At 63.3% G+C, this 53,708-nt stretch carries 66 protein-coding genes and 1 tRNA gene (2 of these 67 running past the window's edge); 54 read left to right on the forward strand and 13 right to left on the reverse strand.

The genetic code is table 11. The features are described from left to right. The 33 genes from rpsG to KIO74_RS02920 all read left to right on the forward strand — a co-directional run. Window positions 1-27, forward strand: partial view of a 30S ribosomal protein S7 gene (rpsG, locus tag KIO74_RS02760; RefSeq protein WP_213323669.1) — the end only. Its footprint begins 444 nt before the window's first position; the window shows 27 of its 471 coding nt (coding positions 445-471); its start codon lies off the left edge, out of view; the stop codon is at window positions 25-27. A gap of 29 nt (window positions 28-56) precedes the next feature. After that, complete coding sequence (gene fusA / locus KIO74_RS02765; RefSeq protein ID WP_213330317.1) at window positions 57-2,132, forward strand: elongation factor G; 2,076 nt, start codon at window positions 57-59, stop codon at window positions 2,130-2,132. A gap of 55 nt (window positions 2,133-2,187) precedes the next feature. Then, window positions 2,188-3,378, forward strand: a complete 1,191-nt coding sequence (gene tuf / locus KIO74_RS02770; protein ID WP_213330302.1) for an elongation factor Tu — start codon at window positions 2,188-2,190, stop codon at window positions 3,376-3,378. Between the two features lie 81 nt (window positions 3,379-3,459). After that, a complete protein-coding gene (gene rpsJ / locus KIO74_RS02775; protein WP_110375515.1) occupies window positions 3,460-3,768 on the forward strand; it encodes a 30S ribosomal protein S10 in 309 nt (102 codons plus the stop codon). Between the two features lie 49 nt (window positions 3,769-3,817). Continuing rightward, window positions 3,818-4,540 (forward strand): 50S ribosomal protein L3, encoded by a 723-nt coding sequence (gene rplC / locus KIO74_RS02780; RefSeq protein ID WP_213330319.1) that lies wholly within the window; start codon window positions 3,818-3,820, stop codon window positions 4,538-4,540. Then, window positions 4,540-5,160: a 50S ribosomal protein L4 gene (gene rplD, locus KIO74_RS02785; protein WP_213330321.1), complete on the forward strand. Its 621-nt coding sequence runs from the start codon at window positions 4,540-4,542 to the stop codon at window positions 5,158-5,160. Before rplC ends, rplD begins: the two co-directional genes overlap by 1 nt. Further along, entirely contained in the window at window positions 5,157-5,468 is a 312-nt protein-coding gene (locus tag KIO74_RS02790) for a 50S ribosomal protein L23 (protein ID WP_213323674.1), read from the forward strand. Before rplD ends, KIO74_RS02790 begins: the two co-directional genes overlap by 4 nt. Window positions 5,469-5,489: 21 nt before the next feature. Continuing rightward, on the forward strand, window positions 5,490-6,329 hold the full coding sequence (gene rplB / locus KIO74_RS02795; protein ID WP_213323675.1) for a 50S ribosomal protein L2: 840 nt from the start codon (window positions 5,490-5,492) through the stop codon (window positions 6,327-6,329). 10 nt (window positions 6,330-6,339) lie between these two features. Next, window positions 6,340-6,618 (forward strand): 30S ribosomal protein S19, encoded by a 279-nt coding sequence (rpsS, locus tag KIO74_RS02800; RefSeq protein WP_110375510.1) that lies wholly within the window; start codon window positions 6,340-6,342, stop codon window positions 6,616-6,618. A 2-nt stretch (window positions 6,619-6,620) separates the two neighbouring features. Beyond that, entirely contained in the window at window positions 6,621-7,013 is a 393-nt protein-coding gene (rplV, locus tag KIO74_RS02805) for a 50S ribosomal protein L22 (RefSeq protein WP_213330323.1), read from the forward strand. A 10-nt stretch (window positions 7,014-7,023) separates the two neighbouring features. Beyond that, window positions 7,024-7,734, forward strand: a complete 711-nt coding sequence (rpsC, locus tag KIO74_RS02810) for a 30S ribosomal protein S3 (RefSeq protein ID WP_213323678.1) — start codon at window positions 7,024-7,026, stop codon at window positions 7,732-7,734. 20 nt (window positions 7,735-7,754) lie between these two features. Continuing rightward, window positions 7,755-8,168, forward strand: coding sequence for a 50S ribosomal protein L16 (gene rplP / locus KIO74_RS02815; protein WP_213323679.1), 414 nt, complete (start codon window positions 7,755-7,757; stop codon window positions 8,166-8,168). A 10-nt stretch (window positions 8,169-8,178) separates the two neighbouring features. After that, complete coding sequence (rpmC, locus tag KIO74_RS02820) at window positions 8,179-8,394, forward strand: 50S ribosomal protein L29 (protein ID WP_213323680.1); 216 nt, start codon at window positions 8,179-8,181, stop codon at window positions 8,392-8,394. Between the two features lie 10 nt (window positions 8,395-8,404). Next, window positions 8,405-8,647, forward strand: a complete 243-nt coding sequence (rpsQ, locus tag KIO74_RS02825) for a 30S ribosomal protein S17 (RefSeq protein ID WP_213323681.1) — start codon at window positions 8,405-8,407, stop codon at window positions 8,645-8,647. A gap of 103 nt (window positions 8,648-8,750) precedes the next feature. Then, window positions 8,751-9,119, forward strand: a complete 369-nt coding sequence (rplN, locus tag KIO74_RS02830; RefSeq protein ID WP_019403813.1) for a 50S ribosomal protein L14 — start codon at window positions 8,751-8,753, stop codon at window positions 9,117-9,119. After that, window positions 9,119-9,436, forward strand: a complete 318-nt coding sequence (gene rplX / locus KIO74_RS02835; protein WP_213330325.1) for a 50S ribosomal protein L24 — start codon at window positions 9,119-9,121, stop codon at window positions 9,434-9,436. Before rplN ends, rplX begins: the two co-directional genes overlap by 1 nt. Beyond that, window positions 9,429-10,004, forward strand: coding sequence for a 50S ribosomal protein L5 (gene rplE / locus KIO74_RS02840; protein WP_249729592.1), 576 nt, complete (start codon window positions 9,429-9,431; stop codon window positions 10,002-10,004). Before rplX ends, rplE begins: the two co-directional genes overlap by 8 nt. A 33-nt stretch (window positions 10,005-10,037) precedes the next feature. Then, on the forward strand, window positions 10,038-10,343 hold the full coding sequence (gene rpsN / locus KIO74_RS02845; protein ID WP_213330327.1) for a 30S ribosomal protein S14: 306 nt from the start codon (window positions 10,038-10,040) through the stop codon (window positions 10,341-10,343). Between the two features lie 13 nt (window positions 10,344-10,356). Beyond that, complete coding sequence (rpsH, locus tag KIO74_RS02850) at window positions 10,357-10,755, forward strand: 30S ribosomal protein S8 (protein ID WP_213330329.1); 399 nt, start codon at window positions 10,357-10,359, stop codon at window positions 10,753-10,755. 35 nt (window positions 10,756-10,790) lie between these two features. Then, entirely contained in the window at window positions 10,791-11,324 is a 534-nt protein-coding gene (gene rplF, locus KIO74_RS02855) for a 50S ribosomal protein L6 (protein ID WP_213330331.1), read from the forward strand. A 10-nt stretch (window positions 11,325-11,334) separates the two neighbouring features. Next, window positions 11,335-11,697, forward strand: coding sequence for a 50S ribosomal protein L18 (gene rplR / locus KIO74_RS02860; protein ID WP_213330332.1), 363 nt, complete (start codon window positions 11,335-11,337; stop codon window positions 11,695-11,697). A gap of 182 nt (window positions 11,698-11,879) precedes the next feature. Continuing rightward, window positions 11,880-12,449, forward strand: coding sequence for a 30S ribosomal protein S5 (gene rpsE / locus KIO74_RS02865; protein WP_213323687.1), 570 nt, complete (start codon window positions 11,880-11,882; stop codon window positions 12,447-12,449). Window positions 12,450-12,462: 13 nt separating this feature from the next. Continuing rightward, on the forward strand, window positions 12,463-12,675 hold the full coding sequence (gene rpmD / locus KIO74_RS02870; RefSeq protein ID WP_213330334.1) for a 50S ribosomal protein L30: 213 nt from the start codon (window positions 12,463-12,465) through the stop codon (window positions 12,673-12,675). A gap of 11 nt (window positions 12,676-12,686) precedes the next feature. Further along, complete coding sequence (rplO, locus tag KIO74_RS02875; protein WP_213330336.1) at window positions 12,687-13,166, forward strand: 50S ribosomal protein L15; 480 nt, start codon at window positions 12,687-12,689, stop codon at window positions 13,164-13,166. A gap of 86 nt (window positions 13,167-13,252) precedes the next feature. Next, a complete protein-coding gene (secY, locus tag KIO74_RS02880; RefSeq protein ID WP_213330339.1) occupies window positions 13,253-14,593 on the forward strand; it encodes a preprotein translocase subunit SecY in 1,341 nt (446 codons plus the stop codon). Further along, window positions 14,590-15,171, forward strand: coding sequence for an adenylate kinase (locus KIO74_RS02885; RefSeq protein WP_213330341.1), 582 nt, complete (start codon window positions 14,590-14,592; stop codon window positions 15,169-15,171). The genes secY and KIO74_RS02885 overlap by 4 nt, the downstream gene beginning before the upstream one ends. Window positions 15,172-15,392: 221 nt before the next feature. Continuing rightward, window positions 15,393-15,761 carry a 30S ribosomal protein S13 gene (rpsM, locus tag KIO74_RS02890; RefSeq protein WP_213330343.1) on the forward strand — a complete coding sequence of 123 codons (369 nt, stop codon included), beginning with the start codon at window positions 15,393-15,395 and terminating at the stop codon, window positions 15,759-15,761. A 154-nt stretch (window positions 15,762-15,915) separates the two neighbouring features. Continuing rightward, window positions 15,916-16,305, forward strand: a complete 390-nt coding sequence (gene rpsK, locus KIO74_RS02895; protein WP_213323692.1) for a 30S ribosomal protein S11 — start codon at window positions 15,916-15,918, stop codon at window positions 16,303-16,305. A gap of 234 nt (window positions 16,306-16,539) precedes the next feature. Beyond that, a complete protein-coding gene (locus KIO74_RS02900; protein ID WP_213330345.1) occupies window positions 16,540-17,556 on the forward strand; it encodes a DNA-directed RNA polymerase subunit alpha in 1,017 nt (338 codons plus the stop codon). A 127-nt stretch (window positions 17,557-17,683) separates the two neighbouring features. Continuing rightward, a complete protein-coding gene (gene rplQ, locus KIO74_RS02905) occupies window positions 17,684-18,109 on the forward strand; it encodes a 50S ribosomal protein L17 (RefSeq protein ID WP_213330347.1) in 426 nt (141 codons plus the stop codon). A gap of 361 nt (window positions 18,110-18,470) precedes the next feature. After that, the gene (locus KIO74_RS02910; RefSeq protein WP_249731135.1) at window positions 18,471-19,061 is read left to right on the forward strand and encodes an ankyrin repeat domain-containing protein; all 591 of its coding nucleotides are present in this window, start codon (window positions 18,471-18,473) and stop codon (window positions 19,059-19,061) included. 99 nt (window positions 19,062-19,160) lie between these two features. Then, complete coding sequence (locus KIO74_RS02915) at window positions 19,161-20,564, forward strand: Do family serine endopeptidase (protein ID WP_213330349.1); 1,404 nt, start codon at window positions 19,161-19,163, stop codon at window positions 20,562-20,564. A gap of 84 nt (window positions 20,565-20,648) precedes the next feature. Continuing rightward, complete coding sequence (locus KIO74_RS02920; protein WP_213330351.1) at window positions 20,649-21,962, forward strand: replication-associated recombination protein A; 1,314 nt, start codon at window positions 20,649-20,651, stop codon at window positions 21,960-21,962. 3 nt (window positions 21,963-21,965) lie between these two features. On the opposite strand, the gene KIO74_RS02925 is transcribed toward KIO74_RS02920, so the two are convergent. Next, complete coding sequence (locus tag KIO74_RS02925) at window positions 21,966-22,298, reverse strand: hypothetical protein (protein ID WP_213330353.1); 333 nt, start codon at window positions 22,296-22,298, stop codon at window positions 21,966-21,968. A 163-nt stretch (window positions 22,299-22,461) separates the two neighbouring features. Here KIO74_RS02925 and crcB point away from each other — a divergent pair, with 163 nt between their 5' ends. The 4 genes from crcB to KIO74_RS02945 all read left to right on the forward strand — a co-directional run bounded on the left by crcB (window position 22,462) and on the right by KIO74_RS02945 (window position 25,806). After that, complete coding sequence (gene crcB / locus KIO74_RS02930) at window positions 22,462-22,845, forward strand: fluoride efflux transporter CrcB (protein WP_213330355.1); 384 nt, start codon at window positions 22,462-22,464, stop codon at window positions 22,843-22,845. Between the two features lie 10 nt (window positions 22,846-22,855). After that, complete coding sequence (locus tag KIO74_RS02935) at window positions 22,856-24,379, forward strand: RluA family pseudouridine synthase (protein ID WP_213330357.1); 1,524 nt, start codon at window positions 22,856-22,858, stop codon at window positions 24,377-24,379. 109 nt (window positions 24,380-24,488) lie between these two features. Then, window positions 24,489-24,872: a CopM family metallochaperone gene (gene copM, locus KIO74_RS02940; RefSeq protein WP_213330359.1), complete on the forward strand. Its 384-nt coding sequence runs from the start codon at window positions 24,489-24,491 to the stop codon at window positions 24,870-24,872. A gap of 205 nt (window positions 24,873-25,077) precedes the next feature. Further along, window positions 25,078-25,806, forward strand: a complete 729-nt coding sequence (locus KIO74_RS02945; RefSeq protein WP_213330361.1) for an ATP12 family chaperone protein — start codon at window positions 25,078-25,080, stop codon at window positions 25,804-25,806. Between the two features lie 11 nt (window positions 25,807-25,817). Here KIO74_RS02945 and KIO74_RS02950 read toward each other — a convergent pair whose 3' ends face one another. After that, window positions 25,818-26,789, reverse strand: a complete 972-nt coding sequence (locus KIO74_RS02950; RefSeq protein WP_213330363.1) for a glycosyltransferase family 8 protein — start codon at window positions 26,787-26,789, stop codon at window positions 25,818-25,820. Then, window positions 26,786-27,961: a dipeptidase gene (locus tag KIO74_RS02955; RefSeq protein WP_213330365.1), complete on the reverse strand. Its 1,176-nt coding sequence runs from the start codon at window positions 27,959-27,961 to the stop codon at window positions 26,786-26,788. The genes KIO74_RS02950 and KIO74_RS02955 overlap by 4 nt, the downstream gene beginning before the upstream one ends. A gap of 293 nt (window positions 27,962-28,254) precedes the next feature. Here KIO74_RS02955 and KIO74_RS02960 point away from each other — a divergent pair, with 293 nt between their 5' ends. The 3 genes from KIO74_RS02960 (at window position 28,255) to KIO74_RS02970 (ending at window position 29,974) form a co-directional block, all read left to right on the forward strand. After that, the gene (locus tag KIO74_RS02960; RefSeq protein ID WP_213330367.1) at window positions 28,255-28,716 is read left to right on the forward strand and encodes a hypothetical protein; all 462 of its coding nucleotides are present in this window, start codon (window positions 28,255-28,257) and stop codon (window positions 28,714-28,716) included. A gap of 245 nt (window positions 28,717-28,961) precedes the next feature. Next, on the forward strand, window positions 28,962-29,675 hold the full coding sequence (locus KIO74_RS02965) for a DUF599 domain-containing protein (protein ID WP_249730835.1): 714 nt from the start codon (window positions 28,962-28,964) through the stop codon (window positions 29,673-29,675). 20 nt (window positions 29,676-29,695) lie between these two features. Next, on the forward strand, window positions 29,696-29,974 hold the full coding sequence (locus KIO74_RS02970) for a DUF3253 domain-containing protein (protein ID WP_213330369.1): 279 nt from the start codon (window positions 29,696-29,698) through the stop codon (window positions 29,972-29,974). Here KIO74_RS02970 and KIO74_RS02975 read toward each other — a convergent pair. From KIO74_RS02975 to KIO74_RS03010, 8 genes are all read right to left on the reverse strand, one after another. Beyond that, complete coding sequence (locus KIO74_RS02975) at window positions 29,934-30,836, reverse strand: YdcF family protein (protein WP_249730836.1); 903 nt, start codon at window positions 30,834-30,836, stop codon at window positions 29,934-29,936. The genes KIO74_RS02970 and KIO74_RS02975 overlap by 41 nt on opposite strands. A 244-nt stretch (window positions 30,837-31,080) precedes the next feature. Further along, window positions 31,081-31,641 carry a lysozyme inhibitor LprI family protein gene (locus KIO74_RS02980; RefSeq protein ID WP_213330371.1) on the reverse strand — a complete coding sequence of 187 codons (561 nt, stop codon included), beginning with the start codon at window positions 31,639-31,641 and terminating at the stop codon, window positions 31,081-31,083. A gap of 92 nt (window positions 31,642-31,733) precedes the next feature. Next, entirely contained in the window at window positions 31,734-32,579 is an 846-nt protein-coding gene (locus KIO74_RS02985; protein WP_213330373.1) for an aldo/keto reductase, read from the reverse strand. Between the two features lie 27 nt (window positions 32,580-32,606). Next, window positions 32,607-33,446, reverse strand: coding sequence for an ornithine lipid ester-linked acyl 2-hydroxylase OlsC (gene olsC / locus KIO74_RS02990; protein ID WP_213330375.1), 840 nt, complete (start codon window positions 33,444-33,446; stop codon window positions 32,607-32,609). Between the two features lie 532 nt (window positions 33,447-33,978). Further along, the gene (locus KIO74_RS02995) at window positions 33,979-35,178 is read right to left on the reverse strand and encodes an isovaleryl-CoA dehydrogenase (RefSeq protein WP_213330377.1); all 1,200 of its coding nucleotides are present in this window, start codon (window positions 35,176-35,178) and stop codon (window positions 33,979-33,981) included. 139 nt (window positions 35,179-35,317) lie between these two features. Then, window positions 35,318-36,049, reverse strand: coding sequence for a glycoside hydrolase family 25 protein (locus tag KIO74_RS03000; RefSeq protein ID WP_213330379.1), 732 nt, complete (start codon window positions 36,047-36,049; stop codon window positions 35,318-35,320). Between the two features lie 36 nt (window positions 36,050-36,085). Continuing rightward, window positions 36,086-37,486: a magnesium transporter gene (gene mgtE / locus KIO74_RS03005; RefSeq protein ID WP_213330381.1), complete on the reverse strand. Its 1,401-nt coding sequence runs from the start codon at window positions 37,484-37,486 to the stop codon at window positions 36,086-36,088. Between the two features lie 139 nt (window positions 37,487-37,625). Next, window positions 37,626-38,123, reverse strand: a complete 498-nt coding sequence (locus tag KIO74_RS03010) for a CAP domain-containing protein (protein ID WP_213330383.1) — start codon at window positions 38,121-38,123, stop codon at window positions 37,626-37,628. 215 nt (window positions 38,124-38,338) lie between these two features. Here KIO74_RS03010 and KIO74_RS03015 point away from each other — a divergent pair, with 215 nt between their 5' ends. The 3 genes from KIO74_RS03015 (at window position 38,339) to KIO74_RS03025 (ending at window position 42,203) form a co-directional block, all read left to right on the forward strand. Further along, entirely contained in the window at window positions 38,339-39,529 is a 1,191-nt protein-coding gene (locus tag KIO74_RS03015; protein WP_213330385.1) for a GNAT family N-acetyltransferase, read from the forward strand. A gap of 83 nt (window positions 39,530-39,612) precedes the next feature. Continuing rightward, on the forward strand, window positions 39,613-40,935 hold the full coding sequence (locus KIO74_RS03020) for a lipopolysaccharide biosynthesis protein (protein WP_213330387.1): 1,323 nt from the start codon (window positions 39,613-39,615) through the stop codon (window positions 40,933-40,935). Continuing rightward, a complete protein-coding gene (locus tag KIO74_RS03025) occupies window positions 40,932-42,203 on the forward strand; it encodes a GNAT family N-acetyltransferase (RefSeq protein WP_213330389.1) in 1,272 nt (423 codons plus the stop codon). Before KIO74_RS03020 ends, KIO74_RS03025 begins: the two co-directional genes overlap by 4 nt. 116 nt (window positions 42,204-42,319) lie before the next feature. On the opposite strand, the gene KIO74_RS03030 is transcribed toward KIO74_RS03025, so the two are convergent. Then, window positions 42,320-42,405 (reverse strand) — tRNA-Leu (locus KIO74_RS03030). 476 nt (window positions 42,406-42,881) lie between these two features. Between KIO74_RS03030 and lipB the strand changes: the two genes are divergently transcribed. The 8 genes from lipB to KIO74_RS03070 all read left to right on the forward strand — a co-directional run bounded on the left by lipB (window position 42,882) and on the right by KIO74_RS03070 (window position 48,675). Beyond that, window positions 42,882-43,568 (forward strand): lipoyl(octanoyl) transferase LipB, encoded by a 687-nt coding sequence (gene lipB / locus KIO74_RS03035; protein ID WP_249730837.1) that lies wholly within the window; start codon window positions 42,882-42,884, stop codon window positions 43,566-43,568. A 114-nt stretch (window positions 43,569-43,682) separates the two neighbouring features. Next, window positions 43,683-44,435: an SDR family oxidoreductase gene (locus KIO74_RS03040; protein ID WP_213330392.1), complete on the forward strand. Its 753-nt coding sequence runs from the start codon at window positions 43,683-43,685 to the stop codon at window positions 44,433-44,435. 137 nt (window positions 44,436-44,572) lie between these two features. After that, window positions 44,573-44,920 carry a RidA family protein gene (locus KIO74_RS03045; protein ID WP_213323720.1) on the forward strand — a complete coding sequence of 116 codons (348 nt, stop codon included), beginning with the start codon at window positions 44,573-44,575 and terminating at the stop codon, window positions 44,918-44,920. A 196-nt stretch (window positions 44,921-45,116) separates the two neighbouring features. Beyond that, a complete protein-coding gene (locus KIO74_RS03050) occupies window positions 45,117-45,995 on the forward strand; it encodes a protein-L-isoaspartate O-methyltransferase family protein (protein WP_213330394.1) in 879 nt (292 codons plus the stop codon). Between the two features lie 78 nt (window positions 45,996-46,073). Further along, the gene (locus tag KIO74_RS03055; protein ID WP_213330396.1) at window positions 46,074-46,511 is read left to right on the forward strand and encodes a DUF1489 family protein; all 438 of its coding nucleotides are present in this window, start codon (window positions 46,074-46,076) and stop codon (window positions 46,509-46,511) included. Between the two features lie 218 nt (window positions 46,512-46,729). After that, on the forward strand, window positions 46,730-47,059 hold the full coding sequence (locus tag KIO74_RS03060) for a hypothetical protein (protein WP_213330398.1): 330 nt from the start codon (window positions 46,730-46,732) through the stop codon (window positions 47,057-47,059). Window positions 47,060-47,266: 207 nt separating this feature from the next. Continuing rightward, window positions 47,267-47,944 carry a VWA domain-containing protein gene (locus KIO74_RS03065; RefSeq protein ID WP_291979998.1) on the forward strand — a complete coding sequence of 226 codons (678 nt, stop codon included), beginning with the start codon at window positions 47,267-47,269 and terminating at the stop codon, window positions 47,942-47,944. Next, window positions 47,941-48,675, forward strand: a complete 735-nt coding sequence (locus KIO74_RS03070) for a J domain-containing protein (protein WP_249730838.1) — start codon at window positions 47,941-47,943, stop codon at window positions 48,673-48,675. The genes KIO74_RS03065 and KIO74_RS03070 overlap by 4 nt, the downstream gene beginning before the upstream one ends. Before the next feature lie 228 nt (window positions 48,676-48,903). Here the strand turns inward: KIO74_RS03070 and KIO74_RS03075 are convergent, their stop codons facing one another. Next, window positions 48,904-50,397 (reverse strand): serine hydrolase, encoded by a 1,494-nt coding sequence (locus KIO74_RS03075; protein WP_213330400.1) that lies wholly within the window; start codon window positions 50,395-50,397, stop codon window positions 48,904-48,906. Window positions 50,398-50,826: 429 nt separating this feature from the next. On the opposite strand from KIO74_RS03075, the gene KIO74_RS03080 reads away from it, so the two are divergent. The 3 genes from KIO74_RS03080 to clpA form a co-directional block, all read left to right on the forward strand. Continuing rightward, on the forward strand, window positions 50,827-51,168 hold the full coding sequence (locus KIO74_RS03080) for a phasin family protein (RefSeq protein WP_213330402.1): 342 nt from the start codon (window positions 50,827-50,829) through the stop codon (window positions 51,166-51,168). Between the two features lie 363 nt (window positions 51,169-51,531). After that, on the forward strand, window positions 51,532-51,879 hold the full coding sequence (gene clpS, locus KIO74_RS03085) for an ATP-dependent Clp protease adapter ClpS (protein WP_213325252.1): 348 nt from the start codon (window positions 51,532-51,534) through the stop codon (window positions 51,877-51,879). Window positions 51,880-51,907: 28 nt separating this feature from the next. Continuing rightward, window positions 51,908-53,708, forward strand: partial view of an ATP-dependent Clp protease ATP-binding subunit ClpA gene (gene clpA / locus KIO74_RS03090; protein WP_213330404.1) — the 5' portion only. 689 nt of this gene lie beyond the right edge of the window; the window shows 1,801 of its 2,490 coding nt (coding positions 1-1,801); its start codon is at window positions 51,908-51,910; its stop codon lies off the right edge, out of view.

The following is a 53,708-nucleotide window of genomic DNA, read 5'->3' on the forward strand; positions in this document are numbered from 1 at the left end:
CGTGCCTTCTCGCATTACCGCTGGTAACGAGCGCAAGCCGTCGAGGAATAGCTGCAATGCCGCGCACTCATGCCATTGGCGACTACCGTAACTTCGGCATCATGGCCCACATCGATGCGGGCAAGACGACGACGACGGAGCGCATCCTTTATTACACGGGCAAGAGCCACAAGATCGGTGAGGTCCATGAGGGCGCTGCCACCATGGATTGGATGGAGCAGGAGCAGGAGCGTGGCATCACGATCACGTCCGCCGCGACCACCTGCATCTGGCGCGAGAAGCGTCTGAACATCATCGACACCCCTGGCCACGTGGATTTCACCATCGAAGTCGAGCGCTCGCTGCGCGTTCTCGATGGCGCGGTTTGCGTTCTCGACGGCAACCAGGGCGTCGAGCCGCAGACTGAGACCGTATGGCGTCAGGCTGACAAGTATGACGTGCCGCGCATCGTGTTCGTCAACAAGATGGACAAGATCGGCGCTGACTTCTTCAAATGCGTCAAGGACATCATTGATCGCGTGGCCGGCAAGCCTGTCTGCCTGCAGATCCCGATCGGCTCCGAGTCCAATTTCAAGGGCGTCGTCGATCTCATCGCGATGAAAGCCATCGTGTGGGAAGATGAGTCTCTCGGCGCGCGCTTCAACCAGGTCGAGATTCCGGCGGAGCTCGCCGACCAGGCCGTTGAATACCGCACGAAGCTCGTCGAGGCCGCTGTCGAGCTCGATGACGACGCCATGAGCGCCTACCTCGAGGGCAACGAGCCCGACGAGGAGACCCTGCGCCGGCTCGTTCGTCTCGCTGTCCAGAAGCGCGCCTTCCATCCGGTGCTGTGTGGGTCCGCCTTCAAGAACAAGGGCGTGCAGCCGCTTCTCGACGCCGTGGTCGATTTCCTGCCGTCGCCGCTCGATCGTGGCGCGATCTCGGGTATCGATTTCAACACGGAAGAGCCGACCGTTCGTAATCCGTCTGACGATGAGCCCTTCTCCATGCTCGCGTTCAAGATCATGGACGATCCCTTCGTCGGCACCATCACGTTCTGCCGCGTCTATTCGGGCCACGTCGACTCCGGTACGTCGATCCTCAACTCGACCCGCGACAAGAAGGAGCGCGTCGGCCGCATGCTCCTGATGCATGCGAACAACCGCGAAGACATCAAGGAAGCCTACGCTGGCGACATCGTCGCGCTTGCCGGCCTCAAGGAAGTCCGCACGGGCGACACGCTCTGCGACAACCTGAAACCGGTCATTCTCGAGAAGATGGAGTTCCCTGAGCCCGTCATCGAGATCGCGATCGAGCCGAAGTCGAAGGCCGATCAGGAGAAGCTCGGTATCGCCCTGTCGAAACTTGCGGCCGAGGATCCCTCCTTCCGCGTGTCGACCGACCAGGAGTCCGGCCAGACGATCCTCAAGGGCATGGGCGAGCTTCACCTCGACATCAAGGTCGACATCCTGAAGCGTACCTACAAGGTGGACGCCAATATCGGCGCGCCGCAGGTCGCCTATCGCGAGAAGATCACGAAGAAGGTCGAGATCGACTACACGCACAAGAAGCAGACCGGTGGTACCGGCCAGTTCGCCCGCGTGAAGTTCATCATCGAGCCGAATGAGACGGGCGCGGGCTACGAGTTCGAGTCCAAGATCGTCGGTGGCTCGGTGCCGAAGGAATATATCCCCGGCGTCGAAAAGGGCCTCAACAGCGTGCTCGGCGCTGGCATCCTCGCCGGCTTCCCGGTGGTGGACGTCAAGGTCCAGCTGATCGACGGCGCCTTCCACGAAGTCGACTCGTCGGCTCTCGCCTTCGAAATCGCCTCCCGTGCGGCGTTGCGTGAAGGCCTTCAGAAGGGCGGCTCGGTCCTGCTCGAGCCGATCATGAAGGTCGAGGTCGTGACCCCCGAGGACTACACCGGTTCCGTCATCGGCGATCTGAACTCTCGCCGTGGACAGATCCAGGGCCAGGATATGCGTGGCAATGCCGTGGTGATCAACGCCATGGTGCCGCTCGCGAATATGTTTGGCTACGTGAATACCCTGCGCTCGATGAGCCAGGGCCGTGCGACCTACACCATGCAGTTCGACCACTACGAGCAGGTGCCGCAGGCGGTCGCCGCCGAGGTTCAGGCCAAGTACGCCTGAGCTGTGATCCGCAACCAACGACGCAAAACGTCGAGTTCCTATCAGGAGCCCTACGATGGCCAAAGAGAAGTTTGAGCGGACGAAGCCGCACTGCAACATCGGGACGATTGGTCACGTTGACCATGGCAAGACGTCGTTGACGGCGGCGATCACGAAGGTTCTGGCGGAGTCTGGGGGCGCGTCGTTCACGGCGTATGACCAGATCGACAAGGCGCCTGAAGAGAAGGCGCGCGGGATCACGATCTCGACGTCGCATGTCGAGTACGAGACGAAGAACCGGCACTACGCGCATGTGGACTGCCCCGGCCACGCCGACTATGTGAAGAACATGATCACGGGCGCGGCGCAGATGGACGGGGCGATCCTGGTGGTGTCTGCGGCTGACGGCCCGATGCCGCAGACGCGCGAGCACATCCTGCTTGCGCGCCAGGTGGGCGTTCCGGCGCTTGTGGTGTTCCTGAACAAGGTCGACATGGTGGACGACGCCGAGCTTCTCGACCTGGTCGAGCTCGAGGTGCGCGAGCTTCTGTCGAAGTACGAGTTCCCCGGGGACGACATCCCGGTGGTGCGTGGTTCGGCGCTGTGCGCGCTTGAGGATCGCGAGCCGACGATCGGCCATGACGCGGTGCTTGAGCTGATGACGCAGGTCGACGCGTATATCCCGCAGCCGGAGCGTCCGGTCGACCTGCCGTTCCTGATGCCGGTCGAGGACGTGTTCTCGATCTCGGGTCGCGGCACGGTTGTGACGGGCCGCGTCGAGCGCGGGATCGTGAAGGTCGGCGAGGAAATCGAGATCGTCGGGCTGAAGCCGACGGTGAAGACGACGGTGACGGGCGTCGAGATGTTCCGGAAGCTGCTTGACCAGGGTCAGGCGGGTGACAACATCGGGGCGCTGCTGCGCGGCACGAAGCGCGAGGACGTCGAGCGCGGCCAGGTGCTGTGCAAGCCGGGTTCGGTGAAGCCGCACACGAAGTTCAAGGCGGAAGCCTACATCCTGACGAAGGAAGAGGGTGGCCGGCACACGCCGTTCTTCACGAACTACCGTCCGCAGTTCTACTTCCGGACGACGGACGTGACGGGCGTGGTGACGTTGCCGGAAGGCACCGAGATGGTGATGCCCGGGGACAACGTGACGATGGAAGTCGTGCTGATCGTTCCGATCGCCATGGAAGAGAAGCTTCGCTTCGCGATCCGCGAAGGTGGCCGCACGGTTGGCGCCGGCGTCGTCGCCTCCATCATCGAGTAAGACACCAGCACATCAGGCGAATGCGCAAGCAATCAGCGCATTCGCCTGCGTCGCACGGAATATTGGCCCGAGGGCGTTGTCATGACTAACCAGAATATCCGTATCCGCCTCCAGGCGTTCGACCACGATGCTCTCGACGCTTCGGCGCGGGAAATCGTGTCGACCGCGAAGCGGACGGGGGCGCAGGTGCGGGGGCCGATTCCTTTGCCGACGCGTATTGAGAAATTCACCGTGAACCGCTCGCCGCACATCGACAAGAAGTCACGCGAGCAGTTCGAGATGCGTACCCATAAGCGCGTTCTCGACATCGTTGAGCCGACGCCGCAGACGGTCGACGCTCTTATGAAGCTCGACCTCGCCTCCGGCGTCGAAGTCGAAATTAAGCTCTGACCCTCCGTTTCGGTTGGTTGGTTCCTGGAACGCCTTAGAGGATCCGCTCATGCGCTCAGGCGTGATCGCACAAAAAGTTGGGATGACACGCGTCTTCACGGACGCGGGTGAGCACGTCCCTGTTACGGTTCTGAAGGTCGACAGCTGCCAGGTTGTCGCGCACCGGACCGTGGATACGAATGGCTATACCGCGCTGCAGGTCGGCATCGGCAAGGCCAAGGTGAAGAACGTCTCGAAGGCTGAGCGCGGTCGTTTCGCGGTCGCCACGGTCGAGCCGAAGAAGAAGCTCGCCGAGTTTCGCGTCGATCCCGAGCACATCATTCCGGTGGGCGCGGAGATCACGGCTGATCACTTCGTGGTTGGTCAGTTCGTCGACGTGACGGGCACGACGACCGGTAAGGGCTTCGCCGGCGGTATGAAGCGCTGGAATTTCGGCGGTCTCCGGGCAAGCCATGGCGTCTCGGTCTCGCATCGCTCGATCGGTTCGACCGGCGGCCGTCAGGACCCCGGCAAGACGTTCAAGAACAAGAAGATGCCTGGGCACCTCGGTGTCGAGCGCGTGACCACGCAGAACCTGCGCATCGTGCAGACGGATGCGGAGCGCGGGCTCATTCTGGTTGAGGGCGCGGTGCCAGGTGTGTCTGGCGGCTGGATATTGGTACGTGACGCGGTGAAGCGTAAGTTGCCGAAGGAAGCGCCGCTTCCCGGGGCGTTCCGCGAGCCGAAGTCCGCTGCTGTTCCGGCGCAAGCCGAGGGACAGGAGAACGCGTGATGAAACTCGATGTGACCACGCTCGACGGCTCGGCTGCCGGCACGATCGATCTTGACGAGACGATCTTCGGTCTTGAGCCGCGCGTCGACCTTATTCATCGTTACGTGCGTTGGCAGCTCGCCAAGCGCCAAGCGGGGACCCACAAGTCCCTTGGCCGCGCCGAGATCGCCCGCACCGGCAAGAAGCTGTATCGCCAGAAGGGCACCGGTAACGCCCGCCACGGCGCCGCTCGCGCGCCGCAGTTCCGCGGCGGTGGCAAGGCCTTCGGCCCGGTCGTGCGTGACCATGCGCATGATCTGCCGAAGAAGGTGCGCGCGCTTGCGCTGCGCCATGCTCTCTCGGCCAAGGCCAAGGACGGCGCGATCGTCGTGCTCGACAAGGCCAGTGTCGCCGAGCCCAAGACCAAGGCGTTGAAGGCGAGCTTCGGCAAGCTTGGTTTCGCCAATGTCCTGGTTGTCGACGGCGCAGAGCTCGAGACGAATTTCCGTCTCGCGGCCCGCAACATTCCGAATGTTGATGTGCTGCCGGTTCAGGGCATCAACGTTTACGACATCCTGCGGCGTGAGAAGCTCGTTCTGACGAAGGCCGCCATCGACGCGTTGGAGGCGCGCTTCAAATGAGCAAGGCTCCCATCGCACTGGATCCGCGACACTATGATGTGATCGTCGGACCGGTCATCACCGAGAAGGCTACGACGGCGTCGGAGCACAACAAGGTGGTGTTCAAGGTTGCCGGTAAGGCGACCAAGCCGCAGATCAAGGCGGCTGTCGAGAAGTTGTTCGACGTCAAAGTGCTCAGCGTCAACACGCTGGTCACCAAGGGCAAGGTGAAGCGGTTCCGCAACACCCTCGGCCAGCGTTCGGACGTGAAGAAGGCGGTTGTCACCCTCGCCGAGGGTCACAGCGTCGACGTGACGACGGGCCTCTGAGGCGGGTGAAGGACTGATCCGATGGCTTTGAAATCCTTCAAACCGGTTACTCCGAGCCAGCGCCAGCTGGTGATCGTCGATCGCTCGGAGCTCTACAAGGGCAAGCCGGTCAAGACGCTGACTGAGGGCAAGTCGTCCGCAGGCGGCCGCAACAACACCGGACGGGTGACCGTCCGCTTCCGTGGTGGTGGCCACAAGCGCACCTACCGCATCATCGACTTCAAGCGTCGCGAGCGCCTGGAGCAGCCTGGTGTCGTCGATCGGGTCGAATATGATCCGAACCGCACGGCTTTCATCGCTCTCGTCAAGTACGAGGACGGCGGGCTTGCCTATATCCTCGCGCCGCAGCGCCTGGCGGTCGGCGACACGGTCGTCGCGGGCAACCAGGTCGATATCAAGCCCGGCAACGCGATGCCTCTGGCGAACATGCCGGTCGGCACCATCGTGCACAATGTCGAGCTCAAGATCGGCAAGGGCGGCGCGCTTGCCCGCTCGGCCGGTACCTATGCTCAGATCGTCGGTCGCGATCAGGGTTATGTGATCGTTCGCCTCAATTCGGGCGAGCAGCGTCTTGTTCACGGCCAGTGCTTCGCGACGGTTGGCGCCGTCTCGAACCCGGACCACATGAACACGTCGGTCGGCAAGGCCGGCCGCTCGCGCTGGCTCGGACGGCGTCCTCATAACCGCGGCGTGACCATGAACCCGATCGACCACCCGCATGGTGGTGGTGAGGGGCGCACTTCGGGTGGCCGTCATCCGGTCACGCCGTGGGGCAAGCCGACCAAGGGCAAGAAGACCCGCGCCAACAAGCGGACTGACAGCTTCATCGTGACGTCGCGTCACCAGCGGAAGAAGAGATAAGGGGCGGGCGATGGCACGTTCGATCTGGAAGGGCCCGTTCTTCGACGGCTACCTCCTCAAGAAGGCCGAGGCGGCGCGCTCCGCGACGCGCTCGGAAGTTATCAAGATCTGGAGCCGTCGCTCCACCATCCTGCCGCAGTTTGTGGGCCTGACCTTCGGCGTCCACAACGGCCAGAAGCACATTCCCGTCTTCGTCAGCGAGGAGATGGTCGGTCATAAGTTCGGTGAATTCGCGCCGACCCGGACCTTCCATGGCCATGCCGCGGACAAGAAGGCGAAGAGGAGATAGGCATGGGCAAGCCCGCAAATCCTCGCGCGCTGAAGGACAACGAGGCCAAGGCTATTCTGCGCAACCTGCGCGTCAGCCCGCAGAAGCTCAACCTTGTCGCCGCATTGATCCGCGGCAAGAAGGTGTCGACTGCCCTCGCTGATCTCGAGTTCAGCCGCAAGCGCATTTCCGTCGACGTCCGCAAGACGCTCGAGAGCGCCATCGCCAATGCCGAGAACAACCATGACCTCGATGTCGACGATCTCGTCGTTGCCGAGGCCTTCGTCGGCAAGGGCCTGGTCATGAAGCGTTTCCACGCTCGTGCCCGTGGTCGCGGCGTGCGTATTGAGAAGCCGTTCTCGAACCTGACCATCGTGGTTCGGGAAGTGGCGCAAGAAACCGGCCGCGGAGCCTGAGGAGAGCGCGATGGGTCAGAAGGTCAATCCGATCGGTCTGCGGCTCGGCATCAACCGCACGTGGGATTCGCGTTGGTTCGCGGGCAAGATCGAGTACGGCAAGCTGCTGCATGAGGATATGGCGATCCGCCGGGCGCTCATGAAGCAGCTCAAGCAAGCGGCGGTCTCCAAGATCGTCATTGAACGGCCGCACAAAAAGTGCCGCGTCACCATCTACTCGGCTCGTCCGGGCGTGGTGATCGGCAAGAAGGGCGCCGACATCGACAAGCTGCGCAAGACCGTGGCGAAGATGACGGACGCCGACGTGGCGATCAACATCATCGAAGTCCGGAAGCCGGAAATCGATGCCAAGCTCGTCGCGGAGTCGATCGCACAGCAGCTGGAGCGCCGTGTGGCATTCCGTCGCGCCATGAAGCGCGCCGTTCAGTCGGCCATGCGTCTCGGCGCGGAAGGCATTCGTATCAACTGTTCCGGCCGTCTCGGCGGCGCCGAGATCGCGCGTATGGAATGGTATCGCGAGGGACGCGTGCCACTTCACACCTTGCGCGCGGACGTGGATTACGGTACGGCGACGGCCTTCACGACCTACGGGACGTGCGGAATCAAGGTGTGGATCTTCAAGGGTGAAATCCTTGAGCACGATCCCATGGCTCAGGACAAGCGTATGGCCGAGGAAAGTGGCGGCCAGCGTAGTCACGGCCGTAGAGAGGCTGCGGCGTAAAGCCGCTTTAGGAGGCAGACATGCTGCAGCCCAAGAAGACCAAGTTTCGTAAGCAGTTCAAGGGCCGTATTCATGGCACCGCGAAGGGCGGTACGAATCTCGATTTCGGCCAGTTCGGCCTCAAGGCTCTAGAGCCTGAGCGCGTGACTGCCCGGCAGATCGAAGCGGCGCGACGCGCTATAACGCGTCAGATGAAGCGCCAGGGGCGCGTGTGGATCCGGATCTTCCCGGATCTTCCCGTGACCGACAAGCCGACCGAAGTGCGTATGGGTAAGGGCAAGGGCTCGCCGGAATATTGGGCGGCGCGTGTTCATCCCGGCCGCATCATGTTCGAACTCGACGGCGTGCCGGAAGAGATCGCGCGCGAAGCGCTGCGTCTCGGCGCGGCCAAGCTGCCGATCCGGACGCGCTTCATTCAGCGCATTGCGGAGTGAGTGTTAGACGATGAAAACGAAGCAGCGTTTTTCCGACCTCACCGCGATGTCGGCCGACCAGCTCCAGGACGAGCTTCTGAAGCTGAAGAAAGAGCAGTTCAATCTGCGCTTTCAGCGCGCGACGGGGCAGCTCGAGAGCACGGACCGCGTGAGGGTGGTGCGTCGCGACATAGCTCGCGTCAAGACTCTTCAGCAGCAGAAGCTCGCTGAAGCTCACAAGGTTTGAGGAGGCCGCCGTGCCGAAACGTGTATTGCAGGGCGTCGTCGTCAGCGACAAGCAGGACAAGACGATCGTCGTGAAGGTCGAGCGTCGTTTCACGCATCCGCTTCTGAAGAAGACGGTGCGTCGCTCGAAGAACTATCATGCCCATGACGAGGGCAACAAGTTCAAGGTCGGTGATACGGTTTGGATCGAGGAGACTCGTCCGATATCGAAACTCAAGACCTGGGTTGCCCTGGAAAACTCCGCGGCATCCTGAGCATTATTGAAGAGAGGCGAGGGGACCGAAAGATCCCCGTCAGTCGTAGTCCGGCAGTGTGAGCTGCCGGAAACCGGTCTGAGACAGAGAAAGGATCGTTGCCATGATCCAGATGCAGACGAATCTTGACGTTGCCGACAATTCCGGCGCCCGTCGCGTCATGTGTATCAAGGTCTTGGGTGGCTCGAAGCGTAAATACGCCGGCGTTGGCGACATCATCGTGGTGTCCGTCAAGGAGGCTATTCCGCGTGGGCGTGTGAAGAAGGGTGACGTGATGAAGGCGGTGGTCGTTCGCACCGCCAAGGACATCCGTCGCGCTGATGGTTCTGTGATTCGTTTCGATCGCAACGCTGCTGTGCTGATCAACAATCAGAAAGAGCCGGTTGGAACACGTATCTTCGGGCCGGTTCCGCGCGAACTGCGCGCCAAGAACCACATGAAGATCATCTCGCTCGCGCCGGAGGTGTTGTGATGGCCGCGAAGATCAAGAAGGGCGACAAGGTCGTCGTTCTCACCGGCCGCGACAAGGGCAAGTCGGGCGAGGTGGTGCAGGTTCTTCCCAAGGAAGAGCGCGCCCTGGTGCGCGGCGTGAACATCGTGAAGCGCCATCAGCGCCAGACGGCGAATTCCGAGGGCGGCATCATCTCCAAGGAAGCGCCGCTCCACCTGTCGAATATCGCATTGGCGGACCCCAAGGACGGCAAGGCGACCCGCGTTGGGTTCAAGACTTTGGACGACGGGCGCAAGGTGCGTGTCGCCAAGCGTTCGGGAGAACTGATCGATGGCTGAGGCTGCTCAGGATCTCGGCGTCGGCTATGTGCCGCGCCTGAGGAAGCACTACGACGAGGTCATTCGCGAGAAGCTCGTCGAGGAGTTCGGCTACAAGAACCGTATGCAGGTTCCGACGATCGAGAAGATCGTTCTGAACATGGGCGTCGGCGAGGCCGTGAATGATTCCAAGAAGGCGTCTGTGGCGGCGGCTGACCTGGCTCTGATCGCCGGTCAGAAGCCTGTCGTGACCCGGGCCCGCAAGGCTATCGCGACTTTCAAGGTCCGCGAGAACATGCCGATCGGAGCCAAGGTGACGCTGCGCAAGGAGCGGATGTACGAGTTCATCGATCGTCTGGTGACGATCGCCCTGCCTCGCGTCCGTGACTTCCGGGGTCTCAACCCGAAGTCCTTCGACGGCCGCGGCAATTATGCTCTCGGGATCAAGGAGCACATCGTGTTCCCCGAGATCAACTACGATCGCGTCGAGCAGATCTGGGGTATGGACATCATCGTCTGCACCTCGGCGAAGACCGATGATGAAGCGCGCGCGCTTCTCAAGCACTTCAACTTCCCGTTCCGGCAGTGAGATTGCTCTCATACGCGGACACCGGAGATCAATATGGCTAAGAAGAGTTCAATCGAGAAGAACAAGCGGCGCGAGCGGCTTGTGAAGCAGTACGCGGGCAAGCGCGCTCGTCTGAAGGCCATCGCCAACGATCAGACGAAGTCGCCGGAAGAGCAGTTCGAGGCCCGCCTGAAGCTGGCTGAGCTGCCGCGCAACGCCAACCCGACGCGCATTCGCAACCGTTGCGAAGTCACGGGCCGTCCGCGCGCGTTCTATCGCAAGCTCAAGATGTCGCGTATCGCGCTTCGCGAGCTGGGCTCGCAGGGGCTTGTCCCCGGCTTGGTCAAGTCGAGCTGGTAAGGGAGGATCTGCGATGTCGATCAATGATCCGCTAGGCGATATGCTCACCCGTATCCGCAACGCCCAGATGCGGCGTCGCGGCAAGGTGGGAACGCCGGGTTCCAAGCTGCGCGCACGTGTTCTCGATGTGCTTCAGCAGGAAGGTTATATTCGCGGCTACTCGACGACCGAGTACGGCAACGGCCGTACCGAGTTCGAGATCGAGCTGAAGTACTTCGACGGTACGCCTGTGATCCGTTCGATCCAGCGCGTGTCGAAGCCCGGCCGCCGCGTCTATGCCTCTGTCGATAACATGCCGCGCGTTGCGGATGGTCTCGGCATCACCATTCTCTCCACGCCCCGCGGCGTGATGGCCGATCACCAGGCCCGGGAGAATAACGTGGGCGGCGAAGTGCTCTGCAAGGTCTTCTGATCAGGCGGCACTGACAAACCACGGGAAAGACCATCATGTCTCGTATTGGTAAGAAACCAGTTCCTGTCCCGGCCGGCGTCACGGCGACCGTCGATGGACAGACTGTCAAGGTTAAGGGCTCGAAGGGCGAACTGTTCTTCGTCGTTCCCGATGACGTCTCGGTGGTGCTCAACAACGGCGAGGTCAAGGTTGACCCGCGTGACGAGACCAAGCGCGCCCGCGCGCTGTGGGGCATGTCGCGCAGCCAGGTCGAGAACCTGATCGTTGGTGTGTCGAAGGGCTTCGAGAAGAAGCTCGAGATCACCGGCGTCGGTTACAAGGCTGCGGTCGCTGGCAAGGTTCTCAAGTTGTCGCTCGGCTACAGCCACGACATCGACTTTGAGATCCCCGCTGGGCTCACGATCACGACGCCGAAGCCGACGGAGATCGTCGTCGCCGGCATCGACAAGCAGAAGGTCGGTCAGGCCGCTGCTGAGATCCGCGAGTTCCGCGGTCCCGAGCCCTATAAGGGCAAGGGCGTGAAATACGCCAACGAGTTCATCTTCCGCAAGGAAGGCAAGAAGAAGTAAGGGGCCGACCATGGCGGAGAAACTCGGAACCACTGAGCGTCGCAAGGCGCGTGTTCGCCGCGCTCTGCGCGCTGCTGCGAACGGACGGCCGCGTTTGTCGGTGCATCGCACCTCGAAGCAGATCTACGCCCAGGTTATCGACGATGTGGCCGGCCGCACGCTGGCTGCCGCGTCATCCCTGGAGAAGGATGTGCGCGAACAGCTGAAGAGCGGCGCCAACGTCGAGGCGGCGGCCGCGATCGGCAAGCTGATCGCGGAGCGTGCTGTTGCCGCTGGCGTCAAGGACGTCATCTTCGATCGCGGCGCCTTCATTTATCACGGGCGTGTCAAGGCTTTGGCCGAAGCCGCGCGTGAAGGTGGCTTGAGCTTTTAATTCGACTTATTCAGGTCCGCCGCGTCACCGGGGCTTGTGCGAGAGCAAGCAACCGGTTACGCGGTGGTCTTGTTTTTGGGAATCGCGGATCTTGTTCTCGCGCTTCCCCGGTTCGAAAGCGGCGGATTTGGTGTGGTTCGAAGCGAGCGGGGCCGCCGCCCTGCGAAAGTGGAGACAAAGGTATGGCGAGAGACCGTCAGCAGCCGCGTGACCGTGAGGAGCGCGACAGCGAGTTTGTAGATCGGTTGGTGCACATCAACCGTGTTGCCAAGGTCGTGAAGGGTGGCCGCCGTTTTGGATTCGCCGCCCTCGTGGTCGTCGGTGACCAGAAGGGCCGGGTCGGTTTCGGCCATGGCAAGGCCCGCGAAGTTCCGGAAGCGATCCGCAAGGCGACTGAAGCGGCCAAGCGCGCGCTCGTGCGCATCCCGCTGAAGGAAGGCCGGACGCTGCATCACGACGTTGCCGGCCGTTGGGGCGCGGGCAAGGTGATCCTGCGTGCAGCGCCAGCCGGTACCGGTATCATCGCCGGTGGCCCGATGCGCGCCGTCTTCGAGACGCTCGGCATGCACGACGTCGTCGCGAAGTCGCTCGGTTCCTCGAACCCGTACAACCTGGTTCGCGCCACGATCGACGCGCTCAAGCGCGAAGATAGCCCGCGTTCCGTTGCGGCCCGCCGTGGCCTCAAGGTGTCCGCCCTCCAGTCCCGTCGTCGCGATGCTGATATGAGCGACGCGGCCGGCGCCGAAGCGTGAGGAGGCTTGAACAATGGCTCAATCCTCTCAGAAGAAGACCGTCACGGTCGAGCAGATCGGTAGCCCGATCCGCCGCGTCGCCGCGCAGCGTGCAACGCTGATCGGCCTGGGTCTCAACAAGCTTCACCGTCGTTCGGTTCTCGAGGACACACCGGCTGTCCGCGGGATGATCGACAAGGTTCGTCACCTCGTGCGCGTCGTTGAAGACACGCCGGCAGCACGGTGAGGAGAATGTCGATGAAACTTACAGACATTCGCGATAATCCCGGCGCAACCAAGGGCCGCATGCGTGTCGGCCGTGGTATCGGCTCGGGCAAGGGCAAAACCGGCGGCCGCGGCGTCAAGGGTCAGAAGTCCCGTTCAGGCGTCGCCATCAAGGGCTTCGAGGGCGGGCAGATGCCCATCCATCGTCGCCTCCCGAAGCGCGGCTTCTGGAACCCCTTCCGGCGCGACCTCAACGAGGTTAACGTCGGCCGGGTTCAGGCGGCCGTCGACGCGGGCAAGCTCGATGTGGCGAGCCCCGTCACCCTGGAAGTGCTGATCGCGGCGGGCGTCGTTTCCAAGGCGCGCGACGGGGTCAAGATCCTGGGGCAGGGTGAACTGACGTCGAAGCTTATCTTCGAGGTGGCCGGCGCGTCGAAGTCAGCGATCGCCGCTATCGAGAAGGTGGGCGGCTCGGTGAAAATTCTGAGCGCTGCAGCACCTGCAGAAGCGTAGGCGAACCCCTATCTAAGCCAGTGGCGGCGGGGCACCCTTGTCGGGTAGCCGGCGCCGCCACGAAGCCTTTGCGGGATTGATCATCGATGGCGTCGGCAGCTGAACAGCTTGCAGCAAATCTAAACTTCGGGGCTCTGGCGAAGGCCGAGGAACTCAAGAAGCGCATCTGGTTTACGCTGGGTGCGCTTCTCGTGTATCGGCTTGGCACCTATATCCCGCTTCCCGGCATCAATCCGGAAGCGGTCGCCGAGCTTTTCCGCCAGACGCAGGGCGGTGTCCTGGGGCTGTTCAACATGTTCTCGGGCGGAGCGGTTAGCCGTATGGCTATCTTCTCGCTCAACATCATGCCGTATATCTCGGCATCGATCATCATCCAGCTGCTGACCAGCGTCGTTCCCACGCTCGAGGCCCTCAAGAAAGAGGGCGAGCAGGGACGCAAGGTCATCAACCAGTATACCCGCTATCTCACGGTCATTCTGGCGGTGTTCCAGGCCTATGGCATTTCGATCGGCCTCGAAGGCTCTGGGAACATGGTGGCCGACCCGGGCGTGTTCTTCCGGATCACGACGGTCATCACCTTGACCGGCGGCACGATGTTCCTGATGTGGCTCGGCGAGCAGATCACCTCTCGCGGCATCGGCAACGGAACGTCGTTGATCATCTTCGCGGGCATCGTCGCGGAGCTGCCTCAGGCTATCGCCGGGACGCTTGAGCTCGGCCGTCAGGGCGCTGTCTCGACGGGCCTGATCCTCGGCGTCATCGTGATGGCGGTCGCCTGTATCGCGTTGATCGTCTACATGGAGCGCGCCCAGCGCCGCCTGCTCATCAACTACCCGAAGCGTCAGGTCGGCAATAAGCTGTACGAGGGGCAAAGTTCGTTCCTGCCGCTCAAGCTGAATACGGCTGGCGTTATTCCGCCCATCTTTGCCTCGTCGCTCCTTCTGCTGCCCACCACATTCGCGAGCTTCTCGCAGGCGCAGGGCGGCGGCACAGGCATTCTGGCGACGCTCTCGACCTATCTCGCGCACGGTCGTCCGCTCTATATGATCCTGTATGTGCTGTTGATCGTGTTTTTCGCGTTCTTCTATACGGCGATCGTGTTCAATCCGAACGAGACCGCGGACAATCTCAAGAAGCACGGCGGCTTCATCCCCGGCATCCGGCCTGGCGACCGCACGGCGCAGTACATCGACTACGTGCTCACGCGCATCACCGTGGTCGGTGCGGCCTACCTCGCTTTGATCTGCTTGATCCCTGAGGTCCTGATTTCCTATGCGGCGCTTCCCTTCTATTTTGGCGGCACATCGCTGCTGATCGTGGTCAGCGTCACGATGGACACGGTGGCGCAGGTGCACGGGCATCTGTTGGCCCATCAGTATGAAGGGCTCATCAAGAAGTCGAAGTTGAAGGGGGCAAGGCGGAAATGAGACTGATCCTACTCGGACCTCCGGGTGCCGGTAAGGGCACGCAGGCGGCGCGTCTGGTGGAACGCCACGGTATTCCGCAGCTGTCGACGGGCGACATGTTGCGGGCCGCGGTTGCGGCCAAGACACCCGTCGGCCTGCAGGCGAAGGAGTTGATGGATCAGGGGGCGCTTGTCCCCGACGATCTCGTCGTTTCGATCGTCGCCTCGCGCATCGAGGAGCCCGACGCGCGCAAGGGGTTCATTCTCGACGGTTTTCCGCGGACGGTTGGACAGGCTGACGCCCTCGACCGCATGCTTGAGCAGAAGGGCATGCAGCTCGATGCCATCATCGAGTTGAAGGTCGACGAGGGGATTCTCGTGGACCGGATCGTTCGGCGGGCCAGGGAGGCCGAGGAGCGTGGCGAGCCCGTGCGTCGGGACGACAATCCCGAGGTCTTCCGGACGAGGCTTGAGGCCTACCGGCAGCAGACCGCGCCGCTGACCGACTACTATGGCAGCAAGGGCACCTTGCGCACGGTGGACGGAATGGCACCTATCGATGATGTCACCACGGCGATTCGCTCGATCGTTGGCGGCTGAATTCGATAGATAAGGTTGACGAAACTTGTATGAACGCCTAAAGACAGGAATCTGCCGACGTTAGTCTGTGACCGAGCCGGTGTCCTGAGCAAAAGGGGTGCCGGCCGGTGTTGTCGTGTGGGCCGTTCGCAAGACTATTCCTCCGGGGTATCCCGGAGTTGGCACATTATCGAACCGCATGAAGCTCCGGCTTCGATGTTAAGGGTTGAGGAGACTGGAACGTGGCCCGTATCGCAGGCGTCAACATTCCGACGAACAAGCGCGTGGTGATCGCGCTGCAGTATATTCACGGTATCGGTGCCAGGAAGGCGCAGGAGATCAGCGAGAAGGTCGGCATTCCGGCTGATCGTCGCGTGAACCAGCTGACCGACCAGGAAGTGCTGCAGATCCGCGAGACTATCGATCGTGATTATCTGGTCGAGGGTGATCTCCGTCGCGATGTGTCGATGAACATCAAGCGTCTGATGGACCTTGGTTGCTACCGTGGCCTGCGTCACCGCCGCAGCCTTCCGGTACGCGGCCAGCGCACGCACACCAATGCGCGCACCCGCAAGGGCAAGGCCAAGCCGATCGCCGGTAAGAAGAAGTAATCGGTTGCGGGCGCGCTGCTCGTCTGTCGGTTAAGTCGTTTGACCCCAGGCCCGCATGGTGTCTGGGGTGGTTGTCATGGTTGCCGGATGTTCCGGCATTTGTCCCGAGCGCCTGGTATCACGGGCGCGCTTGAAGGATTGGATAGAAGAGACAATGGCAAGAGAAGTCGCCCGCGTCCGCCGTCGCGAACGTAAGAATATCGTGTCTGGCGTCGCCCATGTGATCGCCTCGTTCAACAACACGATGATCACCATCACCGATGCTCAGGGCAACACCATTTCCTGGTCGTCCGCCGGTTCGATGGGTTTCAAGGGGTCGCGCAAGTCGACCCCCTACGCGGCGCAGGTTGCGGCTGAAGATGCGGCGCGCAAGGCTGCCGAGCACGGCATGCGCATGCTTGAGGTCGAGGTGTCCGGCCCTGGTTCGGGACGTGAGTCGGCGCTCCGTGCGCTGCAGTCGGTCGGCTTCACGGTGACGTCGATCCGTGATGTTACGCCGATCCCCCATAACGGTTGCCGTCCGCGCAAGCGTCGTCGCGTCTGACGCGGTCGCAGGCGTATCGCTTTCGATCGAGCCGGGCGTCAATTCGGGCGTAACCGGCTTTCGTCGGATGCGATATGCGGCAGACCGGTGAATTCATGCGGTTTCGGATTTCACTCCCGCTGGACTGATATTCGGACCGCCAAGGCAGTGCAGGCTGTCGCATAACGTTGGCTTTGATCAGACGGAGCGATTGGATGGCGCCGTTTGATCTTTGGACTGGCATGAGGTGCGGTCGTGATCCAGAAGAATTGGCAAGAACTGATCAAGCCGAGCAAGCTTGACGTCACCCCCGGAGACGATCCGAAGCGGATTGCGACGGTGGTCGCCGAGCCGCTGGAACGCGGGTTCGGTCTGACGCTCGGCAATGCCTTGCGCCGGGTGCTGCTGTCGTCGCTGCAGGGCGGCGCCGTGACCGCCGTCCATATCGACGGTGTGCTGCACGAGTTTTCATCGATCGCCGGTGTCCGCGAGGACGTCACGGACATCGTCCTCAACATCAAGATGATTTCAATCAAGATGCAGGGCGAGGGTCCGAAGCGGATGGCGCTGCGCAAGCAGGGACCGGGACCGGTCTTCGCGGGTGATATCGCGACCGTCGGCGATGTGCAGATCCTCAATCCGGAACTCGTGCTGTGTACGCTCGACGACGGTGCCGAGATCCGCATGGAGTTCACGGTCAACACCGGCAAGGGCTATGTCCCGGCCGAGCGTAACCGTCCTGAGGACGCGCCGATCGGCCTTATCGCCGTCGACGCGTTGTACAGCCCTGTCAAGAAGGTCTCCTACCGGGTTGAGAACACCCGTGAGGGCCAGATCCTCGACTATGACAAGCTGACCATGACGGTCGAGACGAACGGCTCGGTGTCGGCCGAGGACGCAGTTGCTTATGCGGCCCGTATCCTCCAGGACCAGCTGGCGGTCTTCGTCAATTTCGAGGAGCCGCGCCGCGAGGAGACCTCGATCTCCACGCCGCAGCTGCCTTTCAACCCGGCTCTCCTCAAGAAGGTGGACGAGCTCGAGTTGTCCGTGCGCTCCGCGAATTGCCTGAAGAACGACAACATCGTCTACATCGGCGACCTGATCCAGAAGACGGAAGCCGAGATGCTGCGGACGCCGAACTTCGGGCGCAAGTCTCTGAACGAGATAAAGGAAGTGCTGGCCTCGATGGGGCTGCACCTTGGCATGGAAGTTACCGGCTGGCCGCCGGACAACATCGAAGAGCTCGCGAAGCGCTTCGAAGAGCACTACTGATCACTACGGAGCCGGCCTCAAGCCGGCTCTCTCATGAAGCACGCTGCCGGGGCCCGATAGCCGGGCCCGCGGATATCAGCAGCGACCGTTCCGTGGCACGGCGGTCGTACAAACAAGGAGATGCCAGATGCGTCACGGTTTCGCTCACCGCCGGTTCAACCGCTCCGCCGAACACCGCAAGGCGATGTTCGCCAATATGTCTGCCGCCCTTATCAAGCACGAGCAGATCGTCACCACGCTCCCGAAGGCCAAGGACCTGCGTCCGGTCGTCGAGAAGCTGATCACGCTCGGCAAGCGCGGCGATCTGCATGCGCGTCGCCAGGCGATTGCGCAGGTTCGCGATGTGGCTGTCGTGAAGAAGCTGTTCGAGGTGCTCGGCCCGCGCTACAAGGAGCGCAACGGCGGTTACACCCGCGTGCTCAAGGCCGGCTTCCGTTACGGCGATGGCGCGCCGATGGCCGTGATCGAGTTTGTCGATCGCGACGTCGATGCGAAGGGTCTGGATTCCGGCCCGAGCCAGAATCACGAGGTCGTCGAGAGCGACGCTGCGTAATCCGCATCGGATTGCAGATTGGTCTGAGGGGCGGCTTCGAGCCGCCCTTTTGCTTTTCAGCGCGCTATGTCGCGCCAAAACCATTCGGACGTGAATGTGATCGTCTGGTCCCATTCACGTCGATGAAGCGGCCCATATCTTGAACTTGGGCGGGATCTTGAACTTGGGCGGGATCTTGAACTTGGGTGAGTCCGCGACCGACGGTCTTGTCGTGGAGGTATCGCTGGCCGGGGAGGGACACCATATGAGGCTCAATCGCCGATCGCTGATGGCTGTCTCGACGGCCTTCGGACTTCTGGGAGCCGGACGGAGCGTGGCGGCCAGCAGCAGCTCGGCCTCTGGCGCGACAGGAAGGGATGCGATGCCCGGGCATTTTCTGGAGGCCGCCGCGCGCGGCGACACCCGGACCGTGCAGCGTCTGCTCGGCGAGGGCGCCGTGGTGGACAGTCGCGATGGCCGGGGCCGCACGGCACTCCTCCTCGCCACGATCGCCGACAAGCCCGAGGTCGCGCGCCTGCTGATCGAGTCAGGCGCCGACGTGAACGCGCAGGATGAACAGCTGGACAGTCCCTATCTCTATGCGGGGGCTGCGGGACGGCTGGACATTCTCGCAATGACTTTGGCGGCGGGTGCCGACCTCAAAAGCACGAATCGTTATGGCGGTACGGCGTTGATCCCGGCCTGCGAGCGCGGCCATGTGGCTGTGGTGAAACTGCTGCTGGATAGCGGCGTTGATGCCGACCATGTCAATCGGCTCGGCTGGACGGGCCTGCTTGAGGCCGTGATCCTCGGCAATGGTGGTCCGGCGCATGTGGAGATCGTGCGCTTGCTCATCGACAAGGGAGCCGACGTCAATCTCGCGGACCGCGACGGGGTGACGGCCTTGCGGCACGCGCGCCGCAAGGGCCAGGCTGAGATCGTGCGGCTTCTAGAGCGCGCGGGAGCACGGTGACGGCACGGTGAGGCGTGGACGGAAACGCCACGCTGCCGTGCTTTGCGCGCAATCTCGGAGCAGCTTATAGCTCTGGCACGACAACAGGAATTTTCGCCGATGCTTCGTACTTTCGCTTGTGCTTCAGCGCTCGCCTTGCTGGTGACCTCCTTGCCGGCGGCGGCCCAGCAGCGCGCGGTGCCCGAGAACCGTGCCCAGGTGCAGTTCTCGCTGGCGCCCGTGGTCAAGCAGGTGACCCCCGCCGTGGTCAATGTCTATGGCGCGCGGGTTGAAAAGCGGCCGCAGAACCCTTTCTTCGACGATCCCTTCTTTCGCCGCTTCTTCGGCGACGACGGCTTCGGGGTGCCCCAGGACCGGGTGCAGCGCTCGCTCGGTTCGGGTGTGATCGTCGATGCGAACGGGCTCGTCATCACCAACAACCACGTCATCGAGAATATGACCGAGGTCAAGGTAGCCCTGGCGGACAAGCGCGAGTTCGAGGCGGAGATCGTGCTGCGTGATCCACGCAGTGACCTCGCCGTCCTGCGGATGAAGGGGAAGGGGCCGTTCCCCACCGCGCCGCTGGGCAGCGACGACACCATGGAAGTGGGCGATTTCGTCATCGCCATCGGCAATCCCTTCGGTGTCGGCCAGACTGTCACCCAGGGCATCGTCTCGGCGCTCGCCCGCACGCAGGTCGGCATCAGCGATTTCCAGTCCTTCATCCAGACCGACGCCGCGATCAATCCCGGCAATTCCGGTGGGCCGCTGGTCGACGCGAGCGGGCATGTGATCGGCATCAACACCGCGATCTTTTCGCGCTCCGGCGGCAGCATGGGGATTGGCTTCGCCGTGCCGGCGGCGATGGTGCGCACGGTCCTCGCCTCTGCCAGGGAAGGCGGCAAGTCGGTGCGGCGTCCCTGGTTCGGCGGGCGGCTGCAGACGGTCTCGGCTGACATCGCGGAGAGCATGGGCATGGACCGGCCGACCGGCGCGCTCGTGGTCTCGACCCTGCCGGGCAGTCCCGCGAGTGCCGCAGGCCTCAAGACAGGCGATGTGATCATCGCGGTCGACGGGCAGCCTGTCGAGGATCCGGACGGTTTCGGATACCGCTTCGCCACCCGGCCCTTGGGTGGCCATGCGAACCTCACCATCCTGCGGGGTGGCAAGCGCTCGGATGTCTCCTTGGACCTTGCGGCCGCTCCTGAGAAGCCCGCCCGGGATCCAATGACGATCGCCAGCAATTCACCGCTGCGTGGCGCAACGATCGTCAATCTGTCGCCGGCTGTCGCGGAGGAACTGTCCGTGCAGGGCCTGGGCAAGGGCGTCGTGCTTCAGGAACTCGAACAAGGCTCGGCGGCGCAACGGCTCGGCTTTCAGATCGGAGACGCTATTCTCGCGGTCAATGGCGACGAGGTCGAGACGACGCGCGACCTTGACAGGGCGATGCGCAGCCGCCCGAATTACTGGCAGATCACCATCAATCGCAAGGGACAGGTGCTCACCACCATGTTCGGCGGTTAGCCTGCCGGCGGACGCGATCGCCTTGGATCGCCTTAGGGACTGGAATAGATCCATGTCTGATCTTCGCAATGTGTGATCTTCTCGATGTCTGATCTCTTCGCATCAGCGGGTCTTGACCGCGGGGCGCCCCGCCCGCTGGCGGATCGCCTGCGCCCGCAGCGGCTGAGCGAGGTCGTGGGCCAGGATCATCTCGTCGGGCCGGACGGCGCGCTCACGCGTCTGCTGCGATCGGGCTCTATCGGCAGCCTCATCTTCTGGGGACCACCGGGGACGGGCAAGACGACGGTCGCGCGGCTCCTCGCCCATGAGACGGATCTCGTGTTCGAGCCCATGTCTGCGATCTTTTCCGGCGTCGGAGACCTGAAGAAGACCTTCGACGTCGCGCGTGGCCGCCGGGCGGTCGGGCAGGGCACGTTGCTGTTCGTCGACGAGATCCACCGCTTCAACCGCGCGCAGCTCGACGCCTTCCTGCCGGTCATGGAGGATGGCACGATCACGCTCGTCGGCGCGACGACGGAAAACCCTTCCTTCGAGCTGAACGCCGCGCTTTTGTCGCGGGCGCGGGTGATGACCTTCCGCGCCCTTGATGAGAATGCGATTCAGGGATTGCTCGCAAGGGCCGAGGAAATCGAGGGAAAACCACTTCCACTCGACGAGGGCGCAAGGCTCGCGCTGGTCCACATGGCCGATGGCGACGGCCGGGCATCGCTGACGCTTGCCGAGGAAATCTGGCGCGCCGCCGGCGAGGGCGAGGTGTTCACCGCCGCCGCGTTGCAGGAGGTGGTGCAGCGCCGCGCGCCTATCTATGACAAGGCGCAGGAGGGGCACTACAACCTTATCTCCGCGCTGCACAAGACCATCCGTGGGTCAGATCCGGACGCCGCGCTCTACTATCTCGCGCGCATGCTCGACGCAGGGGAGGATCCGTTGTTCCTCGCCCGCCGGCTGGTACGCATGGCGGTGGAGGACATCGGCCTCGCTGATCCGCAGGCGCTGGTCGTCGCCAACGCGGCGAAGGACGCCTATGATTTTCTCGGCACGCCCGAGGGCGAGCTCGCGCTGGCGCAGACGGTGATCTATCTGGCGACAGCGCCGAAGTCGAATGCCGCCTACAAGGCCTTCAGCGCCGCCAAGGCCGTCGCGAAGCAGGGCGGCTCGCTGATGCCGCCGAAGGTCATTCTCAATGCCCCGACCCGCTTCATGAAGGGCGAGGGCTACGGCGCCGGCTATGCCTATGACCATGACGAGCCCGATGCCTTCTCAGGCCAGGACTATTGGCCCGAGGCGCTCGGGCGCCAGCATTTCTATGCGCCTGTCGAGCGTGGTTTCGAGCGTGAGATCCGCAAGCGGCTCGACTGGTGGGAGAAGCTCAGGGCCGAGCGGCGAGGCCAGTCATGAGGTTCAGCAACGCTTGGCTTCCATCAAGCCTATCAGCACGCGATTGCGCGCCTCCAGCGCCTCGACCTCGGCCTTCTCGTAGCTTTTCAGATCCATGAAGAACAAGGCGGGCGGGAACAACAGCCCTCCCACGCCAACGACGGCGTTTTTGCCATTGTTGGTCGCCCGCTCGCCGATCTTGGTGGAAATCTGCGTCGCGTTGGCCTGATACTCCGCCAAGAGAGAGGAGCACGTGCTCGTTGCATCTGTTGGGGACGTTGCGGCAACAGGGTGGGCTTCGCGCCCCCCGCAGCCGGCGAGCAAAACGATCGGCACCAAAAACGCGATGATTTTCACGGCAGAATCCCACAAAATCTGATGCCTCATGGATCACAGCGATGTTTTTCATTTCGACGCATCGGCTGTTGGGAAGCTTGCGTTTGATGCCCTGCCTGCATGCTGGCCGCGGTTTTCTTGGCGCGCTACACAAGGGCGGCTTTAGATTGATCAAGGTCCTTTCATGCAATCGCTGCTGCTTGTGTTTCTGGGAGCGGGTCTCGGAGGATGCCTTAGGCATCTCGTCAATACGGGCGTCGGCCGCCTGTTTGGCGCTCAGTTTCCCTGGGGGATTTTTGTCATCAACGTGACGGGTTCGCTCGTCATGGGGCTCGTCGCCGGCTGGCTGGCCTTCAAAACAGAGGTCGACTGGTCACAATCCGTGCGTTTGTTCATGGCAACCGGCGTGTTGGGCGGCTATACGACTTTCTCGTCCTTTTCCCTCGATGCCGTGGTGCTATGGGAGCGGGGTGAGTGGATCCCGGCCCTGGGCTATATCCTGGGCTCCGTTGTCATTTCGATTCTGGCGCTCGCTGCGGGGCTTGCCATTGTCCGGAACCTTGCGTGAGAAGCTTTCCATGAGTGAGAACAAGGGCAGGCCGCCGCGTGGCCGGAGTAGTGGCTCGAAGGGGCAGGGTAGCGGTTCCACCTCCGGACGCGCGCCGTCGCCGCGAGGCGCTGGTTTGAGGGGGGCATCTGCGCCCAAGGGAATCTATGCGTCCAAGGGCCCCTATGCGCCGAAGGGTGCGGCTGGCGGCGAGCCACGCGTTGCGCGCTCGACCGAGAGACGCAGCATGCCGCGAGAGGCCTACGGCGAGGCAGACGCTTTTGAAGCAGGCTCGACGAAGCCTCGCCAGCGGTCTTCCCGGCCATCGACCAACGCGTCGAAGCCGGCGGCAGGCGACCGGCGCTCCCGCGCCGCAAGCGATAGTGCCGAGGATCGTCGTTCGCATGATGGGAAGCCCGCCCGCAAGGCTCCGTCGCAGGCGCGGTCAGCCTCCACGGCCTCGAATGTCTCGCCCAAGCAGAACTCGCCCAAGCAGAACTCGCCCAAACAGAATTCGCCCAAGCAAAGGCAGAAGGCTGAGGCGACCGAGACCCTGGCGACCGGCGTGCAGACGCTCGTCGTGACGCCTGACGAGGCGGATATGCGGGTCGACCGCTTCCTTGTGGCGCGTTTCCCGCAACTCGCCTTCACCCATATCCAGCGGATCGTCCGCAAGGGCGAGCTGCGCATCGACGGTAAGCGCGCCAAGCCCAATGAGCGGCTGGCTTCAGGCCAATCCGTCCGCATCCCGCCGCTCAAGCTCGAGGAGCGGCGAGCGCCCGTGCGCGCGGCCGGTCGTGATCAGGAGGACGCTGAGTTCCTGAAGTCCATCACGCTCTATGAAGACAGTGACGTGATGGTCCTCAACAAGCCGATGGGACTGGCCGTTCAGGGTGGCTCCGGCACCACGCGGCATGTCGATGGCCTGCTTGAGGCCCTGCGTGACGCCGACGGTCAGAAGCCGCGCCTTGTGCACCGCCTCGACAAGGACACCGCTGGCTGCCTCGTGATCGCCAAGACGCGGCTTGCAGCATCGACGCTTGCCAAGACCTTCCGGTCACGTTCCGCCCGCAAGATCTATTGGGCGCTGGTGGCGGGCGTGCCGCGCGTGAAGCAGGGCCGCATTTCCACCTATCTGGCCAAGGAGGAGGCCCTCGACGGCGATGCCCGCATGCGCGTTGCCCGGCACGGGGACGACGGCGCCAGCCACGCTGTGACCTACTATGCGCTCGTCGATACGATGGCGCAGAAGCTCGCCTGGCTTTCGCTGAAACCGGTCACCGGGCGCACGCACCAGCTGCGCGCCCATACCGCCCATATCGGCCATCCCATCGTCGGCGATCCCAAATATTTCGACATCGAGAACTGGGAGCTGCCCGGCGGCATCCAGAAGAAGCTGCATCTCCTTGCACGCCGCATCGTCATTCCGCATCCGCGCACCGGCAAACCCATCGATGTCACGGCGCCTCTGCCGCCGCATATGCAGCAGACGTGGAACCTGCTGGGCTTCGATACCAGCCTGTACGATCCAATCGTCGAGGCGCCGGAGGAGTAAGCCGTGCGGCTGCGTTTGGCAGTCTCTTGACCTTCCCACGGGGGAGGCCGTGACCTGACCGGGACTCGGTAATGCCAGAAGGCGTTTCCGCAGGCTACGGGAGACACGGATGTCCTTTCAATCGCAGTTCATTGCCGCCGCCGCCATCCTCGCAACGCTGGCCGTGCAGCCCGCGCTTGCGCAGCCAGCCAATCCGCATGCGGGCCATGGTGCGCCTGCGCAGGCCGCCCCCGCCGCGTCGCCTTCCACGAAAGCCTATGAGGCGGCCAATGCCGCGATGCATGGCGCGATGAGCATTCCTTACACCGGAAATGCGGACGTCGATTTCGTCCGCCAGATGATCCCGCATCACGAGGGCGCCGTGGCCATGGCGAAGATCGTGCTGGAGCACGGCAAGGATCCACAGATCCGCAAGCTCGCCGAAGAGATCGTCGCCGCGCAGGACAAGGAAATCGCCTTCATGCAGGGCTGGCTCGCCAAACAGGGTAAGTGATGACCCGACAAAGCAAGTGACGACCCGACAGGGCAAGTGTGACGGCTGAGGCGAACAGCAAAAGCGCGCCAGCCAGGCCGGCGGGGTGTTTTTCCACAGGCGCGCCTCCCGTGCCCCTCCTGCGGACGTTTCTTGGCCAACAGGAGAGATCGCGGTTAAAGAGAGGGATGCCGCCAGCCTTGCGTTGATAAGGAACAGCCTCCCCATGCCGCCTGAATCGCCTTCCCCCGCTCTCCCGAAGCGCTTCTACACCGTGGCTGGCGTGGACGCGCGGCCGGACGGTTTTGCGCTGGTGCTCGACGGACGCGGCGCGCGGACACCGGGGCGCAAGCCGCTCCAGTTTCCAACGCAGGCGATGGCCGAGGCTGTCGCCGCCGAATGGGCTGCGCAGGACGATGTCATCGATCCACGCCGGATGCCGCTGACCAGGCTCGCCAATTCAGCCATCGACGGGGTGGCTGACAATGGGGAGGCGGTCGCCGCCGAGGTCGTCCGCTATGCGGGCTCCGATCTCCTCTGCTACCGCGCCGATCATCCGGAGAAACTCGTCGCGCGTCAGGTGGCGCTGTGGGACCCGGTCCTCGATTGGGCGAGGGCGGAGCTCGGGGCGCGTTTCATTCTCGCGGAAGGGGTGATGCATGTGGAGCAGCCGGCTGCGGCTCTTGCTGCGGTGGCGGCGCGGGTCGCAACCTATCCCACACCCTTCGCCCTGGCCGCGCTCAATGTGATGACGACGCTCAGCGGCTCGGTGTTGCTGGCGCTGGCCGTCGCCGAGGGGCATCTGTCGCCGGGCGAGGCCTGGACGGCGGCCCATGTGGACGAGGATGCCCAGATCGAAGTCTGGGGCGAGGATGAGGAAGCCAGCGCCCGGCGCGAAGCGCGCTGGCTCGACTTCGCCGCCGCCGCCCATCTGTTCGCCCTGTCGCGCGCGTGATCTGAATGTGATCAGGGCCAGCCCGATGGGGTGTCGGCGAAGGCCTGGGTTCTGAGATAGGCGAGGAGCCTCCGGCGAAAAGCCGTGAAGGCCGCTGACAACGGCGTGGGCTCCCGCAAGGCATGAGGTGAGGGCAGGGCGTCGTTCGCCCAGGGCGTGGCCGCAAAACCCTCCCGATAGATCCGCGCGAAGCGATCCTCGCCCGCCCAGTCCATGAAGTGCCAGGGCTTTGGATGATTGACGAAATGCATCACCACCGGCGCGATCAGCGCTTCCAGATCGAGAAGCTGGAAGTCCCCCATGAAGTTGTAGCGGGGTGACAGGGCAAGCCAATTGCCCTGCAGCACCGCGTTGAGGGCGCTTTGATCGTGGAACAGGCAGCGTGCCGGCGCAGCCGTGAGAAAGGCGAGTGCCTTCTCCGTGACGGCTTGTTCACGCCACGCCTCCGGATCGATGACGAGAAGGCCGGAGTTGAAGTAGGGCTGGGCGAGCGGCAAGCCGAGGCCGGCGCGATAGGCGCGGAATTCCGCCGTCAGCGGCCCGTCCTCGAAATCCTTGAGGAAGATCATGTCAATGGCCGCGGCAACCGGGCACCCGGCAAGCTCCAGCCTGAGCAGGCGCGACAGGCCAGGACGCACGACCACCATGTCGGAATCGAGGTAGACGATGCGCCGGTAACGCTCGCCCAGCAGCGCCGGCAGGAACAGCCGGCGATAAGCGGCCTGGGTGACATGCCGCCCGAGCGGGAGTGCGGCGGTCTCTGACGACCTCTCCCAGGGCAACAGGGTGATGCGCGCGCGCATATCCGCCGGCAGGGCATCATAACCCGGCGCGATATCCTCCGCGTCGCAGAGGATGGCGATGTCGGCCGGCAGATCCCGCTCCGCCGCCAGGATGGAGCGGGCCGCGACGACGGCCGCCTTGAAATAGCGCGCGTCCGGAGTCAGGCAGAGGACGGCGCGGCGGTCGGGCGCGGGGATCACGCCGGAAAGTCGCCGGTCTGCCCGAGGGCCGGCGTCTCGGTCTTGCGCAGGCGGGCGCCGACGCGTTCAACGGCGCGGAAGACGCGCAGGAAATTGCCGCTGGCGAGCCCGGCGACAGCCTCGTCGGACCAGCCCCGGCGTATCATCTCGGCGAGGAGATGGGGAAAGCGGCTCACGTCCTCCAGCCCTTGCGGCGTCGGGCCGCCGAAGAAGTCCGAGCCGATCCCCACATGGGCCGGGCCGACGCGGTTGGCGATATAGTCGATATGATCGGCCAGCTGCTCCAGCGTGGCGCGGGGCTGCGCTCCTGCCTCGCGGACGCGCGCCCGCATCGCGGCCATCACGTCGATGCCCTCGGCATTCTTGCCGTAGGCGTCCTTGAAGGGGCGCGTCCAGTCACGTGAGGCCTGATTGATGAAATCCGGCACGAAGGTCGCCATGACGATCCCGCCGTTCGTCTTCACCCGGTCGAGCACATCGTCCGGCACGTTGCGGGGATGGTCGCAGAGGACGCGCGCGTTGGAATGCGAGAAGACGATCGGCGCCAGCGAGATGTCGAGGACCTGATGCATGACGTCGGCCGAGACATGGGCGCAGTCGACGATCATGCCAAGCCTGTTGAGTTCCTGCACCACGGCGCGGCCAAAGGCGGTGAGGCCACCATGGCGCGGGGCGTCGGTGGCCGCATCCACCCAATCGAGCGTCTCGTTGTGGCAGAGCGTCATCAGCCGCACGCCGGCGGCCTGCCAGATGCGCAGGGGCGCGAGGCTGTTCTCCAGCCCGACGCCGCTCTCCACCGTCATGAAGGAGGCAATCTTGCCGAGGGTCTTGGCGCGGGGAATGTCGCTCGCCCGCGTCGCCGGGAGGAAGACATCCGGGTAAAGCGCGTTCATGCGCCTGATGAGATCGATCTGCTCCAGCGTGGTCCGCGCGGGGTGCGGCACCGCCGTTGGCAGGAAGGCGGCCCAGAACTGCGCGCTGAGCCGCCCGGCCTTCATGCGGGGGATGTCGGTATCCGTATTCTGATGGACGCGGGTGAGGTCGTAGGCGGCGACGTCGCCCCGCGCCTGGCGATCGATCCGGATGACCCAGGGGAGGTCGTTATGACCGTCAACAAGGGGCAATGTCTCCAGTAACCTTTGGGCCTTTTCGAGGGCCAAATCCTTGCTCATGGTCGCTCCCTGGACGCCTCGCCAAGCGCAAATCGCATCTCAATAGGCTCAGCTAGGGTTCTGCTTAATGCGGGGTAAAGCAAGGGTTTGGCTTCAATTTTCCAATGAAAGCCAAGCTTTTCAACGCACGACCTTTAGCCGACAAGATTTGATCAACCACACCTGATCAGCATCGCTTAACCTGAAAATCCGGCAACCATTTCGCATTAACGGGTTGGCTAGGAGGGTTGCACGAAGGTTGACGCATCAAAGGCAATCAAGCGGCAAAAAATAAGGCCGCGGAGGCGTCGGTTATGATCAACAAGAAGCTTCGTGAATTCGTGGACAGGGCCCTCGATCACAACAGCATCTCGGATGAGGACGTGCAGCGGCTGCAGGCCGACATCCTCGCGGACGGCATCGCCACCCGCGCGGAAGCGGACGCGCTGATCGCCGTCGATCGCATCGTCAATCCCACGACACGCGCCTGGGGCGACGTGGTCATCGCTCTCATCGTCGACTATGTGGTGTGGGGCGAGCGTCCCAGCGGCATCGTGCGCGGCGAGGACGCCCACTGGCTCGTCGTCTCGCTTGGCGCCGGCGGCGGCCCGACCCCGGTGGCGCTGCGCCTCGCCCACGAAATCGTCCGCGAGGCGGCCCAGGTCGACGAGACGCTCCTGACCTTCATCCTGCGCAGCCAGCGCGGCATGCCCGAGACGGTCGTCGAAGACCTCGATCACTACCGCCGTCCCACCCGCCGGACCGTGGCGGCTTGAAATAATTCACACGTCCTTAAGCAAGATAACTACTCTGCGCGCCTGATTGTTGCTGGTTCGATTGCAATTGGCGCGGGATATACAAAATCGCCGAAGTCGTTTCGCACTGTTGAGCAATATATCGAGCCTATTGGGTGCTCGGCGGGCTTGTTGTTGAGAAAGCATCGTTTATCCGTTTGCCCCCTTCGGCTATACCGTTCCCTCGACAATGGTCCTGGCTGAGCGAGTCGAGAAGGAGGCATCCATTGACCGTCGCCGACTATGTGGGGTTGGTGTTCTTCGTCGCGGCCTGGCTCGGCTACCGCTTCATGGTGGAGGAGAGCCGCTTCGCGACGCGCGGCCTCAACAGTCGGATGCATCGCGCGCGCCATCTCTGGATGCAGCAGATGCTCTCGCGGGATCTGCGCATGATCGATACCGCGATCATGGGGACCTTGCAGAACGGCGCGGCCTTCTTTGCGTCGAGCTCCATCATCGCCCTTGGGGGCGCGCTGGCGTTGCTGCGCTCCGGCGATGAGGCGCTCGCCTTCCTGGCCGATCTGCCGTTGAGCGTGCCGGTGTCGCGGGCGGCCTGGGAGGTGAAGGTCGTCGGCCTCGTTCTCATCTTCGGCTACACGTTCTTCAAATTCGCCTGGTCCTATCGCCTGTTCAACTATGCGGCGATCCTGATGGGGGCGACGCCGATGGCCATCGATCGCGAGCGGCCGGAGGCGATGTTGGCGGCGCGGCGCGCCGCCAACATGAGCATCGCGGCCGCGCGCCATTTCAATCGCGGCCAGCGCTCGATCTTCTTTGCGCTTGCCTATCTCGGCTGGTTCATCAATCCCTATGCGCTGATGCTGACGACATCGGGCGTGCTGGCGGTGATGTGGCGCCGCCAGTTCTCGTCGGAGGCGCTGGCCGCGCTCGGCCCGGATGATGATCTCCGGCCCGAGGGCAGCGACGCGAGGGACGGGTGAGACGGAATGAGTGACGCGGAATGACAGGGCTTATACGGATTTCAGAGGCCGATCTCGAAAAGGCGATGCTCGATCTCGCCGCGCGCTGCGCGCCGGGCAAGACCTTCGATCCGACGGATGTGGCACGCGCCATAGCCGGCGCGTCGCCGGATTCGTGGGGGCGTATCATGCAGCCTGTGCGGCGGATGGCCGTGCGCTTGGCCGAGGAAGGCCGTCTCGTCATCTATCGCAAGGGCAAGCCCGCCGATCCGGCTGATTTCAAGGGTGTCTACCGGCTGGGGCCGCCGCGGCTCGATTGAGCGGCGCGGCTTTCCCGCCATTGGTGGGCGAGGGCAGGAGGGCGTCCGTATAGCCGTTGAGGCGATAGGCGATCAGCCCCATGGCCTCGCGCACGGTGAGGTCGGTGAGGCGCAGCCCCTCGGAGACCATGCGGAAGGGCCTGATATCGTCGATGCTGTCGTCAGCGCGGAAATCGACTGGGTAGGGCTCCACATCGAAGCCGGCGGCGCGGAACGTGCCCATGGCGCGTGGCATATGGAAGGCCGATGTGACGAGCAACCAGCGCTCGCCGGGCTGCGGCGTCACCAGCTTCGCCGTGAAGATGGCGTTTTCGCGCGTGTTGCGGGACTGGCCCTCATAGATCACGCGGCTGTCCGGAAGCGACGCGGACTGGAAGAGGCCGCGCGCCATCTCAGCCTCCGATACGGGGGAGCGCAGAAGGATGGCGTCATGCCCCCCGGTGAAGACGACGCGCGCCTCGGGATGCTGGTGGGCGAGCGCCAGCGCGGCCGATACGCGTGCGCCCGCGTCGGTCAGCCGCATCTGGCCGCGCCGGTAATCGAGCGCGCCGCCGAGCACGATGATGCCGTCCACCGGCCGGGCGGCGGCTGTCTCCGCGGTCATGGCGGGCGTCATGGGCGGGAACTGGCGCTCAAGCTCCCGGATCATCAGGCGCGGCACGGGACTCGACCCGAACACGAGAAAGCCGAGCGCGCCGAGCACGACAAGGGACCGGCCCATCTTGAAGAATCGTGTGAAGAGGAGCAAGGCGCCCAGGCACACGGTGGCCATCATCAACGTTGATGGCGCCGTCAGGAACCAGATGATTTTCGAGGCGTAAAAGAACATGAGCGCGTCCGACTGAAAGAACCAGCCGTTCATTCAAAATGCCAAAGCTTAACAGCCTCCTGTCAGCGCCCGGGTTCACCTCTCCCGGGCCAGGGGAGGTCGGTTGCGCAGCAACCGGGTCAGGGCAGGCGACATAGGGGGTCACCCTCACCCTGTCCCTCTCCCCGAGCCAAGTTGGCTGTTGCCAACTTGGCATTCGTGTCGAGCCCAACACGGCAACAGCCGTGTTGGGTGGGAGAGGGAATGCCAAAAGTTCATCGCGTGCCGGAGCAGACGCTCAACTGCGCTGCCTCTTTTTCTGGTGCTTGAGATAACGCTCGACCTCGATCGAGCGGGCCGCGATCTCGCGTAGCTCGCATCCCTTTTGCATGGTCACCGAGCGGTCCTCGGGGAGATCGTCGCTTATGAAGTCGCACTTCAGCTTATAGTAGTTCTGCCAGGCGCGTTGCAGCGTGGCGAAGCGCTTCCGCGCGGTGGCCGGCAGGGAGCGGTTGACCTCCGTGATCGAAGCCTCCAGCCGCGTCTGCCAGACCATGCGCTCGCGCTCGGTGCAGGAGGCCTCATGCCGGGTTCCCTGCGGCATGGTCAGCTTCACGCAAACCACCGCGACGGAGCCGATACAGGCATAAGGCGACTCGGCGCTGCCGGCGATGCAGGATTCGATGACCTCCTTGTCGGACTGGGTCGCGACGAGCTTCGGGGCGAGCCCGAAGGCGTTCGCGCCCGTGTCCTCCTCGCCCGCGAAAACGCTGGTGGCGGCGAGGCAGGCGATTGCGAATGTGGTCGGCCCGAAGCGCTTCATGGGGGAGCCTATAGCCCGGACAGGAGGCAGTATCATGGCAAAGCTCACGGTCACGATCAACACGCCGCCCGCCCGGGGAGGTCACGCCCCGGCGGGTGTCGACTGTCGACTATCGCCGTGGATTCGGGCTATTTCGGGCCGTCCCATTGCGGACCCCAGCTCGGATTGATCTGCCGTCCATCGGGTCGTGCCAGGGCCGAGATCGCCGCCATGTCGTCGTCGTCGAGCGCGAAATCGAAGATGCGGCTGTTCTCCACGATTCGATCCGGAGACTGCGATTTCGGGATCGCGACTACATCCGGTTGCTGGATATGCCAGCGGAGCACGACCTGTGCCGGGGTGCGCTCGGTCCGCTCGGCGATCGCCGCGATCACCGGATCCGAGAGGATCTTCGTCCGGCCGAGAGGCGCGTAGGACGTGAAGGCTATGCCATGGCGCCGACAGGCCGCGAGAACCGCGCTCTGGTCCAGACGCGGATGATACTCGCACTGGTTGGTGGCGAGCGGCTCCGCGCTGTGGTGAACAGCTTCCTCGATCAGCGCGACGGGGAAATTGGACACCCCGATATGGCGCACAAGGCCTTCCCGCTTCGCCGCGTTCAGCGCGCGCATCGATTCCTTGAGCGGAATGGATGGGTTCGGCCAGTGAATCAGGATGAGGTCGAGATAGTCGAGCTTCAGCCGCTTGAGGCTTGCCTCGGCCGCGCGCTCCAAAGCCCCGGAACCGATCTGTTCGGGCGGCACCTTCGAGGTAATGAAGATGCCCTCACGCGGCACGCCGGCGGAACGCAGGCCCTCGCCGACCGCCTCCTCGTTGTCATAGGCGATCGCCGTGTCGAGGTGCCGGTAGCCGTTCTGGAGTGCTGCCTCGACCGCCGCTGCGGCCTCGTCATTGCGGGACTGCCAGGTGCCGAGCCCGAGGACGGGCATGTTGGCTCCATTGGCGGGAACGGTGGGATAGGCGACAGTGGCCATGGCGGGCTCCGGTTCGGGCGAAGGCGATCAGCTAGCCTTGTTGCGGAGAGCTTCCGCCTCCGCATAGAAGCGTTTTTCCCATTCGTTGTGATTGTCGAGCCCCTCGCGGATGAAGGGTGTGAAGATCGCGATGTTCAGGAGCGCCCAGTTGACCAGGCGCGCGGGAAAGCGCAACGGCTTCACGAAATCGACGAACAGGACCACACGCGTCTTGTCTGTATGGTTCCAGGCCTCATGGTTGAAGGCGTCATCGAAGATCAGCGCCTTGCCTTCTTCCCAATGGCAGATCTGCTTGTCGACACGGATGGCGAGCTTGTCCCGCGGTTCCGGCACGATCAGGCCGACATGCAGGCGCAGCACGCCGTTGTAAGGCCCGCGATGCGCCGGCAGATGCTTGCCGGGCTCGAAGATGGAGAACATGGCCGTCTTCAGGCCCGGGATCTTCTGGACGATGCGCCAGGTTTCCGGGCATTGCTTGATGTTGTTCTCGGACTTCAGCCCATAGCCGGCGAGAAAGAACGTCTTCCAGCCCGTGTCCTGGCTGATGGTTTTAACGTCCGTTGAAATGTCCTGGAATGATGGCAACTCGCTCTGGCGCAGCAGCACCTTGTCGAGCTCGGCGCGGATGAGATGCGATTCCTTCTCGATTTCGAGCGCCCAGGGGAATGTGGCCTTATCGTAGACCGGCGGGTTGCCGACCTTGGAATATTTGAGGTTCAGCCCCTCGGCCCAACCGACGATACCCATCAGAATGCGGGTCACGAGGCTCGCGCGCTCCATCGGCGCGATCCCATCGGTCCCGAAGGTCTGCTTGGCATCCGTCGCCGGAGCGCCATTCGTCTGGTCGGTCGTTGCAGGTGAGGTCATCGCTACGAAGTCCGTTTGGTCCACACAGGGCCTCAGCCCGTCACAGCCGACTCGATGACGACCGTGACAAACATCAGCATCATCTCAAGACACTGCCATGATCGTCCGGATTCGCGCAAATGTCATAAATCAAGCTAATGTTATGTGGTCGCTTGGATATTTGCCAATAACCCAAGAGTGCGCGCCGCGAATTCAGTATAACATCCATCAAGCACTTCTCGAGTGCGATATAATATCAGTCTCGATTTGTCATCGGTGAATTTTCATGCAATCGGATAAGTATTAATTCGCAATTCTCCTGAGGAGATGCGCATTGTTTAAAATAATTCCAAATTTCTCCGGGCGGCAATGCGTTTCGTGACTGCCGATCGCGCGCATCGGCGCTTCACATCCCGCTCCGGGAAGGGCCGCATGATGTGCGCGAACGCACTCTATTATTCTTTGCTGTGATTTCCACCTTTGGACGACCGCGTCGCGCCCCTCGAACAAGGCTGACAGCGCGATCATTGGCCCTCACCGCGATACCAGGGGGTCAGGCTGTCTTCGAAAACAATTCGCGGCCGATCAGCATGCGCCGGATCTCGCTTGTGCCGGCTCCGATCTCGTAGAGCTTGGCGTCGCGCAGCAGCCGCCCGGTCGGATAATCGTTGATGTAGCCATTGCCGCCGAGAAGCTGGATGGCATCAAGGGCGCATTGGGTCGCGCGCTCGGCGGCGTAGAGGATGGCGCCGGCGGCGTCCTGGCGGGTCGTCTCGCCCCGGTCGCAGGCACGGGCCACCGCATAGACATAGGCGCGCGCCGCGTTGGTGGTGACATACATATCGGCGAGCTTGCCCTGCACGAGTTGAAACTCCCCGATCGGCTGGCCGAATTGCTTGCGCTCATGCACATAAGGCAGCACGACGTCGAGGCAGGCCTGCATGATGCCGATGGGCCCGGCGGCGAGCACCGCGCGTTCATAGTCGAGGCCGGACATCAGCACCTTGACGCCTTCGCCTTCGGTGCCGAGCACGTTCTCCGCCGGCACCTCGCAGTCCTGGAAAATCAGTTCGCATGTGTCGGAGCCGCGCATGCCGAGCTTGTCGAGCTTCTGCGCTGTGGAGAAGCCCATCATGCCCTTCTCGATCAGGAAGGCGGTGATGCCGCGGGGACCGGCAGCTGGGTCCGTCTTGGCCGAGGCAATCTTGGCATAGACCACCAGCGTATCGGCCACCGGCCCGTTGGTGATCCACATCTTGTTGCCATTAAGGATGTAGCGGTCGCCGCGCTTTTCGGCGCGGGTCTTCATGGACACCACGTCCGAGCCCGCGCCTGGCTCGGACATCGCCAGCGCGCCGACATGCTCGCCGGTGATGAGCCTCGGCAGGTAACGCGCCTTCTGCGCCGCGCTGCCATTGCGGCGGATCTGGTTGACGCAGAGGTTGGAATGGGCGCCATAGCTCAGGCCGACCGAGGCCGAGGCCCGGGAGATCTCTTCCATCGCGATACAATGCTCGAGATAGCCGAGGCCCGCTCCGCCGTACTCTTCCTCGACGGTGATGCCATGGAGACCGAGCGCGCCCATGGCGGGCCATAAATCGCGCGGGAAGATGTTGCTGCGATCGATCTCTTCGGCGCGGGGGGCTATTTCGGATGCCGCAAAGCTGCGTACCGTCTCGCGGATGGCATCTGCGGTCTCGCCGAGATCAAATCCCAAGCCGAAACCCAATCCCGAAAAAGCGCCGGGCGCCATCGACGCCTCCCTTGCCATTGTCTTTGGCCGCCAGCTTACCGGCGGCCGCGTGACAAGTCATCGCAAGAGTGATGCAAGAGTGATGGAGGAAGCGGTCGCGGTGCGCCCAAGAGGAGAGGGCGCAGGCAACCGCGACCGGTCAGAGCTGCCCATTAAGGAATTTTTCCCACATCGATGCGGTGCCGAAGAAGGCGTTGCGGTCCACCTTCTCCTTGATGCCCGGAACCTGTCCCACCGCCGTATACTGCCAGAACCACCAGTTCCTGTGGTCGAAGCGGCTGGTGGGATAGCGGCGGATGCTGCGGACCCAGATCGGGTAGGCCTCGAAGTCATCCTTGATCACGTCGTTGAAGAACGTGATGTCGGTATAGATCACCGGCCGTTTGCCATAGGCGCGCTCCATTTCCTCGAGCATGATGCGCATTTCCGCCCGCGCCTGGGCGCGTGGAATGGTCTTCGGGCAGGTCTTGGAATGTCCGTTCCACTCCACGTCGAGGACCGGTGGCAACGCGTCGGGATCGTACGGGACGACCTGCTTGAACCACTCGACCTGCTCGCGCGCCGGCCGGCACCAATAGGTGAAGTGATAAGCGCCGCGCGGCACGCCGGCCGCTTTCGCCGCATACCAGTTCTGCTCGAACTTGGGATCCTTGTGGTCGCCGCCCTCGGTCGACTTGATCCAGGCAAAATAGACCCCGCCTCGTCGCACGGCGTTCCAGTCGATGTCGCCTTGCCAGCGCGACACGTCGATGCCGTGGATAGGATAGTCCTCGGGGACGGGATCACGTGCCGGTCCAGCGCAGGCGCTGACGACAAGTGCGACGACCACGCACAGGGCTTTGCGAAGGGAGGGGGAGGAAAACGCGAGCATAAATCAACGTTTTGACTGAAAAGATTTAAGTTCTCTTTACGACCGACTTAGCCACAGCGTTGCGATGCCAAGAAATGAAAAGAATCCGATCACATCGGTGACAGTCGTGACGAACGGGCCTGATGACACCGCCGGATCGATTTTGAAGCGGTGGAGCGCGAGGGGGATAAGGATGCCGCCGATGGCCGCGGCGGTCAGCACGATCATGAGGGCTAGCCCGATGATGACGCCGAGGCCCGCCACGCCGGACCAGAGCGCGGCCATGGTGCCGAGCAGGAGCGCGAAGCCGACGCCGTTCATCAGCCCCACGGTCATCTCGCGGCGGATGACGCGCCAGGCATTGGCCCGCCCGAGCTGGCGCGTTGCGATGGCGCGCACGGTCACCGTCATGGTCTGGGTGCCCGCGTTGCCGCCCATGGACGCCACGATCGGCATGAGGACAGCGAGCGCCACCATCGCCTGGATCGAGGCTTCGAAGGTGTCGATGACGCTCGCCGAGACGAGCGCGGTGAGGAGATTGGCGAACAGCCAGGGGAAACGGCCCTTGACCGTATTCCAGACGCTGTCGGACAGCTCTTCGTCGGCCTTGACGCCGCCCAGCGCCTTCAGGTCCTCGTCCGCCTCCTCGTCGAGCACGTCGACGATGTCGTCGACCATCATGACGCCGACAAGGCGCTCGCTGTCATCGACGACGGGTACGGAGACGAGGTTGTAGTGCTGCATCAGGAGCGCGACTTTCTCCTGGTCGTCGGTCGCATGGACGCGCTGGTGGTCTTCGGTGGCGATCGTGTCGATGCGATCGCCCCACCGGGCCCGCATCAGCTTGTCGAGGGGGACCGCGCCGAGAAGGCGATGGGCGGGATCGACGATGAAGACCTCGTAGAAGGTGTCGGGAAGGTCCGCCGTGTCCCTGATGTAATCGACGGTCTGCCGCACGCTCCAGAAGGGCGGTACCGCGATGCAGTCCGTCTGCATGCGGCGACCGGCCGATTCCTCGGGATAGTCGAGGCCGCGCTGGAGCGCGATCCGTTCCAGCGCCGGCAGCTTCTCCAGGATCTCGGCCTGGTCGTCGTGGTCGAGATCCTCGAGAATATAGACGGCATCGTCGACGTCGAGATCGCGAACGCCCTCGGCGACCTCGTCGTTCGACAGTTCCTCGAGGATTTCCTCGCGGACGGTGTCATCGACCTCAGTGAGCGCCGTGAAGTCGAAGTCCTTGCCGAGCAGGCTGATCAGCCGGGGACGGTCATCCGGCTGGAGCGCTTCCAGCAGGGAGCCCACATCCGCCTCGTGGAGGTCTCCCACCAAGTCGCGCAGGTCGTCGCCGTCGCCCGCGCGGATGGCCGTCGCGGCGCGCTCGATGACGGACGGCCAGATTTCCCCATCCGCGTTGCGAAAGCTGTTCGCCTCAGCCGTCGTGTCTCTGACGTCAGACATACTCGGCTCCGGTTACTTCAGGCTTTCGGGGGCGGGGCGGGGAATGCCGGAGCTCGGACGGAATCAGAGCGCTGCATCCGCTTCACTCGTTGTCCTATCCACGGCGTTTTTCAAGCTTTAGCTGATCCATGTGACAGCGCTAAAGCTTTGGGCGGCCATCCGGCGTCATGTCCGGGCTCGCTAGAACGAGCGCCCAGTAATTCTTGCCCGCCCCCCGCGCCCGCGCGAGACCGATCCGGGTCGCTTGCGGCAGGAGGAGGTTCTGGCGGTGGCCAGGGGAGGCCTTCCAGCCGCGTATGGCGCTTGCGAGATCCCGATAGCCCATGCCGAGGTTTTCCGCGCTGTAGCCCCAGATGAAACCCATGCCCTGCATGCGGCTGGAGAAGCTACCGGCAACCGTGTGAGACAGCGTGTCGCTCGCCGCCATGGCCTTCGCCTGCTGGAGAGCGGCTTCGTTTAGCCGGCTGTCGACAACCACTGGACCGAGACCCTGACTTTGCCGAAACTCCGAGATTGCCGCCGCCGCCGCCGGTGCGTCACGGGTGCTGGCTTCCTCGATCGGATAGCGCGACCGTGGGCCGGCGCAGGCGACAATGACCAGGCACAGCGTGAGCACACACAGCGGTCTCAATCCCATCCCGACATCTCCCTTCGCGCGAAGCAACCCTTGCTTCGACGACAAAACTGATGTGGCAAATCAATGGCGCTGTCAGCAGATCGTCTCGGCGTCAATGCATCTTATGATTGTGAAAGAATGCAGAAATAAATCATAGGTAGTGTTTCCTCGAAGGCCCCGCTGTAGGGGACAATCGAGGGGGTGCCGTGCCGATCGAGCTGCGACTCTTTCAATCCATGCAATCAGTTGAGGGCCCCTGGCGCATACTGGAAGCTGACGGCTATCTTACACCGTACCAGCGCTTTGATTTTCTCCGGGCGTATCTCGCCACCGTGCCGGACGAGCGTCGCGCCATTGTGGCTGTCGGCTTTTTCGTGGGGCAAAGGCCGATTGCCCTGCTGCCGCTGGCCATCACACGGCGCTTCGGTGTAGCGACGGCACAGCTGGTCGGCGCGGAGCTGGGCGGCAGCGGCTGTCTGATCACGGGGAGAGGAGCCGACGCGCGGGTGTCCGATGCCCTGCTCCACAGGGCATTTGACCTTGTGCGAAAGGAGATCGGGCGGCTCGATCTGGTCAATCTGAAGAACCTGCCGCCGACCTGGTTCGAGCGGCAAAACCCATTGCTCTTTCTGCCCCATTGGCGCGCGTCAGATGATCTCTACAGCCTCGCGATCGACGCCGGCACGTTCGCACGCCGCATCAGAGCCAAGCGCCGCGCCAATATCGAGCGCGGCAGGCGGCGGCTGAAGGAGCTGTTCGGGCCTCTTTCCTTCAGGAGGGCGACGACGTCCGCGGAGCTCTCCGCCATCCATGAAGCTTTTCTGTCCCAGCGTGGACAGCGCTTCGCGCGGATGGGCATCGACAATGTCTTCGCGCGGGAAGAGGTCGTGTCCTTCTTCCTCGAGGCGTCGCGCCAGTCGTTCGGCGCCGCGCGCCCGGCCCTCTGCTTCCACGCGCTCTACGCCGGGGATGAAATCGTCGCCACGGCTTGCGGCACGTTCTGCGGCTCGCATTACTCGATGTATATCAACTCCACCGCTCCGGGGCCTGCCGCGAAATACAGCCTGACGGCTATCCTCATGCAGGAACTCATGCACGAGCTCGTCGCCTGTGGCGTGACGTCGATCGACATGGGCGTCGGCGATTTTCCCTACAAGCTTGAATGGACGGATCCCATCCCGCTGTTCGACAGCGTCGTGGGCATCAGCACGGTCGGTCGTGTCCTCGCGCCCCTCATCATGGCGAGAGGCATGGCGAAACGCCTCATCAAGCGCAATGACCGTCTATGGTCGATCGTCAGCCAGGTCAGGCTCGCACGCCATCGTCTCCATCTCTTTGGCGAGCGTCTCTGGGAGCGGTTCGGCCAACGGGCCGCCAGCGCGATCGCCTGGTGCTCGCTGTTCGATCACGCGGTGCAGGTGCTGTGAAGCGCTGCGCTGGAGTTGCCGCCTCGATACGGGCCATGGTGCCACACACAGGTTCGGGGAAGGCGCGACAAGGGGCAGCGGTGATGGGCGCCCGCCTGGCGGGCGCCGCCCTCGGCTTCGCCGGCCAGGCCATGGCCGCTCGCATGCTCGGGCCCGATGAATTCGGGCGCTATGGCGTCATGCTGGTCTGGCTGCTGCTTCTTGGTCATGCGGCATCCGCCGGAACAAGTCAGCTCGTCTATCGCAACCTGGCGGTTTATCGCGTCGCGGGATCGCGGGATCTGGCGCTCGGTCTCCTGCGCATGGCGGGGGCGATGGTGTCGATCACTTCCCTAGTGCTTGCAGGAGGGGGCATCCTCGCGCTGCATCTGATGCTGTCCGGCATCGATAGCCGCTATTTGGTTCTCGGCACGATGGCGCTCGGCGCGGTGCCGCTTCTGGCGACGCAGGATCTGCTCGAGGCGATCGCGCGCGGCCTCGACCGGCCGGTGCTCGGCATCGGGCCTGCCTTCCTCCTCCGCCATCTCGCACTGCTTGCCGGCCTCGGCGCATTGGGCCTCATCGGTGCCGGCGCCGATGAGGTCACCGTTCTCGGCCTGACGATCGGCGGGTTGGCCATGAGTATCGTGGTTCAGGCCTGGCTCGTCCTCCCCCATGTCTTGCCGCTGCTGCGCGGCGCACGGCCGCTCTACCACCGGGCGCCATGGCTGCGGACCGCCTTGCCGATTGCCCTGGTGGAAGCGGCGGAGGTGCTTTTCCAGAACATGGACATGGTCGTGCTCGCGATCTTCGTGCCGGCCGGGGACGTAGCGCTTTATTTCGCCGCGACACGCCTTGTCCAGGTCCTCGGCTATGTTCCCTACGCGACATCGGCGGTGACGGCGCAGACCTACGCGGTGCTGGGGGAGGCGGGCGACCGGCTTAGCCTGCAAAGACTGATCGGGAGGGCGACCCTGGCCGTGACGAGCCTCGTCGGGCTGGGCGCGGTCAGCCTGTCGCTGGCAGGTGGGCCGCTTCTTGGCTTGTTCGGCGCGGAGTTCCGGGCAGCATCAGGGCTCCTTCCGGTTCTGTGCGCTGGTCTCGTCATCGCGTCCGCGCTGGGGCCGGGCGAGGATGTCCTCGCCATGCTCGGCCAGGAACGGACCTGCGCGCGCATTTATATGGCGGCGCTGGCTGCTGGCCTCATGGCGCATCTCGTCCTGATTCCCGCCCACGGCGCCACGGGCGCGGCCATCGCGATGGCCTTCGCACTCAGTTTGCGCGGCTTGCTCATGGCTTTTGTCGCCTACCGGCGCCTCGGTCTCGTTCTGCCTATCGGGGGTGGATTGCTGATGGCGCCGCCAGTCAGGGGCGTCGCGAGCTCTGGGACCGTCGCCACCGAGATAGTTCCCGGTGAGCAGCGATGAGCGGGGTGACGGGATCGCACAAGGGGGATGCGTTGCAGGATCAAGGTCTTCTCGGGTCACGGGCGGACGATACGTCCCGACCGGAGGTCGTTCTGGCTTGCCTCGACGCCGGCGAGATCGCCGATCTTGACCCCAACGGCTGGGACGAACTGTCGCGCCACGCGCTGGAGCCCAATCCATTCTATAGCCGTGGCTACGTCCTCGCGGGCCTACAGACGATCGACCGGCATATCGGTCTGCGCATTGGGGTGATGACGGCTGCCGGGCGGATGATCGGTTTGTTCCCCTTCCATCGGCGGGGACCGCGCGGGCGGGGCATCGCCATCGCGGCGGGAAATCTCTACCAGTTTTGCGGCACCCCACTGGTTCATCGGGACTACGCCGAGGCCGTTCTGGAGCGCTGGACGGTGGCGGCCAGGCAAGGCGAGCTCCCAGCCCTATGGCGCTTCAATCATATCGGCCTCGAGGGCCCGCTGATGGCGTTATGGGCGCGCGTGCTGGCGCGGCACGGCCACGTGCTGCGGCGGATCTACCAGTATGAGAGGCCGCGTCTGACCTACACTGAGGGAGGCTTCGAGACCCATTGCAGGCAGTTCGTGTCCAAGACACGCGTCAAGGATGTTCAGCGGACGATTCGCCGCTTGGAGGAACTAGGGAAGCTTCGCTTCGAGCGAGCGACCCATGCCGCGGACATCCGACAGAGGCTGGAGGATTTCCTGGCCATCGAGAACGCGGGGTGGAAGGGGCGGGCGGGCAGTTCCTTCCTGGCACGACCGCAAGATGCGCGTTTCGCCCGTCTCGCATTCAGGGGTGGGCAGGGGCTCGGTACGGGGAGCGGAACTGGGATCGGCACAGGGGCCATTCCGGGATCCGCGACGACTGTGACAGATAGCCTGCTGCTCGATGACAAGCCGATCGCCGTCAGCCTCAATCTCGTTGCCGGCAATACGATGTTCACGCCGAAGACGACCTACGACGAGGCCTATCGGCGTTACAGCCCCGGTCTCGTTCTGGAAGTTCGTGTCATGCAGGCGTTCTTCGATGAGCACGCAGGGAGCGCCGCGGCCAACGGGGCGGCGATGGACGCGGCCACGACCATGGATGGCCATCTCGTTCAAGGGCTTTGGAATACCACGAGAATGATGGGATCCGTGCTGATCGGCCCCGACAGGCGGCGCACTTATGCCCAAGCTCTCTATGAGAGTGGGCATCACCGCCTGCGCGAGGCGGCGAAGACATATTTGAAGGGGTACAGGGGTTTGAAATAATGGAAACAGCGCCGCATCAGATCTCGATCCTGACGGGCTTCAACCTTTTGGGCTACCGGCGATCGTCTCGCTCTCACCCCAACTTCCCGGTCGTTGCACCAACCCTCTTATGGGGTTGGTGCGGTCGAGAGGACTCGAACCTCCACTCCTTTTGGGAACTACCACCTCAAGGTAGCGCGTCTACCAGTTCCGCCACGACCGCATTCGCTTCAGCGGTTGATCACCGAAGCGAGCGTGGATCTAACAGATCGATCGGGAGCCTACAAGAGCCTCAAGACGCTTTCGTGAAGAGTTCTTGCGCTTTCCCATCGTTCTTTGCCTCGCTCTCTCACGCAAAGCCTTGCCAGCCTTCGTTCCGCAGCGCTTCAGCTGATCATCGGGGCTTGTGGAAACCTTGAATGAAGCCCAATTTGGCTAGAATGGAATCGCCCCAGAGTGCGGGTGGCGAAGGTGCGGGTACCGCCGGGAAGCGCGATCGCACATCGCGATTCATACGCGTGAGCTATCCGCGATACAGAACGGGAATCGGGAAGCGGGCTGTTGCCTTCGCGGCAGGTCTTCAGACTTCACTCCGAACAGAATGGCATGACAATAACTCCCGGTATAACAACTTCTGGCAAAACAGCTTCTGGCACGACCACTTCAGGGCAGACCCGTGAGAGCCTGGCAGGTGCGACGATGCGGTCGACGACGGGAGTGCCCGTCGCGTGGATCGTCACTGAGGGATTGGTCGGCTACGAGGCGGCGATGGCGGCGATGGAGGCGCGTGTCGCGGCGATCGCCGAGGGCTTGGCCAGCGAATGCGTCTGGCTCATCGAGCATCCGCCGCTCTACACGGCGGGCACATCCGCCAACGATGTGGATCTCGTTGATCCCGCCCGTTTTCCCGTCCACCGTACCGGCCGGGGAGGGCAATATACCTACCACGGGCCGGGCCAGCGTGTGGCCTATGTCATGCTGGACCTGAAGCAGCGCGCCCAGGATCTGCGACTGTTCGTCTCGACACTGGAGCAATGGCTGATCGCGACCCTCGACGGCTTCAATATCCGCGGCGAACGCCGCGAGGACCGGGTGGGCGTCTGGGTGCGCCGGCCCGACAAAGGAGCATTGACCGAGGACAAGATCGCGGCGATCGGCATTCGCGTGCGTCGCTGGGTCACCTTTCACGGCATCAGCCTCAATGTCGAACCGGACCTCGGGCATTTCTCGGGGATCGTTCCCTGCGGCGTCACCCAGCATGGGGTCACAAGCCTGGTGGATCTCGGGATTCCGATCACCATGCCTGAAGTGGACACCGTGTTGCGACGCGCGTTCGAGGACCGCTTTGGCCCCACGGTTTCCGTGGACGGACGCAGCCTGCTTTAGCGGGTCCGGGTGGGAATTTGCCCCCATAAGCGCAACCGGTCTTGCGTCCCTCCCGCCGAGCGTCCGATAAATGCGGCTCATACCGCGTTGAAAAGGCGATCGGGGAGAGAACGCATGGCTAGGAGTAAGGTGGCTCTGGTGACCGGGGCTGGTTCCGGTGTGGGACGCGCGGTGACGCTCGCTTTCGCCCGGGACGGCTACACCGTGGTGCTGGCGGGACGGCGTATCGACGCGCTGAAGGAGACCATCAGCTTGGCAGCGCAGCCCGAGCAGCTTCTCGCGGTGCCGACGGACGTGAGCGACGCGGTCTCCGTGAACGCCTTGTTCGAGATCGTGAAGGAGCGTTTCGGCCGCCTCGACGTGCTGTTCAACAATGCCGGTGTCAACGCGCCGGGCATTCCGTTGGAGGAGCTCACGGTCGAGCAGTGGCAGAACGTGGTGGACGTCAACCTGACCGGGCCGTTCCTCTGCACCCAGGCCGCCTTCCGGATCATGAAGGATCAGGATCCGCGTGGTGGGCGCATCATCAACAATGGCTCCGTCTCCGCCACCGCCCCACGCCCCAATTCCGCGCCTTATACGGCGACCAAGCACGCGATCACGGGTCTGACGAAGTCGACCTCTCTCGACGGGCGTAAGTACGACATCGCCTGCGGCCAGATCGATATCGGCAATGCCGCCACAGAGATGGCGATGCGGATGACCAAGGGCGTGCCGCAGGCTGACGGTTCGATCCGTGTCGAGCCGGTCATGGACGTGGCGCATGTGGGCGAGGCCGTGCTCGGCATGGCGAACCTGCCGCTCGACGTGAATGTGCAGTTCATCACCGTCATGGCGACCAAGATGCCCCTCGTGGGGCGTGGCTAGGGGCGAAACGCGAAACGTCGAGATCCTCCAGGGGGCATGATGTTTTCGCCGTTTCGGCTCTGGACAACCGTCCGGACATCTCGCATGTCCAGTTGCCGGGCCGAGCACCGGCGAGACTTTTTATCGAGGAGAGTTCGATGTCGATTGAGCGTTTTGGTGTCGGTCCGCGGATGAGCGAAGCGGTTGCCTATGGAAATCTCATCTTCCTCGCGGGTGAAGTCGCGGAAGATCGCACGCAGGACGCGGCTGGCCAGACCCAGCAGATTCTGGCGGCGATCGATGAGACCCTGGCGAAGGCCGGCTCCGACAAGACCAAGATCCTGAAGGCCAATATCTGGCTGTCGGACATCCGGTATTTCGCCGACATGAACAAGGTCTGGGATGCATGGGTTCCGCAGGGCCACACGCCCGCTCGCGCCACTGTCGAGGCCAAGCTTGCGGCGCCGGACGTGCTCGTCGAAATCATGGTCGTGGCTGCTCGCTGATTACATTACGCAGGTGAAGCCGGGGCGCAGGTTAAGGCGTTTCAAGGGAAGCCCGCCCCGGTGAGGCCGTATTGATAGGAGTAAACTGTACCGGAGCCATGGCCCGAGGCTTTTGTGAGAAGCCAGGCTTCTTTCAGGACACCACTGGCGAAGGCTCCGGCGCGCACTGGCTTCCCCCGTTGTCGAAGGCTGTTCCATGGCGCAATCAAGCCAGCCCGAAGGTCTTGATGAGATCCGCCGCGATTTTGCGGAGCGCGTCGCGGGTCGCACGCGTCCCCGGGATGCAAGGGTCATCGCGGCTTTCGCCACGGTCCCGCGCGAACGGTTCCTTGGGCCAGGACCCTGGCTCATTCGTTCCGCGGATGGCTATTTGCGCACGCCGGATGCGAACCCCATCCACATCTACCGCGACATCCTCGTGGCTCTTGAGCCTCTGCAGCGGATCAATAACGGACAGCCGTCTCTCCATGCAGCCGCCATCGCCAACCTCCGCTTGAAGGACGGGGAGACAGCGCTTCACGTCGGTGCGGGCACGGGGTACTACACGGCGATCCTCGCGGAGGTCATCGGCACGGCTGGCCGGGTTCACGGCTATGAAATCGAGCCCAGGCTGGCCGCGCTCGCAAAAGCCAATCTCGCTGAGCGCGACAATGTCACCCTCCATGATGAGGCTGATCCGCTCACATTGCCCCAGGCCGACGCGATCTACGTCAGCGCGGGCGCCGGCGGCCCGCAGCCGCGATGGCTGCATGCGCTCAATCCCATGGGGCGCCTCATTTTTCCGCTCACGGGCGATGACGGGAGTGGCGTGATGCTCCTCGTCAGACGAACCGATGACCCGCAGGTCTTCGAGGCGCGCTGCCTCGGGCCGGTACAGTTCATTCCACTGGTTGGTGGGCATGATGATATCGCGAGCCCGCATATCGCTGCTGCCTGGACCGACGGGCGTCTGGCCCGGGTTCGCACGCTCATTGCCGGCAGGCCGGTGGAGCCGTCATCCCGTCTTCTGGAAGGCGATGGATGGTGGCTATCAAGCCAGGCGATGGCGCCGAAGGCTGCCCCGCTACCCGAATAGGACAGTCCTGAGGAGCTTATCCACCGCCGTCGCCTCCTTTCAGGTTGTATGGCGGCGCGCCTTCATGACAATGGGATCATGGCACTCAATCTGATCAAGCTTTGTGTCGGCGTGGAAACGATCCAGGAACTCGAAGAGTGGATCGGCAGGCGTCTTGCGGAGAAGAAGCGGCTCGGCCAGCCCGTGGAGCAGCTTCATGTCACGCGCATGGCACCGAAGCGTGTTGATGAACTGCTTGATGGCGGGTCGCTCTATTGGGTGATCAAGGGCCAGATTTCCTGCCGGCAAAGACTAACGGATCTGCGCGTGTTCACCGACAACGAGGGCATCGGCCGTTGCGCGCTCGTGCTCGAGCCCACGGTCGTTCGTGTCCGGCCGAGACCGATGCGTCCGTTCCAGGGCTGGCGCTATCTCGCGGGGAAGGACTCTCCGGATGACCTCGCCGGTGGAGCAGATGCGATCGATGCCATGCCCGAACCGATGCGTCGTGAGCTGGCCTCCCTGGGGCTGCTCTGAGCGTGGCTTCAGCCAGCGAGAGGTGAGGGAGGGGGCCTGCAATCGCGGTCCCTGATCGCTTGCGTTCCAACCTCCGGATGAGATGTGCCGGAGGCCAGCACGGCGCCGCCTTTTCCCACGCTCTATCTCTTTGAACACGCATAGAATTCATCCAAAACCGCATACACTTTTCGGCGCGATGCTCTAAACTCGCCGCGTGCTGCTCTGGAGTTCGCGTCATGGTTTCTCGCTTTGCCGTTGTCGCCCTGACCTGTTGCCTCACGGGCCTGCCGGCCGTTGCGGCTCCCTGTATCGGGCCAGAGGCCTTGCCCGGCGTTTCCACCGGGCCACGGTCCGCCGCCGATGCGTTGACATCCAAAGGATCGACGTCTCACGCCCGCGCCGTTGGGCGGACGACGCGTCAATCGCAGGATTGTGACGCAGGCCTCGGGCCTGACGCTCGCCAAGCCTCGGGGGCGGTCACGCGCAAGGGTAATGCCCTGAAAATCGGCGATACGGAGATCCGGATCAACGGCCGGGTCAGGGTGGAAGGCGCTTATGGCCGCTGACCCCCCTACGGGACGACTGTCATGTCCCGTGGAGCCACCTTGTCGTTCCGATGATGTCACGGCCTTGGTTGCGCTGTGAGGTCGAATCCCGGCATCCGCATGCAAAAGGCGGTTGGTCTCCCGATATAACGGGAAGACACGCTGCCGCGCGAGGCAAGGGAGGCGAGCATCTCGGACAAGTCGATCACGGATAAGAGCAAGCCGCCGGTGGCAGGCAGGACAGCGGAGGTTGATCTGTTCCTGTCGCAGGCGAAAGCCGTCGCGCAAACAGCGCGCGAGGGGCGGCTCATCTTCGCGCTTGATGCGACCCTGAGCCGTCAGCCCACGTGGGATATCGCCTGTCGCCTGCAGGCGCAGATGTTCGATGTAACGGCGGCGCAAGGTGGCCTCAACATTCAGCTCGTCTATTTCCGCGGTCTTGATGAGTGCCGCGCATCGCGATGGCTGGCGAGCGCCGATGCGTTAAAGGGCCTGATGGAGCGGATCGATTGTCGTGGCGGCCAGACACAGATCGAGCGCGTGCTCGATCACGCCGCCGCTCAGGCGGCGAAGGCGCGGGTCGGGGCGCTGGTTTTTGTCGGGGACGCCATGGAGGAAAACATCGACACGCTATGCGCTTCCGCCGGCAAGCTCGGCATGCTCGGGGTCAAGGCATTTCTGTTCCAGGAAGGGCACGACCCCATCGCAGGGCAGGCCTTCGCGGAAATCGCCAGATTGACGGGCGGTGTGCATGAACGCTTCGATCTGCGCGCGCCGCACGCGCTGGCCGGCCTGCTGCGCGCCGCCGCCGCTTATGCCAGTGATGGCGTCGCTGGTTTGACACGCCTGGCGAGCGGAGAGCCGGAAGCACGGCGGCTGCTGGCGTCGCTCGGGGGTACGCGATGATTTTTCTGGCCGCAGGTTGTCTTACGCTACTGTTTTTCTGGTGGCTCGGCCGGAACTACGCGAAGGCGGACCCCAGGAAACTCGCTAGTCTTCTTCGGCGGGGAGGTGGCGTCGCCGCTCTGGGCGTTGCGGCTCTCCTCCTGTTCCGTGGCCGATTTGACATGGCCCTTCCGCTGGCGGGGCTCGGCTGGTGGATGATGAACGGCGGCGCGTTCTATCTCCCCGGCAATCTCGGCACATACTGGCCCGGCGGGCAGCGCGGAGGGGCCAAGCCGCAGCCGGGGAGACGCTCGTCTGTCCGATCCGTCACGGTTGCGATGGAGCTCGACCATGATACCGGCGATCTCACCGGGCAGGTGGTCAGCGGCCCCTATGCAGGACGAGACCTTGGCAGTTTCACGAAGGAGGAACTGGCCGTTCTGCGTGATACGGCTCTTGCCGCCGACCCCGAAGGCGCGCGGCTTCTAGAGGCTTATCTGGATCGCCGATTTCCCAGCTGGCGTGAACACGCTCAGGCGGACCTTAACGCGCGGGGCGGCGGCGGAGATCGCTCGATGACGCAGGAAGAGGCGCTTCAGATATTGGGTCTTGCTGCTGGCGCGGGTGAGAGCGAGATCCGCGGCGCGCATCGGTCCCTGATGAAGAAACTGCATCCCGACCAAGGGGGCTCGACGTATCTCGCGTCCCGGGTGAACCAAGCCAAGGATGTCCTGCTGAACCGTCATAACTAGCGCTCATTCATCAGCGGGGTGAGATAAGTACCATATCCGCGGTCGTTTCGCATCGGCCTCCACCCGGGGGCAGGGCGATGACGTGTTCTTCGTCACGCGAAGACGGTGGCTTCCGGGGGTATCCCGAGGCAGCCCTAGCTGAGCTGTCGCGGGAGTTATTGCTCTGCATCCTGATCGGCGGTCGGGGCAAAACAGCCATCTCGCGCCGCCTGACCTTGTCTTCTCAGGTCATCCGCGCGTGGCGAAGCACGAGAAGCCCTGCCTCTTCAGCGCCTTGCAGGCGGCCTGCGCGCTGTCCGTGTCGAAGCCGGAGAAGCGGGCGCGATAGAGCGTGGTGCCGCCCTTGGTGATCTTCTCGGTGAAGGGCGAGGCCTTCGCGAGGGTGCTGCGGGACTTGGATTTCGCCTGATTCAGAATGTCGTTGGCCTTGTCGGCGTCGGCGGTCGCGCCGAGCTGGATCACCCAGCCGCTGACACGCGTGACCTTGGCGGCCGGCTCGTCGCGCGGCTCCGCCTTGGGCTCGACCTTGGCAACGGTGGTCGTTGCCTGAGCCTTGGCTGCCGGTGCTTTGGCCACGGGGGCTTCCGGGCGGGCCGGCGGTGGGGCCATGGCGGTCGCCGCGCTGCGGTTCCACTGCATGCTCTGGGACGGTGTCGCCGTGGAGCCCGAGGCGGAGGCAACGACGGGCCGGATATTGGCCAAGTTGATCGCCTTCGGCTGACCGGACGGCGTGATGGAGCTTGTCGTCTCCTCAAGAGCGTCCTGGGCGGCGGAGGCGACCGCGACAGGTTTCGCCGTATCCCGGGTCTCCGTGGCCGAAGCGAAGGCGAGAGCCGACGACTGACGGGCCCCGGCGTAGGCCTGCGGCAGATTGTTTGTGATCAGGTCCGCCATGATATTGTCGCGCGACGCTGCCGAGCGGCCGCCGAGCACCGATGCCACAACCTCGCGGCCGCCTGATTTGGCGGAGGTCAGCAGGTTGAAGCCGGAAGCGCGCGTATAGCCCGTCTTGATGCCATCGACGCCATCGATGCGGTCCAGAAGCCGGTTGTGGCTACGGATCGTGCGGCTGCCGTACTGGAACGAGCGGGTCTCGAAATAGGCATAGTACTGCGGGAAACGCTCCTGGATCGCGCGTCCGAGCACGATGAGGTCGCGCGCGGTGGTGATGTTCGGCGGAGAGTTCGGCAGGCCATGGGGATTGTAGAAAGTGGTGCGGCTCATACCGAGCGCACGCGCCTTCGAGGTCATCATCCGCGCGAACTGGCTTTCCGAGCCGCCCAGGTTCTCGGCGACCACCATGGACACGTCATTGGCCGATAGCGTCACCATCGCCTTGATGGCATCCTCGACCTTGATCGTGGTGCCGGGCCGAACGCCGAGTTTCGTCGGGGGCTCTGCGGCTGCCTTGGCGGAGACCTGGAGTGGTGTGCTAAGGCTGATGCGGCGCTGATCCAGCTGCTCGAAGAGCAGATAGAGGGTCATCACCTTCGTGATCGAGGCCGGGATACGCGGCTCGTCCTCGTTCCTCGCGTAGAGGGTGCGGCCGGTCTTGGCGTCGACCACCATCGCGGCGTAGGGGGGGCTATAGGCCGGCGCCGCCTTTTTCTTGCGCGCTTCAGCAGGTGAAGTCGTCAAAATTGACAATGACGCAACGATACCGATGACGCCGACAAGTGCGACAGGGCGGTGACGTTTGGCCGCTACGCAACCCCAGACCATGTGTCTGTCCCCAACTCGAAAACTCTACTCTGCGCCTCGGTTCAATCGAACCGTTACATGCGCGGCACGGTCAACAACGCTAGGTCCATGCGGTTACGGATGAGTTAATGAGCTGGCGGCTTAAGTTATTAGAAAACAAGAGGATGTTTATCTTTTGTTAAGCTTGACGGCGGTTGACGCGTCGATCGGAAGCGGGGCGCAGCGGACCCTTCTTGTCGGGGGCCTTTTCGGGGAGGATTTCACTCTCTGCCTGTTGCGGCAGACTCGGACTATTCGTCACATTTGATCCTATTTTGCACCGCAACATTAATCCTTGACACTCATTGTGCGCTGCACCTATATAGCGGCAACGAGATCAGTGGTAGGGCGCCCGTGGGGGGCGCAGGCTGCCACCGTTAACGCCGCTTAGGGGCGCAGGAGGCTCACCGCATGTCTATCCAGTTCGAGAATTTTCAGAAGTATGGCAAAGAGCAGGTCGAGGCTACGCTGAAGACCTTCGGTACCGTTTCCAAGGGCGCCCAGAACATCGCCGTGGAAGTGGCTGACTATTCGAAGAAGTCTTTCGAGGATGGCACCGCTACGCTTGAGAAGCTCGTGGCCTGCAAGACCCTCGACAAGGCCGTCGAGATCCAGGCTGACTACCTCAAGACCGCTTACGAAGGCTTCGTCGCCCAGTCGACCAAGCTGAGCGAGCTCTATGCGGATCTCGCGAAGGAAGTATTCAAGCCTTATGAAGGTCTCTATGCCAAGGTCAAGTCGGCGGCGAATTGAGCCGGAAGGCAGGTGCCTTTTCCTGGATGATCGTCGAGCTTATCGACGAACTCGTTTCGGGACCGTGAACCACCGACATAGATCGTGATGCGAAGAAAGCCCGGCTCGTGCCGGGCTTTTTTTATGGGTTTCAAGGCCCTAGGAGCAGCTCGGTGGCTTTTCGCGGATCCCGTTTCAGGCAATGATGACGATGGCGTGTAGTGAACGCACTGGCGCCCCGCCCGTCTCGACACTAGATTAGCCGGGTGAGGGAGCGAGGCGGGGTCGCGGGGCGGCTCCGGGGCGCTGATCTCAGGTGGTGGATGAGGACCGATCGATTGCTTCATGGTCAGGATGACTGCGAGTGCCGATGAAACTGATGCCATGCTGACGCGCATGGCTGAACGTCGCCGTGGCAATTCAATCGGACCGGAAGGGCCCGGAACTGCCCTGCTTACGAAGACGAAGCCTCGGACGAAACGCCCGAGTATGTACCGGGTTTTATTGCTGAACGACGACTACACGCCGATGGAGTTCGTCATCCATGTGCTGGAGCGCTTTTTCAACAAGGATCGGGAGGAGGCAACCCGGATCATGTTGCATGTGCACCGGAACGGGGTCGGTGAATGCGGTATTTTCACCTACGAGGTGGCGGAGACCAAAGTGACCCAGGTCATGGACTTTGCCCGGAAGCACCAGCATCCTCTGCAGTGCGTGATGGAAAAGAAGTAGCGGCGGCTATCGCAAAAGGATTTCGACGTTGCCCACATTCTCTCGTAGCCTAGAGCAGGCCTTGCACAGGGCTCTCGCCTTTGCCAACGAGCGTCATCATGAATACGCGACGCTCGAGCACCTTCTCCTCGCGCTGGTCGACGATCAGGATGCGGCCGCCGTCATGCGCGCCTGCAACGTCGATCTCGAGGCCTTGAGGCGCAATCTGCACGAGTATGTCGACGCGGAGCTGACGAACCTGGTGACGGACGGGCGCGAGGACTCGAAGCCCACCGCGGGTTTCCAGCGTGTCATCCAGAGGGCGGTGATCCACGTCCAGTCGTCCGGTCGCGAGGAAGTGACCGGCGCCAACGTACTCGTGGCGATTTTTGCCGAGCGGGAGAGCCATGCGGCCTATTTCCTGCAAGAGCAGGACATGACACGTTACGACGCGGTCAACTACATCAGCCATGGCATCGCAAAGCGGCCAGGATTGTCTGAAAATCGTTCGCCCCGTGGCGCCGACGAGGAAAACGACAGCCGGGCCGCCAACAACGATGAGGCGGAAGGTCAGCGCAAGAAGAAGGGGGACGCCCTGGACGCCTATTGCGTTAATCTGAACAAGAAGGCCAGGGACGGACGCATTGATCCCCTGATCGGGCGCGAGCCTGAGATCCAGCGGACCATTCAGGTCCTGTGCCGTAGGCAGAAGAATAATCCCCTGCTGGTCGGTGACCCCGGCGTCGGCAAGACCGCGATCGCCGAGGGGCTTGCCCGCAAGATCGTCACCGGCGATGTTCCGGATGTGCTCGCGGATGCGACAGTCTTTGCCCTCGACATGGGCACGCTGCTCGCCGGCACGCGCTATCGCGGCGATTTCGAAGAACGCCTCAAGCAGGTGATGAAGGAAATCGAGGCGCATCCCAACGCCATCATGTTCATCGATGAGATCCATACGGTCATCGGCGCCGGCGCTACCTCTGGTGGCGCCATGGACGCGTCCAATCTCCTGAAGCCCGCCCTTGCCGCCGGCACGCTGCGCTGCATCGGCTCGACGACCTACAAGGAATACCGTCAGTATTTCGAGAAGGACCGGGCGCTCGTCCGACGCTTCCAGAAGATCGACGTCAATGAGCCGAGCGTGCCGGACGCTATCGAGATCCTGAAGGGGCTGAAGCCCTATTTCGAGGACTTCCATAAGCTGCGCTACACCAATGACGCCATCAAGGCGGCGGTGGAGCTTTCGGCGCGCTATATCCATGACCGCAAGCTGCCGGACAAGGCGATCGACGTCATTGACGAGACGGGCGCCTCGCAGATGCTGGTGCCGGAGGGGCGGCGCAAGAAGACCATCGGCGTCAAGGAGATCGAATCGACGATCGCGACGATGGCGCGTATCCCGCCGAAGACGGTGTCCAAGGATGATGCCGAGGTGTTGCAGCACCTGCATGAGACCCTGGAGCGGGTGGTCTACGGCCAGAACAAGGCGATCGATGCCCTGTCGTCGGCGATCAAACTGGCGCGCGCTGGCCTCCGCGACGCGGAGAAGCCGATTGGCTGCTATCTCTTCGCCGGCCCGACGGGCGTCGGCAAGACGGAGGTGGCGCGTCAGCTCGCGTCGGCGCTCGGCGTGGAACTGCTGCGCTTCGACATGTCGGAATACATGGAGCGCCACACCATCTCGCGGCTGATCGGCGCGCCTCCCGGCTATGTCGGCTTCGACCAGGGTGGGCTCCTGACCGATGGCGTCGACCAGCATCCGCACTGCGTCCTGCTGCTCGACGAGATCGAAAAGGCGCATCCCGACCTGTTCAACGTGCTGCTGCAGGTAATGGACCATGGCAAGCTGA

The organism is Chelatococcus sp. HY11, assembly GCF_018398335.1.
In the GTDB taxonomy this organism is placed as follows: Bacteria; Pseudomonadota; Alphaproteobacteria; order Rhizobiales; family Beijerinckiaceae; genus Chelatococcus.

Excerpts from the sequence above, each read along its gene's own strand:
- fusA (WP_213330317.1), top strand. The coding sequence starts at position 57 with ATGCCGCGCACTCATGCCATTGGCGACTACCGTAACTTCGGCATCATG.
- tuf (WP_213330302.1), top strand. The coding sequence starts at position 2,188 with ATGGCCAAAGAGAAGTTTGAGCGGACGAAGCCGCACTGCAACATCGGG.
- rpsJ (WP_110375515.1), top strand. The coding sequence starts at position 3,460 with ATGACTAACCAGAATATCCGTATCCGCCTCCAGGCGTTCGACCACGAT.
- rplC (WP_213330319.1), top strand. The coding sequence starts at position 3,818 with ATGCGCTCAGGCGTGATCGCACAAAAAGTTGGGATGACACGCGTCTTC.
- rplD (WP_213330321.1), top strand. The coding sequence starts at position 4,540 with ATGAAACTCGATGTGACCACGCTCGACGGCTCGGCTGCCGGCACGATC.
- KIO74_RS02790 (WP_213323674.1), top strand. The coding sequence starts at position 5,157 with ATGAGCAAGGCTCCCATCGCACTGGATCCGCGACACTATGATGTGATC.
- rplB (WP_213323675.1), top strand. The coding sequence starts at position 5,490 with ATGGCTTTGAAATCCTTCAAACCGGTTACTCCGAGCCAGCGCCAGCTG.
- rpsS (WP_110375510.1), top strand. The coding sequence starts at position 6,340 with ATGGCACGTTCGATCTGGAAGGGCCCGTTCTTCGACGGCTACCTCCTC.
- rplV (WP_213330323.1), top strand. The coding sequence starts at position 6,621 with ATGGGCAAGCCCGCAAATCCTCGCGCGCTGAAGGACAACGAGGCCAAG.
- rpsC (WP_213323678.1), top strand. The coding sequence starts at position 7,024 with ATGGGTCAGAAGGTCAATCCGATCGGTCTGCGGCTCGGCATCAACCGC.
- rplP (WP_213323679.1), top strand. The coding sequence starts at position 7,755 with ATGCTGCAGCCCAAGAAGACCAAGTTTCGTAAGCAGTTCAAGGGCCGT.
- rpmC (WP_213323680.1), top strand. The coding sequence starts at position 8,179 with ATGAAAACGAAGCAGCGTTTTTCCGACCTCACCGCGATGTCGGCCGAC.
- rplN (WP_019403813.1), top strand. The coding sequence starts at position 8,751 with ATGATCCAGATGCAGACGAATCTTGACGTTGCCGACAATTCCGGCGCC.
- rplX (WP_213330325.1), top strand. The coding sequence starts at position 9,119 with ATGGCCGCGAAGATCAAGAAGGGCGACAAGGTCGTCGTTCTCACCGGC.
- rplE (WP_249729592.1), top strand. The coding sequence starts at position 9,429 with ATGGCTGAGGCTGCTCAGGATCTCGGCGTCGGCTATGTGCCGCGCCTG.
- rpsN (WP_213330327.1), top strand. The coding sequence starts at position 10,038 with ATGGCTAAGAAGAGTTCAATCGAGAAGAACAAGCGGCGCGAGCGGCTT.
- rpsH (WP_213330329.1), top strand. The coding sequence starts at position 10,357 with ATGTCGATCAATGATCCGCTAGGCGATATGCTCACCCGTATCCGCAAC.
- rplF (WP_213330331.1), top strand. The coding sequence starts at position 10,791 with ATGTCTCGTATTGGTAAGAAACCAGTTCCTGTCCCGGCCGGCGTCACG.
- rplR (WP_213330332.1), top strand. The coding sequence starts at position 11,335 with ATGGCGGAGAAACTCGGAACCACTGAGCGTCGCAAGGCGCGTGTTCGC.
- rpsE (WP_213323687.1), top strand. The coding sequence starts at position 11,880 with ATGGCGAGAGACCGTCAGCAGCCGCGTGACCGTGAGGAGCGCGACAGC.
- rpmD (WP_213330334.1), top strand. The coding sequence starts at position 12,463 with ATGGCTCAATCCTCTCAGAAGAAGACCGTCACGGTCGAGCAGATCGGT.
- rplO (WP_213330336.1), top strand. The coding sequence starts at position 12,687 with ATGAAACTTACAGACATTCGCGATAATCCCGGCGCAACCAAGGGCCGC.
- secY (WP_213330339.1), top strand. The coding sequence starts at position 13,253 with ATGGCGTCGGCAGCTGAACAGCTTGCAGCAAATCTAAACTTCGGGGCT.
- KIO74_RS02885 (WP_213330341.1), top strand. The coding sequence starts at position 14,590 with ATGAGACTGATCCTACTCGGACCTCCGGGTGCCGGTAAGGGCACGCAG.
- rpsK (WP_213323692.1), top strand. The coding sequence starts at position 15,916 with ATGGCAAGAGAAGTCGCCCGCGTCCGCCGTCGCGAACGTAAGAATATC.
- rplQ (WP_213330347.1), top strand. The coding sequence starts at position 17,684 with ATGCGTCACGGTTTCGCTCACCGCCGGTTCAACCGCTCCGCCGAACAC.
- KIO74_RS02910 (WP_249731135.1), top strand. The coding sequence starts at position 18,471 with ATGCCCGGGCATTTTCTGGAGGCCGCCGCGCGCGGCGACACCCGGACC.
- KIO74_RS02915 (WP_213330349.1), top strand. The coding sequence starts at position 19,161 with ATGCTTCGTACTTTCGCTTGTGCTTCAGCGCTCGCCTTGCTGGTGACC.
- KIO74_RS02920 (WP_213330351.1), top strand. The coding sequence starts at position 20,649 with ATGTCTGATCTCTTCGCATCAGCGGGTCTTGACCGCGGGGCGCCCCGC.
- crcB (WP_213330355.1), top strand. The coding sequence starts at position 22,462 with ATGCAATCGCTGCTGCTTGTGTTTCTGGGAGCGGGTCTCGGAGGATGC.
- KIO74_RS02935 (WP_213330357.1), top strand. The coding sequence starts at position 22,856 with ATGAGTGAGAACAAGGGCAGGCCGCCGCGTGGCCGGAGTAGTGGCTCG.
- copM (WP_213330359.1), top strand. The coding sequence starts at position 24,489 with ATGTCCTTTCAATCGCAGTTCATTGCCGCCGCCGCCATCCTCGCAACG.
- KIO74_RS02945 (WP_213330361.1), top strand. The coding sequence starts at position 25,078 with ATGCCGCCTGAATCGCCTTCCCCCGCTCTCCCGAAGCGCTTCTACACC.
- KIO74_RS02955 (WP_213330365.1), bottom strand. The coding sequence starts at position 27,961 with ATGAGCAAGGATTTGGCCCTCGAAAAGGCCCAAAGGTTACTGGAGACA.
- KIO74_RS02960 (WP_213330367.1), top strand. The coding sequence starts at position 28,255 with ATGATCAACAAGAAGCTTCGTGAATTCGTGGACAGGGCCCTCGATCAC.
- KIO74_RS02970 (WP_213330369.1), top strand. The coding sequence starts at position 29,696 with ATGACAGGGCTTATACGGATTTCAGAGGCCGATCTCGAAAAGGCGATG.
- KIO74_RS02975 (WP_249730836.1), bottom strand. The coding sequence starts at position 30,836 with ATGAACGGCTGGTTCTTTCAGTCGGACGCGCTCATGTTCTTTTACGCC.
- KIO74_RS02980 (WP_213330371.1), bottom strand. The coding sequence starts at position 31,641 with ATGATACTGCCTCCTGTCCGGGCTATAGGCTCCCCCATGAAGCGCTTC.
- KIO74_RS02985 (WP_213330373.1), bottom strand. The coding sequence starts at position 32,579 with ATGGCCACTGTCGCCTATCCCACCGTTCCCGCCAATGGAGCCAACATG.
- olsC (WP_213330375.1), bottom strand. The coding sequence starts at position 33,446 with ATGACCTCACCTGCAACGACCGACCAGACGAATGGCGCTCCGGCGACG.
- KIO74_RS02995 (WP_213330377.1), bottom strand. The coding sequence starts at position 35,178 with ATGGCGCCCGGCGCTTTTTCGGGATTGGGTTTCGGCTTGGGATTTGAT.
- KIO74_RS03000 (WP_213330379.1), bottom strand. The coding sequence starts at position 36,049 with ATGCTCGCGTTTTCCTCCCCCTCCCTTCGCAAAGCCCTGTGCGTGGTC.
- mgtE (WP_213330381.1), bottom strand. The coding sequence starts at position 37,486 with ATGTCTGACGTCAGAGACACGACGGCTGAGGCGAACAGCTTTCGCAAC.
- KIO74_RS03010 (WP_213330383.1), bottom strand. The coding sequence starts at position 38,123 with ATGGGATTGAGACCGCTGTGTGTGCTCACGCTGTGCCTGGTCATTGTC.
- KIO74_RS03015 (WP_213330385.1), top strand. The coding sequence starts at position 38,339 with ATGCAATCAGTTGAGGGCCCCTGGCGCATACTGGAAGCTGACGGCTAT.
- KIO74_RS03020 (WP_213330387.1), top strand. The coding sequence starts at position 39,613 with ATGGGCGCCCGCCTGGCGGGCGCCGCCCTCGGCTTCGCCGGCCAGGCC.
- KIO74_RS03025 (WP_213330389.1), top strand. The coding sequence starts at position 40,932 with ATGAGCGGGGTGACGGGATCGCACAAGGGGGATGCGTTGCAGGATCAA.
- lipB (WP_249730837.1), top strand. The coding sequence starts at position 42,882 with ATGCGGTCGACGACGGGAGTGCCCGTCGCGTGGATCGTCACTGAGGGA.
- KIO74_RS03040 (WP_213330392.1), top strand. The coding sequence starts at position 43,683 with ATGGCTAGGAGTAAGGTGGCTCTGGTGACCGGGGCTGGTTCCGGTGTG.
- KIO74_RS03045 (WP_213323720.1), top strand. The coding sequence starts at position 44,573 with ATGTCGATTGAGCGTTTTGGTGTCGGTCCGCGGATGAGCGAAGCGGTT.
- KIO74_RS03050 (WP_213330394.1), top strand. The coding sequence starts at position 45,117 with ATGGCGCAATCAAGCCAGCCCGAAGGTCTTGATGAGATCCGCCGCGAT.
- KIO74_RS03055 (WP_213330396.1), top strand. The coding sequence starts at position 46,074 with ATGGCACTCAATCTGATCAAGCTTTGTGTCGGCGTGGAAACGATCCAG.
- KIO74_RS03060 (WP_213330398.1), top strand. The coding sequence starts at position 46,730 with ATGGTTTCTCGCTTTGCCGTTGTCGCCCTGACCTGTTGCCTCACGGGC.
- KIO74_RS03070 (WP_249730838.1), top strand. The coding sequence starts at position 47,941 with ATGATTTTTCTGGCCGCAGGTTGTCTTACGCTACTGTTTTTCTGGTGG.
- KIO74_RS03075 (WP_213330400.1), bottom strand. The coding sequence starts at position 50,397 with ATGGTCTGGGGTTGCGTAGCGGCCAAACGTCACCGCCCTGTCGCACTT.
- KIO74_RS03080 (WP_213330402.1), top strand. The coding sequence starts at position 50,827 with ATGTCTATCCAGTTCGAGAATTTTCAGAAGTATGGCAAAGAGCAGGTC.
- clpS (WP_213325252.1), top strand. The coding sequence starts at position 51,532 with ATGCTGACGCGCATGGCTGAACGTCGCCGTGGCAATTCAATCGGACCG.